This is a genomic window from Thermus sp. LT1-2-5, from assembly GCF_040363165.1.
Lineage (GTDB): Bacteria > Deinococcota > Deinococci > Deinococcales > Thermaceae > Thermus.
The window spans coordinates 1-53461 of the sequence record NZ_BSRG01000008.1; the positions used below are offsets into that span (position 1 = coordinate 1).

54 protein-coding genes and 4 tRNA genes (1 of these 58 cut by a window edge) are annotated in these 53461 nt (G+C 67.5%); 19 read left to right on the forward strand and 39 right to left on the reverse strand.

Translation table 11 applies throughout. From position 1 onward, the window contains the following. Nucleotides 1-85 precede the first annotated feature (85 nt). Genes ABXG85_RS08420 through ABXG85_RS08450 form a run of 7 tightly spaced genes read right to left on the reverse strand, consistent with a single transcriptional unit; the run spans nucleotide 86 to nucleotide 7467 of the window. Nucleotides 86-1327: an ABC transporter permease gene (locus ABXG85_RS08420; RefSeq protein ID WP_353513276.1), complete on the reverse strand. Its 1242-nt coding sequence runs from the start codon at nucleotides 1325-1327 to the stop codon at nucleotides 86-88. Further along, nucleotides 1324-2007, reverse strand: a complete 684-nt coding sequence (locus ABXG85_RS08425) for an ABC transporter ATP-binding protein (RefSeq protein WP_353513277.1) — start codon at nucleotides 2005-2007, stop codon at nucleotides 1324-1326. Before ABXG85_RS08425 ends, ABXG85_RS08420 begins: the two co-directional genes overlap by 4 nt. A 2-nt stretch (nucleotides 2008-2009) precedes the next feature. Further along, entirely contained in the window at nucleotides 2010-3302 is a 1293-nt protein-coding gene (locus ABXG85_RS08430) for an efflux RND transporter periplasmic adaptor subunit (protein ID WP_353513278.1), read from the reverse strand. Further along, nucleotides 3299-4333 carry a TolC family protein gene (locus ABXG85_RS08435; RefSeq protein ID WP_353513279.1) on the reverse strand — a complete coding sequence of 345 codons (1035 nt, stop codon included), beginning with the start codon at nucleotides 4331-4333 and terminating at the stop codon, nucleotides 3299-3301. The genes ABXG85_RS08430 and ABXG85_RS08435 overlap by 4 nt, the downstream gene beginning before the upstream one ends. Then, nucleotides 4330-5592 carry a TolC family protein gene (locus ABXG85_RS08440; protein WP_353513280.1) on the reverse strand — a complete coding sequence of 421 codons (1263 nt, stop codon included), beginning with the start codon at nucleotides 5590-5592 and terminating at the stop codon, nucleotides 4330-4332. Before ABXG85_RS08440 ends, ABXG85_RS08435 begins: the two co-directional genes overlap by 4 nt. 23 nt (nucleotides 5593-5615) lie before the next feature. Next, nucleotides 5616-6818: a sensor histidine kinase gene (locus ABXG85_RS08445; RefSeq protein ID WP_353513281.1), complete on the reverse strand. Its 1203-nt coding sequence runs from the start codon at nucleotides 6816-6818 to the stop codon at nucleotides 5616-5618. After that, nucleotides 6808-7467, reverse strand: a complete 660-nt coding sequence (locus ABXG85_RS08450; protein WP_353513282.1) for a response regulator transcription factor — start codon at nucleotides 7465-7467, stop codon at nucleotides 6808-6810. Before ABXG85_RS08450 ends, ABXG85_RS08445 begins: the two co-directional genes overlap by 11 nt. Before the next feature lie 83 nt (nucleotides 7468-7550). Here ABXG85_RS08450 and ABXG85_RS08455 point away from each other — a divergent pair, with 83 nt between their 5' ends. The 3 genes from ABXG85_RS08455 to ABXG85_RS08465 are packed head-to-tail and all read left to right on the forward strand — an operon-like array spanning nucleotide 7551 to nucleotide 9448. Next, nucleotides 7551-8306 carry an FAD:protein FMN transferase gene (locus ABXG85_RS08455; RefSeq protein ID WP_353513283.1) on the forward strand — a complete coding sequence of 252 codons (756 nt, stop codon included), beginning with the start codon at nucleotides 7551-7553 and terminating at the stop codon, nucleotides 8304-8306. A gap of 10 nt (nucleotides 8307-8316) precedes the next feature. Next, entirely contained in the window at nucleotides 8317-8856 is a 540-nt protein-coding gene (locus tag ABXG85_RS08460; protein WP_353513284.1) for a DUF2271 domain-containing protein, read from the forward strand. After that, complete coding sequence (locus tag ABXG85_RS08465; RefSeq protein ID WP_353513285.1) at nucleotides 8834-9448, forward strand: PepSY-associated TM helix domain-containing protein; 615 nt, start codon at nucleotides 8834-8836, stop codon at nucleotides 9446-9448. The genes ABXG85_RS08460 and ABXG85_RS08465 overlap by 23 nt, the downstream gene beginning before the upstream one ends. Here the strand turns inward: ABXG85_RS08465 and ABXG85_RS08470 are convergent. Both ABXG85_RS08470 and hemQ read right to left on the reverse strand, forming a co-directional pair. Continuing rightward, nucleotides 9443-9928 (reverse strand): chlorite dismutase family protein, encoded by a 486-nt coding sequence (locus ABXG85_RS08470; RefSeq protein WP_353513286.1) that lies wholly within the window; start codon nucleotides 9926-9928, stop codon nucleotides 9443-9445. The genes ABXG85_RS08465 and ABXG85_RS08470 overlap by 6 nt on opposite strands. Beyond that, nucleotides 9929-10681 carry a hydrogen peroxide-dependent heme synthase gene (hemQ, locus tag ABXG85_RS08475; RefSeq protein ID WP_353513287.1) on the reverse strand — a complete coding sequence of 251 codons (753 nt, stop codon included), beginning with the start codon at nucleotides 10679-10681 and terminating at the stop codon, nucleotides 9929-9931. Between the two features lie 35 nt (nucleotides 10682-10716). Here hemQ and ABXG85_RS08480 point away from each other — a divergent pair, with 35 nt between their 5' ends. From ABXG85_RS08480 to ABXG85_RS08490, 3 genes are read left to right on the forward strand one after another with little or no spacing between them, the layout of a single operon-like run. After that, entirely contained in the window at nucleotides 10717-11772 is a 1056-nt protein-coding gene (locus tag ABXG85_RS08480; RefSeq protein WP_353513288.1) for a mechanosensitive ion channel family protein, read from the forward strand. Nucleotides 11773-11782: 10 nt separating this feature from the next. Continuing rightward, nucleotides 11783-14035, forward strand: a complete 2253-nt coding sequence (locus ABXG85_RS08485; protein WP_353513289.1) for a hypothetical protein — start codon at nucleotides 11783-11785, stop codon at nucleotides 14033-14035. A gap of 21 nt (nucleotides 14036-14056) precedes the next feature. Then, a complete protein-coding gene (locus ABXG85_RS08490; protein ID WP_353513290.1) occupies nucleotides 14057-16237 on the forward strand; it encodes a RelA/SpoT family protein in 2181 nt (726 codons plus the stop codon). On the opposite strand, the gene ABXG85_RS08495 is transcribed toward ABXG85_RS08490, so the two are convergent. Together ABXG85_RS08495 and ABXG85_RS08500 are read right to left on the reverse strand one after the other, a co-directional pair. Next, nucleotides 16234-16614: a secondary thiamine-phosphate synthase enzyme YjbQ gene (locus tag ABXG85_RS08495; protein WP_353513291.1), complete on the reverse strand. Its 381-nt coding sequence runs from the start codon at nucleotides 16612-16614 to the stop codon at nucleotides 16234-16236. The genes ABXG85_RS08490 and ABXG85_RS08495 overlap by 4 nt on opposite strands. 13 nt (nucleotides 16615-16627) lie before the next feature. Continuing rightward, nucleotides 16628-17419 (reverse strand): class I SAM-dependent methyltransferase, encoded by a 792-nt coding sequence (locus tag ABXG85_RS08500; protein ID WP_353513292.1) that lies wholly within the window; start codon nucleotides 17417-17419, stop codon nucleotides 16628-16630. A 34-nt stretch (nucleotides 17420-17453) separates the two neighbouring features. Here ABXG85_RS08500 and ABXG85_RS08505 point away from each other — a divergent pair, with 34 nt between their 5' ends. Genes ABXG85_RS08505 through ABXG85_RS08515 form a run of 3 tightly spaced genes read left to right on the forward strand, consistent with a single transcriptional unit; the run spans nucleotide 17454 to nucleotide 19858 of the window. After that, entirely contained in the window at nucleotides 17454-18500 is a 1047-nt protein-coding gene (locus ABXG85_RS08505) for a glucose-1-phosphate thymidylyltransferase (protein ID WP_353513293.1), read from the forward strand. Next, entirely contained in the window at nucleotides 18501-19385 is an 885-nt protein-coding gene (locus ABXG85_RS08510; protein ID WP_353513294.1) for a biotin--[acetyl-CoA-carboxylase] ligase, read from the forward strand. A gap of 47 nt (nucleotides 19386-19432) precedes the next feature. Beyond that, complete coding sequence (locus ABXG85_RS08515) at nucleotides 19433-19858, forward strand: DUF2203 domain-containing protein (RefSeq protein ID WP_353513295.1); 426 nt, start codon at nucleotides 19433-19435, stop codon at nucleotides 19856-19858. On the opposite strand, the gene ABXG85_RS08520 is transcribed toward ABXG85_RS08515, so the two are convergent. After that, complete coding sequence (locus ABXG85_RS08520; RefSeq protein ID WP_353513296.1) at nucleotides 19806-20201, reverse strand: metallopeptidase family protein; 396 nt, start codon at nucleotides 20199-20201, stop codon at nucleotides 19806-19808. The genes ABXG85_RS08515 and ABXG85_RS08520 overlap by 53 nt on opposite strands. After that, nucleotides 20198-20608, reverse strand: coding sequence for a 23S rRNA (pseudouridine(1915)-N(3))-methyltransferase RlmH (locus tag ABXG85_RS08525; protein WP_353513297.1), 411 nt, complete (start codon nucleotides 20606-20608; stop codon nucleotides 20198-20200). The genes ABXG85_RS08520 and ABXG85_RS08525 overlap by 4 nt, the downstream gene beginning before the upstream one ends. A 130-nt stretch (nucleotides 20609-20738) precedes the next feature. Between ABXG85_RS08525 and ABXG85_RS08530 the strand changes: the two genes are divergently transcribed. The 4 genes from ABXG85_RS08530 to lpdA are packed head-to-tail and all read left to right on the forward strand — an operon-like array spanning nucleotide 20739 to nucleotide 25566. Beyond that, entirely contained in the window at nucleotides 20739-21842 is a 1104-nt protein-coding gene (locus ABXG85_RS08530) for a thiamine pyrophosphate-dependent dehydrogenase E1 component subunit alpha (protein ID WP_353513298.1), read from the forward strand. 10 nt (nucleotides 21843-21852) lie between these two features. Beyond that, complete coding sequence (locus ABXG85_RS08535) at nucleotides 21853-22827, forward strand: alpha-ketoacid dehydrogenase subunit beta (RefSeq protein ID WP_353513299.1); 975 nt, start codon at nucleotides 21853-21855, stop codon at nucleotides 22825-22827. A 9-nt stretch (nucleotides 22828-22836) separates the two neighbouring features. Continuing rightward, a complete protein-coding gene (locus ABXG85_RS08540) occupies nucleotides 22837-24171 on the forward strand; it encodes a dihydrolipoamide acetyltransferase family protein (protein ID WP_353513300.1) in 1335 nt (444 codons plus the stop codon). A gap of 9 nt (nucleotides 24172-24180) precedes the next feature. Next, on the forward strand, nucleotides 24181-25566 hold the full coding sequence (gene lpdA / locus ABXG85_RS08545; RefSeq protein WP_353513301.1) for a dihydrolipoyl dehydrogenase: 1386 nt from the start codon (nucleotides 24181-24183) through the stop codon (nucleotides 25564-25566). Between the two features lie 2 nt (nucleotides 25567-25568). On the opposite strand, the gene ABXG85_RS08550 is transcribed toward lpdA, so the two are convergent. From ABXG85_RS08550 to ABXG85_RS08570, 5 genes are read right to left on the reverse strand one after another with little or no spacing between them, the layout of a single operon-like run. Next, nucleotides 25569-26438 (reverse strand): NAD(P)-dependent oxidoreductase, encoded by an 870-nt coding sequence (locus ABXG85_RS08550; protein WP_353513302.1) that lies wholly within the window; start codon nucleotides 26436-26438, stop codon nucleotides 25569-25571. Between the two features lie 9 nt (nucleotides 26439-26447). Next, nucleotides 26448-26810, reverse strand: coding sequence for a DUF3054 domain-containing protein (locus ABXG85_RS08555; protein ID WP_353513303.1), 363 nt, complete (start codon nucleotides 26808-26810; stop codon nucleotides 26448-26450). Between the two features lie 9 nt (nucleotides 26811-26819). Next, nucleotides 26820-27791, reverse strand: a complete 972-nt coding sequence (lipA, locus tag ABXG85_RS08560; protein ID WP_353513304.1) for a lipoyl synthase — start codon at nucleotides 27789-27791, stop codon at nucleotides 26820-26822. Next, nucleotides 27775-28440 (reverse strand): lipoyl(octanoyl) transferase LipB, encoded by a 666-nt coding sequence (gene lipB / locus ABXG85_RS08565; protein WP_353513305.1) that lies wholly within the window; start codon nucleotides 28438-28440, stop codon nucleotides 27775-27777. The genes lipA and lipB overlap by 17 nt, the downstream gene beginning before the upstream one ends. A 50-nt stretch (nucleotides 28441-28490) precedes the next feature. Next, entirely contained in the window at nucleotides 28491-29312 is an 822-nt protein-coding gene (locus tag ABXG85_RS08570; protein ID WP_353513306.1) for an SDR family oxidoreductase, read from the reverse strand. Between the two features lie 28 nt (nucleotides 29313-29340). Here ABXG85_RS08570 and ABXG85_RS08575 point away from each other — a divergent pair, with 28 nt between their 5' ends. Next, entirely contained in the window at nucleotides 29341-30597 is a 1257-nt protein-coding gene (locus ABXG85_RS08575; protein ID WP_353513307.1) for an alpha-hydroxy-acid oxidizing protein, read from the forward strand. Between the two features lie 44 nt (nucleotides 30598-30641). On the opposite strand, the gene rplI is transcribed toward ABXG85_RS08575, so the two are convergent. The 7 genes from rplI to ABXG85_RS08610 all read right to left on the reverse strand — a co-directional run bounded on the left by rplI (nucleotide 30642) and on the right by ABXG85_RS08610 (nucleotide 37621). Further along, nucleotides 30642-31085, reverse strand: a complete 444-nt coding sequence (rplI, locus tag ABXG85_RS08580; RefSeq protein WP_353513308.1) for a 50S ribosomal protein L9 — start codon at nucleotides 31083-31085, stop codon at nucleotides 30642-30644. A 9-nt stretch (nucleotides 31086-31094) separates the two neighbouring features. Next, on the reverse strand, nucleotides 31095-31364 hold the full coding sequence (gene rpsR, locus ABXG85_RS08585; RefSeq protein ID WP_039459511.1) for a 30S ribosomal protein S18: 270 nt from the start codon (nucleotides 31362-31364) through the stop codon (nucleotides 31095-31097). After that, a complete protein-coding gene (locus ABXG85_RS08590; protein ID WP_353513309.1) occupies nucleotides 31361-32170 on the reverse strand; it encodes a single-stranded DNA-binding protein in 810 nt (269 codons plus the stop codon). The genes rpsR and ABXG85_RS08590 overlap by 4 nt, the downstream gene beginning before the upstream one ends. A 9-nt stretch (nucleotides 32171-32179) precedes the next feature. Beyond that, nucleotides 32180-32485, reverse strand: a complete 306-nt coding sequence (gene rpsF, locus ABXG85_RS08595; RefSeq protein WP_353513310.1) for a 30S ribosomal protein S6 — start codon at nucleotides 32483-32485, stop codon at nucleotides 32180-32182. Between the two features lie 97 nt (nucleotides 32486-32582). Continuing rightward, nucleotides 32583-32658 (reverse strand) — tRNA-Asn (locus ABXG85_RS08600). A gap of 49 nt (nucleotides 32659-32707) precedes the next feature. Beyond that, nucleotides 32708-34702 carry an excinuclease ABC subunit UvrB gene (gene uvrB, locus ABXG85_RS08605; protein ID WP_353513311.1) on the reverse strand — a complete coding sequence of 665 codons (1995 nt, stop codon included), beginning with the start codon at nucleotides 34700-34702 and terminating at the stop codon, nucleotides 32708-32710. Between the two features lie 63 nt (nucleotides 34703-34765). Next, on the reverse strand, nucleotides 34766-37621 hold the full coding sequence (locus ABXG85_RS08610; protein WP_353513312.1) for an S-layer homology domain-containing protein: 2856 nt from the start codon (nucleotides 37619-37621) through the stop codon (nucleotides 34766-34768). Between the two features lie 489 nt (nucleotides 37622-38110). Between ABXG85_RS08610 and glmS the strand changes: the two genes are divergently transcribed. Next, nucleotides 38111-39925 carry a glutamine--fructose-6-phosphate transaminase (isomerizing) gene (glmS, locus tag ABXG85_RS08615; RefSeq protein WP_353513313.1) on the forward strand — a complete coding sequence of 605 codons (1815 nt, stop codon included), beginning with the start codon at nucleotides 38111-38113 and terminating at the stop codon, nucleotides 39923-39925. 1 nt (nucleotide 39926) lies between these two features. Here glmS and ABXG85_RS08620 read toward each other — a convergent pair whose 3' ends face one another. From ABXG85_RS08620 to ABXG85_RS08645, 6 genes are all read right to left on the reverse strand, one after another. Next, complete coding sequence (locus ABXG85_RS08620) at nucleotides 39927-41495, reverse strand: HD domain-containing phosphohydrolase (protein WP_353513314.1); 1569 nt, start codon at nucleotides 41493-41495, stop codon at nucleotides 39927-39929. An 8-nt stretch (nucleotides 41496-41503) separates the two neighbouring features. Continuing rightward, a complete protein-coding gene (locus tag ABXG85_RS08625) occupies nucleotides 41504-42718 on the reverse strand; it encodes a DUF4127 family protein (protein ID WP_353513315.1) in 1215 nt (404 codons plus the stop codon). Between the two features lie 6 nt (nucleotides 42719-42724). Beyond that, nucleotides 42725-43717 carry a thioredoxin-disulfide reductase gene (gene trxB / locus ABXG85_RS08630; RefSeq protein ID WP_353513316.1) on the reverse strand — a complete coding sequence of 331 codons (993 nt, stop codon included), beginning with the start codon at nucleotides 43715-43717 and terminating at the stop codon, nucleotides 42725-42727. A 118-nt stretch (nucleotides 43718-43835) separates the two neighbouring features. Then, nucleotides 43836-43911, reverse strand: a tRNA-Glu gene (locus ABXG85_RS08635). Between the two features lie 21 nt (nucleotides 43912-43932). Next, a tRNA-Glu gene (locus ABXG85_RS08640) sits at nucleotides 43933-44007 on the reverse strand. A gap of 7 nt (nucleotides 44008-44014) precedes the next feature. After that, nucleotides 44015-44088 (reverse strand) — tRNA-Gln (locus ABXG85_RS08645). Between the two features lie 74 nt (nucleotides 44089-44162). Between ABXG85_RS08645 and ABXG85_RS08650 the strand changes: the two genes are divergently transcribed. Together ABXG85_RS08650 and ABXG85_RS08655 are read left to right on the forward strand one after the other, a co-directional pair. Next, nucleotides 44163-44765 (forward strand): hypothetical protein, encoded by a 603-nt coding sequence (locus tag ABXG85_RS08650; RefSeq protein ID WP_353513317.1) that lies wholly within the window; start codon nucleotides 44163-44165, stop codon nucleotides 44763-44765. After that, complete coding sequence (locus ABXG85_RS08655; protein ID WP_353513318.1) at nucleotides 44762-46459, forward strand: hypothetical protein; 1698 nt, start codon at nucleotides 44762-44764, stop codon at nucleotides 46457-46459. Before ABXG85_RS08650 ends, ABXG85_RS08655 begins: the two co-directional genes overlap by 4 nt. On the opposite strand, the gene fmt is transcribed toward ABXG85_RS08655, so the two are convergent. Genes fmt through zapE form a run of 7 tightly spaced genes read right to left on the reverse strand, consistent with a single transcriptional unit; the run spans nucleotide 46456 to nucleotide 51846 of the window. Further along, nucleotides 46456-47367 carry a methionyl-tRNA formyltransferase gene (gene fmt, locus ABXG85_RS08660; protein ID WP_353513319.1) on the reverse strand — a complete coding sequence of 304 codons (912 nt, stop codon included), beginning with the start codon at nucleotides 47365-47367 and terminating at the stop codon, nucleotides 46456-46458. The two genes, ABXG85_RS08655 and fmt, sit on opposite strands and share 4 nt — an antisense overlap. After that, a complete protein-coding gene (gene def, locus ABXG85_RS08665) occupies nucleotides 47364-47939 on the reverse strand; it encodes a peptide deformylase (protein WP_353513320.1) in 576 nt (191 codons plus the stop codon). Before def ends, fmt begins: the two co-directional genes overlap by 4 nt. Nucleotides 47940-47944: 5 nt before the next feature. Then, nucleotides 47945-48760, reverse strand: coding sequence for a CdaR family protein (locus tag ABXG85_RS08670; RefSeq protein ID WP_353513321.1), 816 nt, complete (start codon nucleotides 48758-48760; stop codon nucleotides 47945-47947). Then, complete coding sequence (gene cdaA / locus ABXG85_RS08675; RefSeq protein ID WP_353513322.1) at nucleotides 48753-49466, reverse strand: diadenylate cyclase CdaA; 714 nt, start codon at nucleotides 49464-49466, stop codon at nucleotides 48753-48755. The genes ABXG85_RS08670 and cdaA overlap by 8 nt, the downstream gene beginning before the upstream one ends. Before the next feature lie 2 nt (nucleotides 49467-49468). Continuing rightward, nucleotides 49469-50614, reverse strand: a complete 1146-nt coding sequence (locus tag ABXG85_RS08680) for a phosphopentomutase (protein ID WP_353513323.1) — start codon at nucleotides 50612-50614, stop codon at nucleotides 49469-49471. Then, nucleotides 50614-50865, reverse strand: coding sequence for a hypothetical protein (locus tag ABXG85_RS08685; protein WP_353513324.1), 252 nt, complete (start codon nucleotides 50863-50865; stop codon nucleotides 50614-50616). The genes ABXG85_RS08680 and ABXG85_RS08685 overlap by 1 nt, the downstream gene beginning before the upstream one ends. A gap of 9 nt (nucleotides 50866-50874) precedes the next feature. After that, entirely contained in the window at nucleotides 50875-51846 is a 972-nt protein-coding gene (gene zapE / locus ABXG85_RS08690) for a cell division protein ZapE (RefSeq protein ID WP_353513325.1), read from the reverse strand. A gap of 57 nt (nucleotides 51847-51903) precedes the next feature. Between zapE and ABXG85_RS08695 the strand changes: the two genes are divergently transcribed. Continuing rightward, nucleotides 51904-52161 (forward strand): glutaredoxin family protein, encoded by a 258-nt coding sequence (locus tag ABXG85_RS08695; protein ID WP_353513326.1) that lies wholly within the window; start codon nucleotides 51904-51906, stop codon nucleotides 52159-52161. Here the strand turns inward: ABXG85_RS08695 and ABXG85_RS08700 are convergent. Beyond that, a complete protein-coding gene (locus ABXG85_RS08700; protein WP_353513327.1) occupies nucleotides 52137-52646 on the reverse strand; it encodes a DinB family protein in 510 nt (169 codons plus the stop codon). The two genes, ABXG85_RS08695 and ABXG85_RS08700, sit on opposite strands and share 25 nt — an antisense overlap. Before the next feature lie 172 nt (nucleotides 52647-52818). Here ABXG85_RS08700 and ABXG85_RS08705 point away from each other — a divergent pair, with 172 nt between their 5' ends. After that, a protein-coding gene (locus ABXG85_RS08705) for an enoyl-ACP reductase FabI (RefSeq protein WP_353513328.1) crosses the window boundary here: on the forward strand, nucleotides 52819-53461 show its 5' portion. It continues 140 nt past the right edge of the window; the window shows 643 of its 783 coding nt (coding positions 1-643); its start codon is at nucleotides 52819-52821; its stop codon lies beyond the right edge, outside the window.

Genomic DNA, 53461 nt, shown 5'->3' on the forward strand with positions numbered 1-53461 from the left:
TGGTGGAGCTGGGGGGCAGGTGGTTCGTCCTCAACCTGGCTCCCCATCACGAGACCGCGGCGCGCCTCCTGGGGGCCGGGCGATATTACCTGCTGGAGTGAAGGGGGTGCGGAATGTGGGCTACCGCCACGGCGAAGACAAAGGCAAGGCCCACGCTCCAGGGGGCGAACACCGGGCTCACCCCGATGGCTTGCCCCACGAAGCGGGCCATGAGAAGGCCTAACGCCACGCCCAAAACCCCCCCGCCCACGCTGAGGACCACGGACTCGGCGAGGAATTGGGCCAGGATGTCCTGGGGCCGCGCTCCCAAGGCCTTGCGCACCCCGATCTCCCGGGTGCGCTCCGTGACGGAAACGAGCATGATGTTCATGATGCCGATCCCCCCCACCAGGAGGCTGATCCCCGCCACACCTCCCAAGAAGAGGGTCATGGCCAAGGTGGTCTGGTTCACGCTCTCCAGGGCGTCCTGCTGGTTGGTCACGGAGAAATCGTAGCTCTCCGGATCCCAAAGCCCATGGCGCTCCGCCAGGAACTGGGTGAGGCGGGTTTGGAGGTCCCTCAGGCGGTCGCGCTCGGCCCCCTGAAGGTAGATGGCGTTCACCTTGGGGCCTCCCGCCTCCGGGCGGGCAAGGCGTTGCAAATAGGTGGAAAGGGGCACATACACCTGGTAGTTGGTGCTCACGAACCCCTGATCCCCCTTGTCCGGCAACACCCCCACCACGGTGAAGGGTATGCCCTGGATGCGCAGGCGCTGGCCTAAGGGGTCTTCTCCCCCAAATAGGTCCTGGGCGATGCCGTAGCCGATCACCGCCACCCGGCGCCGCGCCTCCACGTCCTCCCAGGTGAAGAAGCTTCCCCGCTCGGGAGAAGCGTTCCGCACCTGGGCGAAATCCGGCCAGGTGCCCACCACCGTAGCCCTGAGGTTATTGGCCCCGAACTTGAGCTGGAAGTTGGCCTGGGCCACGGGGGCCACCCCTACCACCTCCCCGGCAAAAGCCTCCTGTATGGCGTAAGCGTCGGAAAGAGGCAAGGTGGCGGGGCCCCCAAAGCGCACCAACCCCCCGCCCGGCCCCCGCCCCCCTTGGGCGGGGCCCACGGTGAGGAGATTGGTGCCGAGGCCCTCCAATAGGGTGGAGATGCGCCGGGTGGTACCCTGGCCCACCATGGTGAGGGCCACCACCGCCGCCACGCCGATGACCACCCCGAGGGCGGTGAGGGCGGAGCGCAAGGGATTGGCGGCCATGGCCCTGAAGGCCACGCGGGCCACCTCCCAGGGGGAAAGCCCCACCCAGCCCCGAAGCGCCTTGCGGGACTGTGTCTCGCTCATCCTGCCCTCCTTTCGTCGGCCACAATCTCCCCATCCCGCACCCGGACAACCCTTTGGGTCTTCTCCGCCACCGTGGGCTCGTGGGTGACCAGGATGACCGTGGTGCCTTCCCGGTTGAGCTCCTGGAAAAGGGCGAGGATCTCCTCCCCCGTCTTGGTGTCCAAAGCCCCCGTGGGCTCGTCGGCAAGAAGAAGGGGTGGCCTCAAGGCCAAGGCCCGGGCGATGGCCACCCGCTGCCTTTGGCCCCCGGAAAGCTGGTTGGGGAGGCTATGGGCCTTGTCCAAGAGGCCCACCCGCTCCAAGAGCTCTAGAGCCCTGCGCCGCCTTTCCCTCGGGGGGATGCCGGCGTAGGCCATGGGCACCTCCACGTTTTCCAAGGCGGTGAGGCGGGGCAGGAGGAAGAAAGCCTGGAAGACAAAGCCGACAAAGCGGTTCCTCAGGTAAGCCCGCTCGGTTTCCGAGAGGTCTTGGGTGGGCCTCCCCAAAAGGCGGTACTCCCCCTCCGTGGGCCGGTCCAGAAGGCCCAGGATGTGGAGAAGGGTGCTCTTGCCGCTGCCTGAAGGCCCCATGATGGCGAGCATCTCTCCCTCCCCCACCCCTAGGTCCACCCCCTTAAGGGCGGGGAAGGCCACCTCCCCCATGCGGTAGACCTTCTTCACCCCCTTGAGCTCTAGGAGCATCCTCACCTCCCGGGGCCCATCAGGGGCAGTGGGCCTGAGGGACCCCCTTGCCGCTGCGTACCAGAGCTACCTGGGCCTCTCCTAGGTAAAACCACCTGGTCGCCCTCCTTCAAGCCCTCCAGGACCGCCACCCGGGTGCTGTCCTCCAGGCCCAAGGTGACGTTTACCCTTTCCGTGGAGCCATCCTCCCGAAGGAGGGTGACGTAGGCCCGGCCCCTCACCCGCTCCACCGCCCGCTTGGGAATTACAAGCGCATCCTTGAGCTCCTGCACCAGGATCTCCCCATCGGCGCTCATCCCGGGGCGAAGGCGGGGGTCAAAGGGAAGGCTCACGGTGACCTTGAACACGGGAATGTTGTTCACCACCTCCCCTTGGGGGCTGACGGCCTCCACCCGGCCCCGGAAGGTTTCCCCGGGGAGCCCCTCGAGGCTCACCTCCACGGGAAGGCCTACCTTCACCTGGGCGATCTCCGTCTCGTCCACCTCCAGGACAAGGCGGTAGCGGGAAAGGTCCCCTAGGGTGAGGAGGGTGGCGGTGGGCCCCACCTGGGCCCCGGGACTTGCCGCCACGGAAAGGACCACCCCGCTAAAGGGGGCCCGCACCCGGGTCCTTTCCAGGTTAGCCTCGGCTTCCGCCAGGGCGAGGCGGGCCTGGGCCAAGGCGGCCTCCTGGGAGCGGAGGTCGGCCCGTAGCTGGGCCTCCCGCAGGGCCAAGGCTTCCCGCTGCGCCTTCAGGCTCGCCTCGGCGTTTTCCAGGGAGCGCTTGGCGTTTTCATAGGCGGTTTCCGCCTCCAAGAGGGCTTGGCGGCTCGCACCCCCCGCCTGGTAGAGGAGGCGGGTGGCCTCGAGGTTCCGCTGGGCGGTGGCCAGGCTGGCTTGGGCGTTGGCGTAGGCTACCTCCGCGCCCTTCAGGGAAGCCCGGAGGGAGGCGAGGGCGCTTTCCCCTTGGGCCTTGGCGTTGGCCAAAGCCGCCTCGGCCTTGGCCAGATCGGACCGCGCACTCTCCAAGGTCTGTTGGAAGGGGGTAGGGTCTAGCTCGGCCACAACCTGGCCCTTTTCCACCCGGGTGCCCTCCTCCACCACGGAGCGGAGCAGGCCTTGCACCTCGGGGCGGACCTCGAGGCTCTGCCAAGGGGCCAGGCTTCCCGAGCCGGAGACCGTCACCCGGATCTCTCCCCGGGCCACGGTGTAAACCTCAGGGGCCTCCACCGTCGGAACCGCCTTTTTGGGGCGGAGGAGGAAGTACCCCAAAACCCCCAAAACCACCGCCACCAAAAGGAAGAGCCAGCGCCTCATCGCCCCACCTCCTCCCCAAAGCCCACCAGGTCCCTACCCGCCGCCACGCTCAAGGCAGCCAAGGACCGCCAGTAGGCGTTCTGGGCCACCAAAAGGTCATGGCGGGCCTGGGCCAAGTTGGCCTCCTCCTGCTCCAGCTCCAACCGGCTTATGGTCCCCGCCTGGAAGGCGCGGCGGGCCACCTCAAAGGTCCGCTCTTGGTTGGCGAGGGCTTCCCGGGCAGTGAGAACCTGACTCCAAGCGGCCTGGGTCTGGGCATAGGCCGACTCCAGAGCGGAGAGAGCCTGCGCCCGGGCGTTATCCAAGGCTTTCTGAGCGTTGTCCCGGCTAGCCTTGGCCTTCTCCAGGGTGAGGCGAGGGGTGTAGTCGTTGTCGGCGAGGCGCACCTGGAGCTCGGCGAGCTCCAGGGCCTGCCGGGCCTGAACCAGGCTCACCAGCCGGGCCTCGAGCCCCTCCCGCAAGGCGCCCAGGTCCACCTCCAGGATCTTAGGCTCGGGCAAGGAGGTAAGCCTCGGCTCCCCCGGCAAGGAAGCTCCTAAGGCCGCCTCCAGGGCCTTGAGGAGGGCGGGCCGCTGGGCCTTGGCGTTTTGGAGGGCGATCTCCGCGCTCCTTAGGGCCGCCTCCGCCTTGGCCACGTCCAGGTCCGTGGCGTTGCCCGTTTGGCGCCGGGCCTGGGCCACCTGGAGGTTCCGCTCAGCCAAAACCCGGTTGACCTTTAGAACCTCGTCGTTGGACTGGGCCTCCAGGAGGGCAGTATAGGCGGAAAGAAGGGTCTGAAGGAGGCTAAGGCGGCTTGCCGCCACCTGGACCTCCGCCAAGGCCAAGGCTTGCCTGGCCTGGGTGAGGGGGAGGATGAGCGTGCTGGGATCGGCCTCCAGGGCCCTTAGCTCCACCTGAGCGCTTTCCCAGGCCAAAAGGGCGTTCTGGTAGGTAGGGTTTTGCCCCAGGGCCCGTTGCCAGGCCTCTTGAAAGCTTAGGCTCTGGGCCAAGGCTAAACTTCCCAGGAAAAATCCCGCCAGGATCCGCTTCATTCCGCACCTCCCACAAGGCTTTCTCCCATGGCGTCCAACAGAGCGTAATAGGCCTGGAGGAAGGCCGCCTTAGCCCCCTCGAGGGTGCGGCGGGCTTGAAGGAGGCCCACCTCCGCCTGCATAACCTCCAGAATGGTTCCCGTGCCCGCTTGCAGGCGCCCTTTGGCCACTTCCCAGGAGTTCTCCGCAGCCCTTAGGGCCTTGCTCGCCACCTCCACCTGAGCCTGGGCCTGCTGAAGGGCCTGGTGCTTGGCGCGAAGGTCCAGCTCCGCGGCCCGCTCGGCGCTCTTTAGGGCAAGCTGAGCCTGGGCCAAGGCCTTCTCCTTGAGGGAAAGCTGGGCGTCCTGTCCCGGGCTAAGGAGGGGTAGACTCGCCTGAACCTGGAAGGACACTCCTCCTGCTCCTTGGCCCAGGAAGGCGTACTGACCCCCGTAGCTGAGGGTCCCCGCCTTCAGGTTGAGCCCCAGGGTAAAGGCAGCGGCCCCCTCCTGGGCGGTGAGGCCTAAGGTCACCTCGGGGAAGAACCGGTCCCGCCGGGCCTGCGCCAAGGCCTCCTCCGCCTCCGCCACCGCAAGCCGCGCCTTAAGCACATCCGGCCGCCGATCTCTCCGGGCCAAAGCCGCCTCGAGGGCGGGCACCTCCGTGGGCAAGGGGAGCGGGACCAGCTCCACCTCCTGGCCCAAGGTGCCCCTTAGCCGAGCCTGGGCCAGGCTGAAGGCAAGCTCCGCCCTCAGGGCCTCCGCCTGGGCTTCCGCCAGGTTTCCCTCCGCCTCCAAGAGGTCCTGAAAAGTGGCCTGGCCCTTCTCCCGCTGGTCCCGCACCGCTTGAAGCTGGGCCTCCCGCCACGCCAGGCGCTTTTGCGCTAGCTCCCGGTCAAGGGCCGCCAGGTAGGCGTCCAGGTACTGGGTTAGGGCGGTCTGGAAAAGGGCGTTTTCCTGGGAAAGGAGGTCCGCAAGCGCCTGCCTATAAGCGATTTCCGCATTCCTGAGCGCCTCCTGACCCTGCCCCCAAGGCAGCGCTAGACTCCCCCCCAGACCCAGGGCCAGGCTCTCCTGCCCCAAGGGGCTTCGGCTATAGCTCCCCTGGGGAAAGAGGGTGGGGGCAAGCCCCTTCTGCGCGGCCTCCCAGCTGGCCTCGGCCTGAGCCCTTTGCAGGAGAAGGGCCTGGTAACCCGGGCTTTCCCGCACCCGAGCCCTCAGGTCCACCCCTTGGGCTAGGGCAGACAGGAGGATAAACACCATCCATACCCTGGGCTTCATGGCCTAAAGCTAGCCCCTTCCGGTTAGCCTTGGGTTAGGGGGAGGGCCAAGCGGGCCACGAGGCCAGAGGGGACGTTGGGCAGGAGCTCCAGCCTCCCCCCGTGGGCCTCCGCCACCTTCTTGGCCACGGATAGGCCAAGGCCTTCCCCGGGGGCCCTCGAGGCCCTAAAGAAGGGGCGGCCCGCCTCCCGCAGGGCCTCCTCCGGCATCCCCGGGCCCTGGTCCACGACGGACAAGAGGGCCTCCTGGCCCGCCACGGCCAAGGCCAGGCGCACCCCCTTCCCCTCCCCGTGCAGGAAGGCGTTTTGCAGGAGGTTCCTCAGGGCCTGGGCCAGGAGGAGGGCATCGCCCCGGAAGGGAAGGCTTTCCGGACCTTGGTAGGGCACGCCGAAGGCCTCCGCCTCCCTTCGGGCCAGCTCGGCCAGGTCCAGGTCCGCCCGCTCCACCCGCCCCTCCCGGGCCAGGAGCAAAAGGGCCTCCACCAGGCGCTTCATGCGGAGAAGCTCCTCCTTGGCGGCAGAAAGGGCCTCTTCCCGGGAAAGATACCCCTTCTCCGCCGCCTCCACCTGGGCCAAGGCCGCCGCCACCGGGGTCCTCAGCTCGTGGGCGGCGTCGCGGGTGAAGCGCCGCTCCCTCTCCCAAAAGGCCTCGAGGCGCTCCAGCATGTGGTTGAAAGCCTCGGCCAAAGCCCTAAGCTCCCCCCCACCCTCCGGGGGCACGCGCAGGGAGAGGTCCGTGGAGTCCGCCACCCTTCGCGCCACCTCCGTGAGGCGGGAAAGGGGCCTAAGGGCGGCTCCCGCCAGGCGCCCAGCGAGGAGGGCGAAGAGGAGGGTAAGCAGGCCCCCCACCCCAAACAGGGCCAGGCGGAAGCGGCTTAGGGCGAAGGCGGCCCCGGGGTCGTACCGGGCCACGCTTAAGGTGCCCCCCGGCACCTCCAGGACCAAGACCCGCCACCCCTCCCGCCAGTAGGCCCCCGGGGGAAGGTCGGCCAGCTCTGGGAAGTTGGCGCTTTGTTGCCTCACCTCCCCCTGCACCAAGCGGAAGGCGAACTCGCCCCTGGGGGGCCTTCGGCCCTCGGCCAGGGCCTCCACGTAAAAGAGGAGGGAGCGGTCCAGGTCCCCCTCTACCAGGCGCCGAAAGGCCACGTAGCTCAAGGCCCCCTGGAAGAGGAGGGCAAGCCCGATGGCCAGGGCGAGGAAAAGGGCCAGCCGGGTCCTAAGGCTCATCCCCAAGCCGATACCCCCCGGGCACGGTGCGCACCACCTGGGGATAGAGCTTCTGCTGCAGGTAGTGCACGTACACCTTCACCGCCCCCACCTTCTCCCCGTCCCCGAAGACCTTCTCCGCCACCTCCTCCGGGGCGAAGACCCGCTCCGGGTGGAGGAGGAAAAGCTCCAAGAGGGCAAACTCCTTGAGGGAGAGGTCCACCCGCCTGCCCCCCACGTAGACCGCCCGCGCCGCCAGGTCCACCTCTAAAGCCCCCAGGCGCACCCGGCTTTCCTTCACCTCCGAGGCCCGGCGCAGGAGGGCCCGCACCCGGGCCAAAAGCTCCTCCAGGTGAAAGGGCTTCACCAGGTAGTCGTCCCCGCCCAGGTCCAGGCCCAAGACGCGGTCTTCCAGGGCGTCCCGGGCCGTGAGGAAGAGGATGGGCCCCTTGTAACCCGCCTCCCGCGCCTCCTGGGCGAAGCGGAAGCCCCCGTCGGGGTCCTCGGGGAGGCGGACGTCCAGGACCAGGAGGTCGGGCTCCAGCTCCAAGAAGGCCTCCCGGGCCGCCTCGAGGCCCTCCACCCAGCGCACCCCGTACCCCTGGGCGGCCAAGGCCCCCGCCACCGCCCGGCCCAGGCGGGGCTCGTCCTCCAAGAGGAGCACCTGCACGCCCTCAGTATGCGCCAGGCGGGTTAGCCGGGGGTTATGGCCCCTTAACGCCCGCCTAACCGCCCTCCCCTACCCTTTGGGGCGTGGGCCGGCACGGGGCCAGATGGGAAGGCGTTCTGGAAAGCTTCCTGGAGGTAGAGGTGGAAGCCCCCTGGGGCCGGGGGCCAAAGGCCCTCAGGGCCGCCCTCGAGGAGGTGCGCCGCCTGGAAGGCGTGTTCAGCCGCCACCGGGAAAGCGAGCTCACCCGCCTGGTGCGCCAAGGCGGGGGAAGGCCGGGCCCGGAGCTTAAGGAGATGCTCCGCTTGGCCCTATCCCTCCAAGAGGCCACGGGCGGAGCCTTCCACCCCGCCCCCCGCCACGGGGGCGAGGCCCTCCGCTTCCTGGGGGAGGAGGTGGAGGTCCTCGCCCCCCTGGACCTGGACGGCCTGGCCAAGGGCTACATCGCCGACAAGGCGGTGGAGGCCGCCCTAAGGGCGGGGGCCCGCGCCGCCTTGGTGAACCTGGGCGGGGACCTGGCCCGGCAAGGTCCGGGGGAGGCGGAGGTCCTGGTGGAAGACCCCTTGGGCCCCGATAACGCCCCCCCCGCCTTCCGCCTCCTCCTGGCCCAAGGCGGGGTGGCCACCAGCGGCGTGCGCCACAAGGGCGCCCACCTCCTGGACCCGAGAACCCTCACGCCCGCTTCCGGGCTCCAGGCCACGGTCCTGGCCCCTTCCGCCTGCCTGGCGGACGGCCTCGCCAAGGCCCTTTTCGTCCTGGGACACGAGGCCTTTCCGGTCCTCGCCCGCTTTCGGGCCCAGGGGGTGCTCTTCACCCCGGAAGGCCCCGTGCCCGGCCCATAGGGAGGAAAGGATGCTCAAGCGCTATTACAGCCGGAGGAGCTTTTTCAGGCGGGTTTTAGGCGGGGTTTTGGCCCTGGGCCTGGTCCGGGCCCAGGGCAAGCCCTGGCCCGAGGGGATGGAGCTTCGCGTGAGCTTCGCCTACGAGGGGGGCGGCTTCCGCTACCGCGCCCCCTACGTGGCGGTGTACGTGGAGGACGAGCGGGGCAACCTGGTGCGCACCCTGGGCCTCTTCCTCATGCCGGGGAAGGGGGAGCGGTGGTGGAACGAGCTCAGGCGCTACTTCGCCCTGGGGGACCTGGCCCGCATGCGGGCCCTTTCCGGCCCCACCCGGCCCCCGGGCCGCTACACCCTAGCCTGGGACGGCAAGGACGAAGGAGGCCGCCCTGTGGCCCAGGGAAGCTACCACGTCTGCGTGGAGTACGCTCGGGAACATGGGCCCTACGAGCTTTTCCGCCAGAAGGTGGAACTCGGCGAGAAGCCCTTCCAAAAGACCTACACCCTGAAGGGGGAGCTACAGGAGGTGCGCCTTGACTACGGTCGGAAGGCCTAGGAGCGGGACGAGCTCCTGGCGGGCCAAGCTTTACGCCTGGGCCCGGACCCTGCACCTTTACCTTTCCCTCTTGGCCTTCCTCTCCATTCTCTTTTTCGCCGCTACCGGCCTCACCCTGAACCACCCCGAGTGGTTCGGGGAAGGAAGGGTGCGGAAGCTTTCCGGCACCCTCCCCCACGCCCCTTACCTGGAGGGGGAAAGCGTGGACTGGCTCGCCCTGGCGGAGGACCTGAGGGCCTTGGGCCTCAGGGGGCGGGTGGCGGACCGGGGGCAAAGCGGCAGCCAAGCCTGGCTTTCCTTCCGCGCCCCCGGCTACGGGGCCGACGCCCAGGTGGACCTCACGACGGGAGCCTACACCCTAAGCCTCACGGAAGCGGGCCTGGTGGCGGCCCTGAACGACCTGCACAAGGGCCGGGACACCCCTTCGGGGTGGCGGTGGGTCCTGGACCTCTCCGCCCTCTTCCTGGCGGCGGTGAGCCTCACGGGGCTTCTCCTGAGCCTCCTTTTCCGCAAAACGCGCAAGGCGGCCCTCTTCACCCTCCTTTTGGGCCTCCTCCTCTTTGGGGGCCTGGCCCTTTGGGCCGCTTTATAGCTCGTCCAGGGCCTCCCTGGGCGCGCGCCGGGCGCCCAGGTAGCCCCCTTCCTTCAGGATGAGGGGGAAGAGGGCCTCCAGGGGACCCTCCAGGGCCAGGAGGTTCTCCCCGCGGAAGGCCTTGAGCCCCTCGGGGACGGGGCCCTCGAGGCCATAGGGGAAAAGGGCCAAGGCCCCTTCCCCCGGAGCCCCCTCCCCTTGGTCCAGGTAGAGGGCCACGGGCTCCAAAAAGCCGAGAAGGCGGGTGCGGTTGGCCTCGCGCCGGAAGGCCTGGAGGGCCTTGGGGCTTTCCGCCCCCTGCCAGAGGAGGAGGTCCGCCTCCGCGGCCAACCCCACCAGGCTGTACACGGCCAAAAACCCCTCCCGCCCCTGCCAGCGGGCGAGGAGGTGGGCGAAGTCCTCCTTCAGGTGCTCCTGCTGCTCCGCCTCCAGGCGGCGGAACTCGGGGAGGAGACGGAAGAGGGCGAAGCTGTGGACCATCTAGCCCACCCCCAAGAAGCGGGCCAGGTCCTCCTCGGAAAGGTACTTCCCCACGTAGAAGGGCCCAAACTCGCCGTAGCGGGCGGACACCTCGTCAAAGCGCATCTCGTAGACGATCTTCTTGAACTGGATGGGGTCCTCGCTGAAGAGGTCCACGCCCCACTCCCAGTCGTCCAGGCCCTGGGCCCCGCTGATGACCTGCATCACCTTCCCCTGGTACTTCCTTCCCGTTTCCCCGTGGGCCTTCATGAGAAGGGCCCTTTCCTGGGCGGGGAGCAGGTACCAGTTGTCCTGCCCCTGGCGGCGCTTGTTCATGGGGTAGAAGCAGACGTAGCCCCCCTTGGGCACCCGGGGGGTGAGGCGGGGCTTGACGTAAGGGGCCTCGGGGTCCAGGGGACCGGTCTGGCTTCCGAGCTCCACCACGGAGTAAAATCCGTAGGCGGGGCGAAGGAAGCGGGCGAAGCGGCTTTTGTTGAGGCGCGCCTCCACGGCCAAAAGGGCGTCCAGGCTTTCCCGCAGGTGCAGGAAGAGGAGGTCCGCCTTCTGGGTCACCACCTGGTAAACGCCGAAGGAGCCCTCCCCCCTGGCCTCCGCCTCCCGCCATTCGGCCAGGATGACCCGTAGCTCCTCCCAGGCGGCGCGCCGCTCCTCCTCAGGCGCGCCCAGCCAGGCCCCATAGTCCAGGTGGCGGAAATCGTGGAGGACGTGCCAGCCCTCGAGGGTAAAGGTGGGCTCGGGTACGTGCCTTTCCATGCTTCTCACTATACCCTTGGGGTATAGTCCCTTACATGGGTTTGGTGCAGATCGCCCTGGTCCTTTTGGTGATAGGCGTCCTGGGCCGCTTGGGAGGACGGCTTTTCGCCGCCTTAGCCCAGGCGGTGCCCGGAAGCCGGGACGACGCCTTTTTCCGCCTCTTGGGCTTCCTCTGGTGGGGGTTCTTGACCCTAGCGGGGGCTTCCTACCTGGTCCACACCCTGGGCCTTCCCCACGAGCCCTTCCGCACCTGGGGAGAAGGCTTGGTGCGTTGGGCTGGAGCCCAGGGGATAGCGGCCCTGGGCGCCTTAGCCCTCACCTACCTGGGCTACCGCCTCACCCCCCTCCTCCTGGGCCGACTCCCCGTGCCGGAAACGGGGGAGCTCACCCGGGAGGCGGTGCGGCGCAAGACCCTCCGGGCCGTGGCGGAATCCGCCCTGAGGGTGGTGATCCTGGTCGTTGGCGGGCTCCTCTTCCTCTCCAACTTGGGCCTTAACGTGACGGCCCTCCTGGCGGGGGCCGGGGTGGCGGGGCTCGCCGTGAGCTTCGCGGCGCAAAACCTCATTCGCGACTTCATCAACGGCTTTTTCATCCTCCTGGAGGACCAGTACGGGGTGGGGGATATCGTCCAGATCGGGAACGTGGGGGGGCAGGTGGAGCGCTTCACCCTGAGGGTCACGGTGCTAAGGGACCTCGAGGGCCGGGTCCACTTCTTCCCCAACTCCGAGGTGCGCCAGGTCACCGTCCTCACCCAGGAGTGGAGCCGGGCGGTGGTGGACGTGGGCGTGGCCTACAAGGAGGACATCGACCGGGTCCTGGAGGTCTTCCGGGATGAGGTGGAGCGCTTCCACCAAGACCTCGAGTGGCGGGACCGCTTTACCGAGCCCCCCGAGGTCTTAGGGGTGCAGGCCCTGGGGGACTCCTCCGTGGTGATCCGGGTCCTCTTCAACACCAAACCCGCCCAGCAGTGGGCGGTGGCCCGGGAGTTCCGCCGCCGGATCAAAAAGCGTCTGGACCAGGAGGGCATAGAGATCCCCTTCCCCCACCAAAAGCTTTACTTCGGAGAGCCCTTGCGGCTGGAAAGGGTGTAGGCTAAAGAGGATGCCGGGAGTGTACCAGGAGATCCTAAAGGCGCTCCAACCCCACTTGGGCCCTAGGGCCGAGGTGGTGCTGGACGAAGGCCTTAAGCGCCTGGGCAAGCGCCCGAACGAGCTCACCCCCAAGGATGGGGAGTTCCTCCTCAAAGGCTTGGTCTTCCGCGAGCTTCAGGCCCGGCTGCCTGCGGAACAAGCCCGGCGGGTGGTGGAGGAAACTTTAGAAAATATACAGGAAGCTCCCTTGGCCCTAGAGGACTTGGAGCGGGGCCTCAAGCGCTTCGGCCTTTACGTGGACTGGCCGGAGGTGGCCCGGCTCCGGGCGCTGATGAGCCGCCTCCGCCAAAACCCCGACCCCACCCTCCTCGCCGAGGCCAAGGCCCTTCTGGAGGCCCTAGAGGAGAAGCGGGAGGAGGCGCTTTTGCGCCAGGCCAAGGACCTAGCCCACCTGGAGGAAAGCCTAGAACGGGTGCGCCACCTGGGCGGTCCCAAGGTACGCCGTTTGGAAAGCCTCCTGGATACTATCCGTCAGGCTCACGGAGAAGGGCTTTTAGCCCAAGCGGAGGTGGAACGAGCGAGGGCGCTGGCCCTGGAGCTCCGCAAGTTCCTAGAGTCCAGCGCCGTGCGCGCCCCCACCTTGCCCGAGATGGTGTTCGAAACCCAAGAAGCCCCGCCCGAAGCTCCCAAGCACCCCACGGACGTCTTTCTCACCGTGGAGGAGGCGAGCGAGCTGGAAGGGGAACTGGTGATCGACCTGGGCCCCTTGTCCGAGGAGGCAAGCCAGCGCATCCAAGCCTTGGAGGTGGAAGAAGAGCGGCGCAGGCTGGAAAACCTCCTCGCCCGCCACGCCCACCTCCTGGAAAGGACCACGGTGAGCCCTCTCTTGGCCGAGGTCCAGGCCCTCTTGGAAGCGGGAACACCCGCTGGGGAAAGGCTGAAGGCCCTTGAAGAGGCCTTGGCCGAGGCGGAGAAAAACCTCAAGGCGGAAAAGCGGGCCCGCCTTATCCAGCTGGAGGAGGCCCTCCGGACCCTTCCCCTCCCCGAGGCGGCCAAGGCGCCTTTGGAAAACGCCTTGCGCTTGGCGGAGGAAACCCTCGAGGAGGGGGGCTATCCAGACCTCTCCCCCCTGGAAGAGGGCCTAAGACGCCTAGAGGAAGAGGCCAAGCGAAGAAAGGAGGAGGAGGCCCGCCTAGAAGAGGAACGGAAAGCCCTTCTGGCAGAGCTTTCCACCAAAGGGGAGGCCTTCACCCCCTTGGCCGAAGCGCTTAAAGCGCTCCCTAAGGAGCGCTTAGCGGAGGCCCTCCCCGAGCTCCGAGCCCGTTACGCCGAGCTCCTTAAGGCCAAGGGGGAAGAGGAAGCTCTCAAGGCCAAGCTGGAGGAGACCAAACAGGCCCTCCTCACCCTCAAGCCGGAGGCGGAGGCCCTGGGTCTTGCGGAGGAGGCGCAAAGGGCAGAAGAGGCGCTAGCCCGGGGAGAGCTTCCCGACCTCGAGGCCCTCCGCCAAAAGATGGCCCAGGCCAAGGCGGAAGCCCGGGAAAGGGCCTTGGCGGAGCTTTCCCGGCTCCAGGTGCTGGCGGAACGCTTCGTGGGCTTCGGCGGCGAGGCGGTTCTAAAGGCCATAGAGGAGGAAAAGCGCAAACCCTTCCCCGACCCCACCCCCACCGCCCGGGCCCTGCAGGCCCTGAAGCGCAAGCTGGAGGCCAAGCGGGAAGAGCTCACCACCCGCCTCACCGCCTTCTTCCAAACGGAGGCGCGCCTTAGCGGCTTGGAAAGCGAAACCCGGCGCCGCCTAAAACCCCTCCTCGCCTTCTTGCAAAGCGCCAGGGAAAGGCTTCCCCTCCTGGGCCCCAAGGGGCTTTTACAGGTGGAAAGGACCCTGAGCGAAGCGGAGGGCCTCCTAAGGGAGCTGGAGCGGGAGAAGGAGGCGGCCCAGGCGGTGCTCAAGGAGATCGGGCGGGAGGACCTCGAGGCCCTCCTCGGGGCCTTGGCCCCCGGGGAAGACCCCTTGGCCCGGCTCCGCCTGCCCGGGGTGGAGGCCTTGGGCTTCCTGGAAGACCCCCTGCCCCTCCCCAAGGAAGCCCTTTTAGCCCTAAAGGAGGCCCTGGACCGCTTGGACCAAAGCCTGGGGCAAAAGCGGGGGCCCGCAGCCGTGCTCTTCGGGGAAAAGGCCCTGGTGTTGGCCCCCAAGGAAGGGCGAAGCCTGGTGGCCCTCCTGGAACGGCCAAGCCTTTCCGCCTTCCTCCTGGAGCTTTCCGCCTAAGGGGGTGCTAGACTAAAAATAGTGGTCCGCGCGCCCGCCCTTTGGGAAAAGCTGGAGCCTCACCTAGAATACCTCCCCCCGGAGGACCGGGAGAAGGTGAAGGAGGCTTACCTCTTCGCCGAGGAAGCCCACCGGGGGCAGGTGCGCAAAAGCGGGGAGCCCTACATCACCCACCCGGTGGCGGTGGCGGAGATCCTCGCTTCCTTGCGCATGGACGCCGACACCGTGGCGGCGGGGCTCCTGCACGACACCCTGGAGGACTGCGGCGTGGCCCCCGAGGAGCTGGAAAGGCGCTTCGGCCCGGCGGTGCGCCGCATCGTGGAGGGGGAGACCAAGGTCAGCAAGCTCTACAAGCTGGCCAACCTCGAGGGGGAGGAGAAGCGGGCCGAGGACCTCCGCCAAATGTTCATCGCCATGGCGGAGGACGTGCGCATCATCATCGTGAAGCTGGCGGACCGCCTGCACAACCTGCGCACCCTGGAGTTCATGCCCCCCGAGAAGCAGAAGCGCATCGCGCAGGAAACCCTGGAGATCTACGCCCCCCTGGCCCACCGCCTGGGGATAGGGCAGCTGAAGTGGGAGCTGGAGGACCTCTCCTTCCGCTACCTTCACCCCGAGGCCTACCAGGCCCTCCTCTCCCGCATCCAGGAAACCCAGGAGGCCCGGGAGCGCCTGGTGAAAAAAGCCATGGCTGCCCTCGAGGAGGCCCTAAGGCGGGATGAGCTCCTCCAGGCCCAGCTCCAGGGCTTCGAGGTCACGGGCCGGCCCAAGCACCTCTACTCCATCTGGAAGAAGATGGAGCGGGAGAAAAAGGCCCTGGAGCAGATCTACGACCTCCTGGCGGTGCGGGTCATCCTGGACCCCAAGCCAAGCCCCACCGAGGAGGGCCGGGCCCTGCGGGAAAAGCAAGTCTGCTACCACGTCCTGGGCCTGGTCCACGCCCTTTGGCAGCCCATTCCCGGCCGGGTCAAGGACTACATCGCCGTGCCCAAGCCAAACGGCTACCAAAGCCTCCACACCACGGTCATCGCCCTGGAAGGCCTCCCCTTGGAGGTGCAGATCCGCACCCGGGAGATGCACCGCATCGCCGAGTACGGCATCGCCGCCCACTGGCTTTACAAGGAGGGCCTCACCGACCCCGAGGAGATCAAGCGCCGGATTTCCTGGCTCAAGAGCATACAGGAGTGGCAGCAGGAGTTTTCCAGCTCCCGGGAGTTCGTGGAGGCGGTGACCCGGGACCTTTTGGGAGGGCGGGTCTTCGTCTTCACCCCCAAGGGGCGGATCATCAACCTGCCCAAGGGGGCCACCCCCGTGGACTTCGCCTACCACATCCACACGGAGGTGGGGCACCACATGGTGGGGGCCAAGGTGAACGGGCGCATCGTCCCCCTCTCCTACGAGCTGCAAAACGGGGAGATCGTGGAGATCCTCACCGCCAAAAACGCCCACCCCTCCAAGGGCTGGCTGGAGTTCGCCAAGACCCGGAGCGCCAAGAGCAAGATCCGGCAGTACTTCCGCGCCCAGGAACGCCAGGAAACCCTGGAAAGGGGCCAAGGCCTCCTGGAGCGCTACCTGAAGCGCAAAGGGCTCCCCAAGCCCACGGACAGCCAGCTTGAGGAGGTGGCCAAGCACCTGGGCCTCCCCCCTTCCCCCGAGGAGCTCTACCTGGCCCTGGCCTTAAACCGCCTCACCCCCAAGCAGGTGGCGGAAAAGCTCTACCCAAAGGCCCTCCTCAAGCCGGAAAAGCCTAAGCCCGCCCCCAAGAACGAGTGGGGCATCCGCCTGGAGCAAGACCTCCAGGCCCCCATCCGCCTCGCCTCCTGCTGCGAGCCTATGAAGGGGGACGCCATCCTGGGCTTTGTCACCCGGGGCCGAGGGGTCACGGTCCATCGGGCGGACTGCCCCAACCTGCGGCGCATCCTCCAGGGGCCGGAGGCGGACCGGGTGATCGGGGCCTACTGGGAAGGCGTGGGGGGGAAGGTGGCCACCCTCGAGGTCCTGGCCCAGGACCGGACCGGCCTCCTGAGGGACGTGATGCAGGTGGTGGCGGAGGCGGGAAAAAGCGCCCTGGGCTCGGAAACCCGCATCCTGGGCCCCATGGCCCGCATACGGCTTCGCCTCACCGTGCAGGACGGGGAAAGGGAGGCTCTCCTGGAAGCTCTCCGGGGGGTGAAGAGCGTGCAGGAGGTGCGCTGGGTCTAAAGGGGCCGCACCCACACCTCCCGGGTCCGCGGCCCGTCAAACTCCGCCAGGAAGACCTGTTGCCAGCGGCCCAGCTTCAGCCTGCCCCCCTCGGCGAAGAGGAGGAGGTGGACCCCGGTGAGGAGGGTTTTCAGGTGGGCGTGGGTGTTGCCCTCGGCATGGCGGTCCTTGGGGTGGAAGCGGGGGGCGAGCTCCTCCAGGCGGGCCAGGAGATCGCGGGCCACGTCGGGGTCCGCCCCTTCCTGCACCAAAAGGCCGCAGGTGGTGTGGGGCACGAAGAGGTATACGAGGCCCGTATGCCCTTCCAGGGCCGCCTCCACCATCCGGGTAATGTTCACCAGGCCCTCTTCCGGCGTGCGCACGGTAAGCCTTCGCATACGGCCAGGATACCTAGCCCAGGCGCGTGACCCGCAGGACAAAGCCCTTTTGTAGGGTGAAGGTGCGGTCCAACCCGCCGAACTCCGCCTCGGCCCAAGCCCTAAGCCTCGGCATCACCTTGGCGTGCACCGCCTCGGGCACGGCCTGGGTGAAGGAATAGAGGCGCTCCTCCAGGGCCTCCAAGGCCTCCCGCACCGTGCGCTCCTCCCGCCACGCCACCACTGGGCGGGCTTTGGGCCTAAGGCCAAGCCGCTTTAGGGCCTCCTCCACCTGGGCGAGGCGCCTTTGGTGCAGGCCCCTTTCCACCCGCACGCCTTCTTCCGCCACCAAGGCCCGCCAACGCTCCTGCAGGGCGCACTCCTCCGCCGCATCCACCTGGTCCCACCCCTCCAGGAGCGCCCCTCCGGGCTTGAGCACCCTTAGGGCCTCGGCCAAGGCCTTAGGCCAGTCGGGAAGGAGGTGCCAAAGGTGAACCACAATGACCCCGTGGACGCTCTCCTCGGGCAGGGGGATGGCCCGGGCGTCCGCCTGCAAAAGCCGCACCTTGCGCATGACCCCCGCCGCCTTCTGGCGGAAGACCTCCAGCATGGCGGGGTTCACGTCCAAGGCGATGTAGGGAAAGCCCCGGGCGATGAGGGGCAGGGCGATGCGCCCCGTGCCCACCCCGAGCTCCAGCAAAATAGGCTCCTCCCCCCGGCCAGAAACCGCATTGGCGATGGCGGTGGCGATGCGGCCCGCCACCTCGGGCGGGTAAGCCCGGAGGCGGTCATAGGCGTAGGCCACCCGGGTGAGGGCGCTGGACATGTCCTCCTACATTGTACGGGGTATACTTCGGCCCATGAAAGGGCTCATCCTAGCCGCCGGGCGGGGCACGCGGCTCCGCCCCCTTACCCACACCCGTCCCAAGCCGGTGATCCGGGTGGCGGGCCGGCCCATCATCCACTACGCCGTGGAAAACTTACGGGAAGCGGGCGTGGAGGAGATTGGGGTGGTGGTCTCCCCGGAAACGGAGAAGGACATCCGCGAGGCCCTCTCGGGATACCCCGTGCGCTACGTCCTCCAAGAAGAGCCCCAGGGCTTGGCCCATGCCGTGGCGGTAGCCCGGGACTTCTTGGGGGATAGCCCCTTCGTCCTCTACCTGGGGGACAACCTCTTCCAAAAGGGAATCGGACGCTTCCTGGAAGCTTTCCGCGATGGGGCGAGCGCGGTCCTCGCCCTGGTGCGGGTGGAAGATCCCAGGCAGTTCGGGGTGGCCGTGCTCGAGGGCGACCGGGTGGTGCGCCTTTTGGAAAAGCCCCAGGACCCCCCCTCGGACCTGGCGGTGGCCGGGGTATACGTCTTCACCCCCGAGGTCTTGGAGGTCATCCAGGACCTCAAGCCCTCAGCCCGGGGGGAGTACGAGATCACCGACGCCATCCAGGGCCTCATCGACCGGGGCCGCCGGGTGGTGGGGGTGGAGGTCACGGGCTGGTGGAAGGACACGGGCCGCCCCAAGGACCTCCTGGACGCCAACCGCCTCCTTTTGGAGGAGCTTTCCCCCAGGGTGGAAGGCGAGGTGGAAGGAAGCGAGCTCACGGGCCGGGTGGTGGTGGAAAAGGGGGCCAAGGTGGTGGGAAGCACCATTATCGGCCCCGCCTTCATCGGGGAAGGGGCCCTGGTGGAGGGAGCCTACGTGGGGCCCTTCACCTCCTTGGGGCCAGGGGCAAAGGTGGTGCGCTCGGAGGTGGAGTATTCCATCCTCGAGGACCACGCCGTCTTGGAAGACGTGGCCCTGCGCCTCCAGGAGAGCATCCTGGGGGTGGGGGCCAAGGTGCAGAGCCGCAACGGGCTTCCCCGGGCCCACCGCCTCATCCTCGGGGACCTCTCCCAGGTGGAACTGGCCTAGATGGCGGGGCTCCTCTCCCTCCTCACGGAGGCGTACCAAAGCGGCGAGGCCCTGGCCCAGCGCCTCGGGGTGAGCCGGGCCGCCATCTCCAAGGAGGCGCATCGGCTTTGGGCGGAGGGCTTTCCCGTGGAGGTAAGCCGGCAGGGCTACCGCATTCTCCCCGGCACCCCCCTGCCCCACCTCTTCCGTCCCCCGGGGCGGCTGGGAAGGCCCTACCGCTACCTGGGCCGGGTGGGGAGCACCCAGGACGTGCTCCGGGCCTGGGCCGAGGCCGGGGCCCCCGAGGGGGCCCTGGTCCTGGCGGAGGTCCAGGAAAGGGGGCGGGGCAGGCGGGGGCGGGCCTGGGAAAGCCGCCCCGGGGTGAGCCTCACCTTTTCCCTCCTCCTGAGGCCCCGCCTCCCCCTCCCCGCCCTAGGGCTTCTGCCCCTTATGGCCGGCCTCGCCCTCTTCGAGGCGGTGGGGGTGGGGGGGCTCAAGTGGCCCAACGACCTCCTAAGCCCCGACGGCCGCAAGCTGGCCGGGGTGCTCCTGGAGGCCAAGGCGGAAGGGGAGGAGGTGGCCCACGCCCTTTTGGGCGTGGGGGTGAACGTGGCCTGGGCCCCGGAGGGGGCAGCCTTCCTCCAGGAGTTCACCCCCCTTTCCCGCCGGGAGGTCCTGGAAAGGTTCCTGGCCCGCCTCGAGGCCCTCCTGCCCCTCCTGGAAGACCCACAGGCCTTCCTCCCTCGCTACGCCCAAGCCTCCTATACCCTGGGGCGCCGGGTGCGGGTGGAAACCGCCAAGGGCCCCGTGGAAGGCGTGGCGGAGGCGGTCCTCCCCGACGGGAGCCTCCGGGTGGGGGGGGTGCGGGTGGGGGCAGGGGAGGTGGCCCTCCTAGGCCTTGAGTAAGCCGCGCTTAGATTTTCCTCATGCCTTGTGCTAGGATGAGGGCAGGTATGTTCGCCCGCATCTTCACCAAGGAAGAGGCGGATGCCCTCCTGCCCGAGATCCAGCGGGTCCTGGCCCAGATGCGCAAGGCCCGGGCCGAGCTCCAAGAGGTGCAACGCCAACTCCCCGAGGCCCGGGGGCTAAAGCGGCGGGCCCTGGAGGAGGAAGCTCGCTTCCTCATGGGCTCCCTGGAGGCAGACGCCCGCTACCTGGCCTCCTTGGGCGTCCTCCTCAAGGACCTGGAGCGGGGCCTGGTGGACTTCCCCGCCCGGGTAAAGGGAGAGGTGGTCTTCCTCTGCTGGCAGGAAGGGGAGCCGGAGGTGGCCCACTACCACCCCCTCTCCGGGGGCTTTGCGGAGCGGAGGCCCCTGGGGGAGGCCCCTAGCCTCCTTCCCCAGGCGGCGCGCCCCGGCGAAAGGCGTCCAGGCGCCTGAGGTCTTCCCGCACCAGGTCCTCCCGCCCCGCCAAGGACTCCAGGTGGTGGCGGAGCTCGTGGAGGAGGGTTTCCCACACCTCCCCTTCCCAGTCAAACCCCGGCCCGGCCACCGCTTGGAAGGAGCCGTAATACAGGGCGATGTGCCGCCCCAGGCCCTCAAAGCCCCCCAGGGCGCTGGGAGGGCCGGGGTCCAGGTACTCCCCAAGCCGCCACACCCCTGGAAGCCCGGGTTCGGGCTTGGCCCCGGGCAGGACGTGCACCCCCTGAAGCCCCCGCTTGAAGGCCTCCGGGATCTCCTCCCAAAGCCGCTCCACCAAGCGCACGAAGGCTTCGTAGGTCATGGCCGATGGTAGGGGTGGCCCGCCCTTAGGGTGAGGACCCGGTAGAGCTGCTCCATCAGGACCAAAAGGGCGAGCTCGTGCTGCAGGGTGAGGGGGGAAAGGGAAAGGAGGAAGTCCGCCGCCTTCCGCACCGCCTCGCTATGCCCCTCAGACCCGCCCACCAAGAAGGCCACCTTCTCCCCTTCCCACCCCTGGAGGAGCCTAAGGAAGCCCTCGGTGGAAAGGAGCTTCCCCCGCTCGTCCAAGACCACCTTGCGGTAACCTTCCGCCTTGGCAAGGAGGTCCTCCTCCTTGGCGAAGAGGACCTCGAGGGGAGCGTACCGCCCGATCCTTCTGGCGTACTCCTCCACCCCAAGCCGGGCGTAGGCCAGCCTGGGCTTTCCCACCGCCACCACCCGCAGGCGCACACCCCCATCCTAACGGGGTATACTCGGGGCGAAGGGAAAGTGGGGCCAAGCCCACCCCCGAAAAGGAGGCCCAAGGCCCTTACCCAGGGCAGGCTTCCCGGCGCCACAAGCGCCACGCAAGGAGGGTGTTATGGTAAAGGAAACCCGCAGGTTCCAGCCCTTCACCCCCGAGCCCATAAGGCTCCTAGGGGAGAAGGGGGAGTGGCTGGGGGAGTTTCCCCTAGACTTGGGAGAGGAAAAGCTCCGCCGCCTCTACCGGGACATGCTGGCGGCCCGGATGCTGGACGAGCGCTACACCATCCTCATCCGCACCGGCAAGACCAGCTTCATTGCCCCCGCCGCTGGCCACGAGGCGGCCCAGGTGGCCATCGCCCACGCCATCCGCCCCGGCTTTGACTGGGTCTTCCCCTACTACCGGGACCACGGCCTGGCCCTGGCCCTGGGCATTCCCCTAAGGGAGCTCTTCGGCCAGATGTTGGCCACCCAGGCCGACCCCAATAAGGGCCGCCAGATGCCCGAGCACCCGGGCTCCAAGGCCCTCAACTACTTCACCGTGGCGAGCCCCATCGCCTCCCACGTGCCCCCCGCCACTGGGGCCGCCCTCAGCATGAAGCTCTTGGGCACGGGGCAGGTGGCGGTGTGCACCTTCGGCGACGGGGCCACCAGCGAGGGGGACTGGTACGCCGGCATCAACTTCGCCGCCACACAAGGGGCGCCCGCCGTCTTCATCGCCGAGAACAACTTCTACGCCATCAGCGTGGACTATTCCCGCCAGACCCATAGCCCCACCCTAGCGGAGAAGGCCCACGCCTTTGGCATCCCAGGCTACCTGGTGGACGGGATGGACGTCCTGGCCAGCTACTACGTGGTGAAGGAGGCGGTGGAACGGGCCCGCCTGGGGGGAGGCCCAAGCCTCATAGAGCTTCGGGTTTACCGCTACGGCCCCCACTCCTCCGCCGACGACGATAGCCGCTACCGCCCCAAGGAGGAGGTGGAGGCCTGGCGGAAGCGGGACCCCATCCTTCGGTTCCAGCGCTTCCTCGAGGCCCAGGGCCTCTGGAGCCCGGAATGGGAGGAGGCCCTGAGGGAGGAGATCCGGGCCGAACTGGAACGGGGGCTCAAGGAGGCGGAAGAAGCGGGCCCCGTGCCCCCGGGGTGGATGCTCGAGGACGTCTTCGCGGAAAAGCCCTGGCACCTAAAGCGCCAGGAGGCCCTTCTCCAGGAGGAGCTCTAAGGAGGTGGCCATGGCCCTCATGACCATGGTGCAGGCCCTCAACCGGGCCCTGGACGAGGAGATGGCCCAGGACCCCCGGGTGGTGGTCCTGGGGGAGGATGTGGGCAAGCGGGGTGGGGTCTTCTTGGTGACGGAGGGGCTTTTGCAGAAGTACGGCCCCGACCGGGTCATGGACACCCCCCTCTCCGAGGCGGCCATCGTGGGGGCGGCCTTGGGCATGGCCGCCCACGGCCTTAGGCCCGTGGCGGAGATCCAGTTCGCCGATTACATCTTCCCCGGGTTTGACCAGCTGGTAAGCCAAGTGGCCAAGCTCCGTTACCGCTCCGGGGGGCAGTTCACCGCCCCCCTGGTCATCCGCATGCCCTCGGGGGGCGGGGTGAAGGGGGGGCACCACCACTCGCAAAGCCCCGAGGCCCACTTTGTCCACACCGCTGGGCTCAAGGTGGTGGCGGTGTCCACCCCTTACGACGCCAAGGGCCTCCTGAAGGCGGCCATCCGCGACGAGGACCCCGTGGTCTTCCTGGAGCCTAAGCGCCTCTACCGCTCGGTGAAGGAGGAGGTGCCGGAGGAGGAGTACCTCCTGCCCTTGGGCAAAGCCGCCCTGCGGCGGGAGGGGAAGGACCTCACCTTAATCGGCTACGGCACGGTGATGCCCGAGGTGCTCCAGGCCGCCGAGGAGCTTTCCAAGGCCGGGGTTTCCGCCGAGGTGCTGGACCTAAGAAGCCTCATGCCCTGGGACTACGAGGCGGTGATGAACTCTGTGGCCAAGACGGGACGGGTGGTCCTGGTTTCCGACGCCCCCAGGCACGCCAGCTTCGTGAGCGAGGTGGCCGCCACCATCGCCGAGGACATCCTGGACCTGCTCCTCGCTCCCCCCATCCGGGTCACGGGGTTTGACACCCCCTACCCCTACGCCCAGGACAAGCTTTACCTGCCCACCGTCACCCGCATCCTCAACGCCGCCAAGCGGGCGCTAGACTACTGAAGGAGACCTATGCCCAAAGAGATCCTCATGCCCGAGCTCGCCGAAAGCGTGGTGGAAGGCGAGATCCTCAAGTGGTTGGTAGAAGAAGGGGACTACCTCAAGAAGGACCAGCCCTTCGTGGAGGTGATGACGGACAAGGTCACGGTAGAGCTCCCTTCCCCTTACGAGGGCGTCCTCCTGAAGAAGCTGGCCAAGGAGGGGGAGGTGGTGAAGGTCCACGCCCCCATCGCCCTCATCGCCGAACCCCACGAGGCGGCGGCCCCGGTGCAGGCGGTGGAGGAGCGCTCCATCGTGGAGCCGGGCCTTCCAACCAAAGAGGAGAAGGAAGACCTCTCCCTCTTCAAGCCCGACCCCACGCAGGTGGCGGTGAAAAACCCCTTCCTGAACCAGACCCAGCCCCAGGAGGAGACCAGGCCCCAAGGCCGGGTCCTGGCGGTGCCCGCCGCCCGCAAGCTGGCCCGGGAACTGGGCATCCCCCTCGAGGAGGTGCCCGGCTCGGGACCCTTAGGCCGGGTACGGGTGGAAGACGTGCGGGCCTATGCGGCCAAGCGGGCGGCTCCCCCCGCACCTCCCCAGGAAGCCCCCTCCCCCACCCCCTTCCCCCCACCCCCCCGCTACACCCCCCCCAAGGGCTACGAGCCCCTGGAGGAGCGCGTGCCCCTCAGGGGCGTGCGCCGGGCCATCGCCCAGGGGCTTTGGCAAAGCCATCTCTATACCGTGCGCACCCTCAACGTGGACGAGGCGGATCTCACGGAGCTGGTGGCCTTAAGGGAGCGCCTTAAACCCCAGGCGGAGGCCCAAGGGGTCAAGCTCACCTACCTGCCCTTCATCGTCAAGGCAGCGGTAAGGGCCCTAAAAAAGTACCCCATGCTCAACGCCAGCCTGGACGAGGAAAGGCAGGAAATCGTCTACAAGCGGTACTACCACATCGGCCTGGCGGTGGCCACGGAGCGGGGCCTGGTGGTGCCCGTGGTGCGGGACGCCGACCGCAAGAGCGTCCTGGAGCTGGCCCAAATCATCGCCGAGCTTTCCGCCAAGGCCCGGGAAGGGCGCCTCAGCCCCGAGGAGGTTTCGGGCTCCACCTTCACCATCACCAACATCGGCTCCGTGGGGGCCACCTTGAGCTTCCCCATCATCAACCTGCCGGACGCCGCCATCCTGGGGGTCCACTCCATCCGCAAGCGGCCTTGGGTTATGCCGGATGGCTCTATCCAGGCGCGGGACATCATGTTCCTCTCCCTCTCCTTCGATCACCGCCTGGTGGACGGGGCCGAGGCGGCCCTCTTTACCCGGGAAGTGATCCGGCTTTTGGAGAACCCCGACCTTTTGCTTCTGGAAATGTAGGATAGCGCCATGGACGCTTACGACCTCATCGTCATCGGCACCGGCCCCGGCGGCTACCACGCCGCCATACGGGGAGCGCAGCTCGGCCTGAAGGTCCTGGCGGTGGAGGCCGCCGAGGTGGGAGGGGTGTGCCTCAACGTGGGCTGCATCCCCACCAAGGCCCTCCTGCACGCCGCCGAAACCCTGCACCACCTAAAGGTGGGGGAGGGCTTCGGCCTAAAGGCGACCCCGGAGCTGGACCTGGGAAAGCTCGGGTCCTGGCGGGAGAGCGTGGTGAAGAAGCTCACCGGGGGGGTGGCCGCCCTCCTCAAGGGGAACAAGGTGGAGCTGGTGCGCGGCTTCGCCCGCTTCGCCGGGCCCAAGGAAATAGAGGTGAACGGAAGGCGCTATGGCGCCAAAAGCCTCATCCTGGCCACGGGGAGCGAGCCCGCAAGCCTCCCTGGCTTCCCCTTTGGGGAGGACGTCTGGGACTCCACCCGGGCCCTGCGGGTGGAGGAGGGGATCCCTGGGCGCCTCCTCGTGATCGGGGGCGGGGCGGTGGGGCTGGAGTTGGGCCAGATCTACCACCGTTTAGGGGCCCAGGTGACCCTCATCGAGTACATGCCGGAGATCCTCCCCGCGGGCGACCCGGAAACCGCCGCCCTCCTCCGCCGGGCCCTGGAGAAGGAGGGCCTGCAGGTGCGCACGGGCACCAAGGCCGTGGGGTATGAAAAGAAGAAGGACGGCCTCCACGTGCGCCTCGAGGCCGCCCAAGGGGGCGGGGGGGAAGAGATCGTGGTGGATAAGATCCTGGTGGCCGTGGGCCGCAAGCCCCGCACCGAGGGCCTAAACCTGGAAAAGGCAGGGGTGGCGCTAGACGCCAAGGGCTTCGTCAAGGTGAACGCCCGGATGGAAACCACCGCTCCCGGGGTCTACGCCATCGGGGACGTGGCCCGGCCCCCCCTCCTCGCCCACAAGGCCATGAAGGAGGGGCTGGTGGCCGCAGAGAACGCCGCCGGCAAGGACGCCGCTTTCGATTATCAAATCCCCAGCGTGGTCTACACCTCCCCCGAGTGGGCGGGGGTGGGCCTCACGGAGGAGGAGGCCAGGCGGGCGGGCTACCGGGTGAGGGTGGGGAAGTTCCCCTTTGCCGCCAGCGGCCGGGCCCTCACCCTGGGGGCCACGGAGGGGCTCATCAAGGTGGTGGGGGACGAGGAAACGGACCTCCTCCTGGGCGTCTTCATCGTGGGCCCCCAAGCGGGGGAGCTCATCGCCGAGGCCACCTTGGCCCTGGAGATGGCGGCCACGGTGTCCGACCTGGCCCTCACCGTCCACGCCCACCCCACGCTTTCCGAAGGGCTCATGGAGGCGGCGGAGGCCTTCCACAAACAGGCCATCCACATCCTGAACCGCTAGCCTTAGCGGATCTCCACCCCGGCCCAGCGCTCCAGGAGCTTTAGGGCCTCCACGTGGTCCGCTTCGGGGGAGAGCTCCCGCTGGGCCATCTCGTAGACCTCCCGGGTGAGGCGGAGGAGGGGGCTTGGGTCCTTGGCCCCCTCCAGCACCCCCATGGCGATGCCCAGGTCCTTCACCAAAAGCCCTAGGGCGAAGGTCTTGGGGAAGGCCCGGGTGAGGACCCTCTGTGGGATGAGGTTTTCCGTGGCGTTGGAGCGGCCGCTGGAAGCGTTGATCACCTCCAGGGCCTTTTCCGCAGAAACCCCCTGCCGCACCAAGGCCACAAGCCCCTCCCCCGCCGCCCAGAGGTTCACCGCCAAAAGGGCGTTGTTGATGGCCTTCACCGCATGTCCTGCCCCCACGGGCCCCACGTGGACCACCTTTCCGGCGTAGGCCAAGAAGGGCCTCACCTGCTCCACCGCCTCCTTTGGACCCCCCATCATCACCGTGAGGGTGCCCCGCTCCGCCCCCACCGTGCCCCCAGAGACGGGGGCGTCCAGGTAGGTGACCCCCTTTTCCTCTAGCCGCTCCGCCAGGCGCCGGCTCCCCTCGGGCTCGCCGCTGGTGGCGTCCACCCAGTAGGTGCCGGGCCTGAGGTGGGGCAAGAGGGCCTCCGCCACCTCCGCCACCTCCTTGGTGGTGGGCAGGCAGGTGAAGATCACCCGCGCCTCCGCCACCCGTTCCAGGGGCACGGCCTCCGAGCCGAACTCCTCCTGGTGCCTCGAGGCCTTGGCGAAGGTTCGGTTCCAGACCAAGGTGGGAAAGCGCTTGGCCAGATGCCCCGCCATGGGATACCCCATGGCCCCAAGCCCGAGGAAGGCCACCTTCTCCATGCCCCTTTTTTACCAGAGCTTGAGGAGCTTGGCGAGGCCCCGGAGAAAAAGGAGGAAAAGCAGGCTAAAGACCATGGCCACGCCCAGGAAGACGAAAAACCCCACGCCAAAACTCCCCCCAAGGACCATCTGCCGCAGCCATAGCCCGCTGGGGAAGGCGAGGAGCCAGGTGAGGAGGAGGTTCCGCCAACTGGGCCTCCGGTAGGTGCCGAGGAAGGGGGAAAGGAGAAGCCAGACGAAAAGCACCGGGAGGACGTTGCGGGCAAGGCCCCCTAGGGTCACCGCCTGGCCGTGGGAAAGAAGCCCCAAGGCGGCGAAGAGGAGGAGGGCCAAGAGATCCAGGAGGAAGAGGTAGGGGGAAGGCCTTCCCATGGCGGGATTTTATCGGGAGGTGGCCTCCAAAAACACCCGGTCCGCCCGGTAGGAGCTCCGCACCAAGGGCCCGGAGAAGACCTCCTTAAAGCCGAGCTCGTACCCCCAGGCCTCGTACTTCTTGAAGTCCTCCGGGGGCACGTAGCGCTCCACGGGCAGGTGGGCCGGGGTGGGCCGCAGGTACTGGCCCAGGGTGAGGATATCCACCCCCGCCGCCCGGAGGTCCCGCATGGCCTGAAGGAGCTCCTCTTCCGTTTCCCCAAGGCCCAGCATGAGGCTGGACTTGGTGAGGACCTGGGACCTGTACCGCTTGGCGTGGGCCAGCACCTTCAGGGTCTGTTCGTACCCCGCCCGGGGGTCCCGCACCTTGGGGGTGAGGCGGCGCACCGTTTCCAGGTTCTGGGCGTAGACCTCGGGCCCCGCATCCAAGACCGCCTCCACCGCCTTAAGATCCCCTTGGAAATCGGGGGTGAGGGCCTCCACCAAGACCCCGGGGGCCATCTCCTTGATGGCCCGGATGGTGGCGGCGAAGTGGGAAGCCCCGCCGTCGGGCAGGTCGTCCCGGTCCACGCTGGTGAGGACCACGTAGCGGATGCCAAGCCGGGCGATGGCCTCCGCCACCCGCCGGGGCTCCTCCAGGTCCACCAACCCCTTGGGGTTTCCCGTGTGGACAGCGCAGAACTTGCAAGCCCGTGTGCAGATATCCCCCAGGATCATTACCGTGAGGGTGCCGTGGGTCCAACACTCCCCCACGTTGGGACACAGGGCCTCCTGGCAGACGGTGTGGAGGCGGAGCTCTTCCACCGTGCGCTTTAACGCCTGGTACTTGGCCCCCGTGGGCAAGGTGGCCCTGAGCCAAGCGGGCTTGTTCCGGTCCACGGGCTCGGGACGGGCTTGGGCCAGGCCCCGCTTCACCACCTTGAGCTCCACCACCTCCCCCGAGGGGGCCAAAAGTTCCACCACCTCAAACTTGGGCTTCATGGCTCGCTTTCCTCTCCCACCTGGGCACCAGGCCGAACACCTCGGCGAAAGCCTCCACCACCTTGGCCTTGGCCTCCTCCATGGGCACCTTCCGCCGCAAAAGCCGTTCCAAGGAGGTGACCCCCTTCCCCTTGAGGCCGCAGGGGACGATAACGCTAAAGTCGTTGAGGTCGGTGGAGACGTTCAAGGCGAAGCCGTGGAAGCTCACCCCCTCCTTCACCGCCACCCCGATGGCGCAAAGCTTGTCCTCCCCCACCCAGACCCCGGCGTACCCGGGGGTGGGGTAGGCGGCGATGCCGTAGGCCGCCGCCACCTTGACGATGGCCTCCTCTATCTGCCGCAGGAAGCGGCGCACCTCCCGCCCCACGGGGAAGATGGGGTAGCCCACCAGCTGCCCCGGGCCGTGGTAGGTCACGTCCCCGCCCCGCTCCACCCAGTAGAGGGCGAAGCCGTTTTCCCGGTACCAGCTCTCGGGGAAGAGGAGGTTCTCCCCCGTGGCCTTGCGGCCTAAGGTGATGACCCGGGGATGCTCCAGAAGGAGGAGGGTGGGGGGGCGCTTGCCCTCCACCACCTCCCGGTGCACGGCCTTCTGGTACGCCCAGGCCTCCTCGTACGGCACCAGGCCGAGGTCTTCCACCCGGAACTCCACGTCCCTAAGGATACGCCCTAAGCCCCCAAAGGCCCAAGCCCCAGGGCACACTAGAGGAAACGAGCGATGAGGCGGTCCCGCCAGGGGGTGGGAAGGAACCGCAAAAGAAGGGTCTCCCGGATGCGGGCCGGGTGGGCCACCAGGTAGCGGGCCTTGGGGTTCGGGCTTTCCAGGGCCCTTAGCACCACCTCCGCCACCTTCTCAGGGGGAAGGCCCCTTTGGGCGTTCCGTTCCGCCAGGCGCCGGGCCACCTGCACGTAGCGGCCGTACACGCCCTCCGTGCCGGGAGGAGGGGGTTCCAGATACGCCTCGGCCCGCCTTAGGGAGCGCTCCCAGATGGGGGTGGCCACGGAGCCCGGTTCCACGAGGGAAACCCGGACGCCGAAGGGAAGGAGCTCCACCCGGAGGGCGTCCGCCAGGGCCTCGAGGGCAAACTTGCTGGCGGCGTAAGGCCCCATGAGGGGCAGGGCCACCAGGCCCGAAACCGAGCCCATGAGGACCAGGCGGCCCCGGCTTCGGCGGAGGAGGGGCAAAAAGGCCTTCACCGTGGCGAAGGTCCCGAGGACGTTTACCTCCAGGGCCTCGCGGAAGGCGGTCACCGGTACGAGTTCCAAGGGCCCGGCCACCGCCAGGCCGGCGTTGGCCACCAGGCCATAAAGCCCCTCCTCCTCCAAGGCTTCCCGGGCCCTCGCCAGGTCCTCCTCCCGGGTCACGTCCAGGAGGAGGGGGGTGATCCCCTCCGCCCTTAAGGCCTCGGCCTCCTCCTCCCGCCGCACCCCGCCATAGACGCGGAAGCCCCTTTGGCCTAGAAGCCGCGCCGTGGCCCGGCCGATGCCGCTTCCCGCCCCGGTAACGAGCACTTGCCTTTCCATTTGGACGGAGTATAATCCGGGCAAACCCATGTGGGGAAGAAGGGTGCAACAGGCCATCTACCTGCGGGGCTTCCTGGGGGAACGGCCGCCTTTGCCCCTGCACCCCGAGGCCCTAGAGGAGGCAGCCCAAAGGCGCATGTCCCCCGAGGCCTTCGCCTACGTGGCGGGCGGGGCGGGGATAGAGGCCACCATGGCGCAAAACCGCAAGGCCTTTGCCCAGGTAACCCTCTGGCCCAGGATGCTCCGGGGGGCCCCGCCCCCGGACCTCAAAACCACCCTTTGGCACAAGACCTGGGCCGCCCCCCTCTTTCTCGCCCCCATTGGCGTTTTGGAGCTCGCCCACCCCCAGGCGGAGCTGGCGGCGGTGCGGGCGGCGGCCCAAAGGGGCATCCCCTTCATGGTCTCCAACCAAGCCTCCCACCCCCTGGAGGCCGTGGTGGAGGCGGCCAAGGCGGTGAACCCCGAGGCTTCCGTCTTCTTCCAGCTTTACCACTCCAGCGACGCCCGGGTGGTGGAGAGCTTCCTCCGGCGGGCGGAAAGGGCGGGGTGCGCCGGGGTGGTCCTCACCGTGGACACGGTGCAGCTGGGCTGGCGCCCCCGGGATCTGGCCCTCGGCCACCTTCCCTTCCTCAAGGGGCAGGGCCTGGCCATCTACCTCACCGACCCCGCCTTCCTGGAAGCCTTGCAGGAGCCGTTGGAGGGGCCTTCCCTGCGCCCTAGGCCTACCCTGGCCCTCCTCCGGAACCTCCTCGCCCTCAGGCGGGCGGGGAAGCGCTTCGGCCTAAGCCTGGCCCAGATGCAAAAGGCGGTGCGCCGCTTCGTGGCCACCTACTCCTTTCCCGAGCTCTCCTGGGAGGAGGTGCGGCGGGTGCGGGAAGCCACCCCCCTTCCCCTCCTCCTCAAGGGCCTCCTCCACCCCGAGGACGTGGCCAAGGCGGTGGCCCTAGGGGTGGACGGGATCTACGTTTCCAACCACGGGGGACGGCAGGTGGACGGGAGCCTGGCGGCCCTAAAGGCCCTTCCCCTGGCGGTGGAAGCGGCGGAGGGCAAGGTCCCCGTCCTGATGGACAGCGGCGTCCGCACCGGGGCGGACGCGGTCAAGGCCCTGGCCCTGGGGGCCAAGGCGGTGGGGCTAGGGCGGCCCTACGTCTACGCCCTGGCCCTAAGGGGGGAGGAAGGGGTGGGCGCCCTCTTGGACCACTTCCTGGCGGAGATGGAGCTCACCCTGGCCCTCATGGGGGTAGCCCGCTTGGAGGAGCTCGGCCCCCCCTGGCTTCAAGGCTAAAAGGCGGGGCTTCACCCCGCCTTTCGGCCTGCCGGGCTTCGCCCCTACTGGGCCACCACGCTCACCTTGAGCTGGATGGGCACCTCGGGGTGGGGCTTGTAGGTGAGGACGTACTCCCCGAGTTCCTTGATGGGCCGCTCCAGGGCGAGGCGCTTGGGGTCAATGGTGATGCCGTGCTGGCGGGCCAAGGCCTCGGCCACGTCCTTGGCGGTCACGGAGCCGTAGATCTTGTTCTCCCCCGCCCGCACCGGGATGGTGAGGGTGAGGCTCTCCAGGATCTCCTTAAGCCGCTCCGCCTCCGCCTTGCGCTCCGCCAGGCGCTTAGCCTGGGCGCGGATCTTGGCCTCGAGGGCCTTCAGGTTGCTCTCCGTGGCCAAGACCGCCAAGCCCCGGGGCAGGAGGTAGTTCTTAGCGTAGCCGGGCTTGACGTTCACCACCTGGCCCACATCGCCCAGGTTCTCCAGGGGTTCTAGCAGGATGACCTTCATGTCCACCCCCTACTTGCGCACCAGCTTCTCGGTGAAGGGCAGAAGCCCCAGGATCCTGGCCCGCTTGATGGTCTTGGCCAGGATCCTTTGCTCCTTGGCGGAAAGCCCCGTGCGGCGGCGGGGAAGGATCTTCCCCGTCTCCGACAGGAACCGCTTCAGCACCTCCACGTTCCGGTAGTCCTTCAGGTCAAACTCTCCCAGGGTGGCCTTTACCTTGGCCTTCCGGGAGGGGCGCCGCTGCGCCTCCTTCTTGGTGGGTTTAGCGTTCTTCGTGCTCAAAACGGCAGATCCTCCTCCGGCGGGAAGTCCTCGAGTCCCTCGTCAATGTCCACCCCACCCGTCTGGACCGGTTGGGGCCTGCTTCCGCCGGTCTGGGCAGGCCCACGGGTGGGTCGCTCCAGGCGGAGGGCTTCCACGCGGGTCTGGAAGCGCCTTTCCCCGCTGGAGCTGGTCCAGGAGTCGTTCACCAGTCGGCCGATGACCAAAAGCCCATCGCCCTTCCGGAGCTCCCCGGCCCACTCGGCTAGGTCGCGCCAGGCCTGAACCTCCACAAAGTGGGTCCGCTCCTCCCGGTCTGCCTCTCCCCCTTGCCCCCGGCGGCGCTCGTTCACCGCCAGGCCCAGCCGGGCCACCGCCGTCCCCTGGGGGGTGTAGCGGAGCTCGGCGTCGCGGGTGAGGTTGCCCATGAGCACCACCTGGTTCAGGGCGTGGCGGAGGCGGGGCTGGCTCTTGGCGTCCTCCAGGGTTTCCCGCCCACGGGCGTCTAAGGGGTCAATGAAGTCGGCCCGCACCTGGAGTTCGCTCCGCTTCTCCCCGTCCCGCTCCCACTGGCGGTACTCCAGCCGCCCCTCCACGAAGAGGAGCTGGCCCTTTTCCAAGACATCCCCCCACATCTCCGCCTGGCGGCCGAAAAGGCGCACCCGGTGGTACCAGGGCACCTCCCGCTCCTGGCCGCTTTCATCCCAAAGGGTATCCTGCCCGGCCAGGTGGAGCTCTAAAATGGCGAGCCCCCCCGGGGTGTAGCGCATGTCGGGCCGGGAGATGAGGGAGCCGATAAGGAATACGCGGTTCAGGCCTCTTGCCATGTCAAAAGTCTACGCCTTGGTCAGGAGGGGCTCCTGGGCCTTGACCACCATGACCCGACGCACGTTGTCGCGGATCCGGAGTTCCCGGGCCAGGTCGTTCACCCGGTCCTCGGGCATCTCCACCTGGTAGAAGAGGAAGTAGCCCTGGGGGTCCTTGGCAATGGGGTAGGCCAGGCGGCGCACCCCCCACTCCTCCACCTTCACCACCTGCGCCCCAAAGGCCTCGAGGGCCTTCCCGATGATCTCCTTCTCCAGGGCGAGCTGGCTTTGCTCCAGGCTGGGGTTAAGGATGATGTTTACCTCGTACCTGCGCATCTTCACCTCCTCTCCGGGCCCGGCAGGCCGCACGAAGGAAGATTATACCCCCTCCTTTCCCCAAATAAAAGACCCAGGGGGCCCGAAGGCCCCCACCTGGCTCCGCGGGCAGGATTCGAACCTGCGACCAACCGGTTAACAGCCGGCCGCTCTACCAGCTGAGCTACCGCGGACCGACCGCATGGAGCACTATACCAGGGCCACAGGCGAGCGTCAAGATGGCTAGCGGCGCCTACGCCGCATTTTCCCCGGCACCGACTCGGTGACCTTGAGCCCCTGGAGGCGGGCCTCGAGGGCGCGCAACTCGTCCCGGAGCCTGGCCGCCCGCTCAAAGTCTAAAGCCTCCGCCGCCTGCCACATGGCGAGCTCCAGCTCGGCGATGCGCTCCTTGAGGTCCTCCGCCGGAAGCCCCTCCTCCAAGGCCTCCTCGTACCCCTCGGGGCGGATCACCGCCCGTACCTCCTTCTTGACCGTTTGGGGCACAATGCCGTGCTCCCGGTTATAGGCCTCCTGGATGGCCCTTCGCCGGTTGGTCTCGGCGATGGCTTTGGCCATGGCCTCGGAAACCTGGTCGGCGTAAAGCCAAACCTCCCCCTTGGCGTTCCGCGCCGCCCGGCCGATGGTCTGGATGAGGCTGCGTTCGCTCCGTAGGAAACCCGTCTTGTCGGCATCCAGGATGGCCACCAAGGAAACCTCGGGGATGTCTAGCCCCTCTCTCAGGAGGTTGATCCCCACCAGGCAGTCGTAGTGGCCCAGCCTGAGGTCGCGGATCAAGGCCTGGCGCTCAAAGGCGTCCAGCTCGTGGTGGAGGTAACGGGCGCGGATACCGTGCTCCACCAGAAAACTCGTGAGCTCCTCCGCCATGCGCACGGTGAGCACCGTGACCAGGGTGCGCTCGCCCCTTTGCGCCCGCTCCCGGATGCCCTCCATGAGGTCCAGGATCTGGTTCTCCGTGGGCTTCACCACCACCAAGGGGTCCAGGAGCCCCGTGGGGCGGATGATCTGCTCCACCACGCGGCCCGAGTGGGCGAGCTCAAAGGGCCCCGGGGTGGCGGAGACGAAGACCACCTGGGTGACCCGCTCCAAGAACTCCTCGAAGCGCAAGGGGCGGTTGTCCAGGGCGCTGGGCAGGCGGAAGCCGTAGTCCACCAGGGTCTTCTTCCGCACGTAATCCCCCCGGTACATGCCCTGGAGCTGGGGCACGGTCACGTGGGACTCGTCCAGGAAGACCAAGAAATCCTCGGGGAAGTAGTCCAAAAGGGTGTAGGGGGGCTCCCCCGGGGCCTTGCCGGTGAAGTAGCGGGCGTAGTTTTCCACCCCGGGACAGGTGCCCATGACCCGGAGCATCTCCAGGTCGTAAAGGGTGCGCTCCTTGAGGCGCTGAGCATAGAGGACCTCCCCCCGCTCCTCGAAGTAGCGGACCCTTTCCCAAAGCTCCTTTTCTATTTCCTTCAGGATCTCCTCGAGGCCCTCTGGGGAAAGGTAGTGGGTGGCGGGAAAAAGCACGAAGCCGGGAAGCTCCCGAAGCCTTTCCCCGGTGATGGGGTGGACCTGGCTGATGCGCTCCACCTCGTCGCCCCATAGCTCCACCCGGATGGGCTCGGTGTCATAGGCGGGGAAAATCTCCAAGACCTCCCCCTTGGCCCGGAAGCGCCCGGGGGCGAGGTCTATGTCGTTCCGCTCGTAGCCCAGCTCCAAAAGGCGCTCCAAGAGCGCCTCCCGCGGGTAGACCGCCCCCCGCTCCACCACCAGGTTCCGTGCCCGATACTCCCTGGGGTCGCCTAAGCCGTAGATGGCGGAAACCGAGGCCACCACGATCACATCCCGCCGGGTGAGGAGGCTCCGGGTGGTGGAGTGCCTTAGGCGCTCGATTTCCGGGTTGATGCTGGCGTCTTTTTCGATGTAAAGGTCCTTGCCCGGCACATAGGCCTCGGGCTGGTAGTAATCGTAGTAGCTGATGAAGTACTCCACGGCGTTTTCCGGGAAGAGCTCCCGGAACTCCGCGGCAAGCTGCGCCGCCAGGATCTTGTTGGGGGCTAAGACCAAGGCGGGCCGGCCCAGGGCCTCTATGACCTTGGCCATGGTCACCGTCTTCCCCGTGCCCGTGGCCCCGAGGAGGGTCACGTAGCGCTCCCCGTCCCTTAGCGCCGCCACCAGCTCCCCGATGGCCTTGGGCTGGTCCCCCTTGGGCGCTGGGCCTCGGTAGCGGAAGGTCATCCCCTTAGTTTAGCCCAAAGGAAAACCCCCCGCCCCTTGGGCGGGGGGAAGCGCCTTTCGGCCTTAGAACTTCACGGTGTAGCTCACGCGGAAGGCCTTGGCCACGGTGTCCACCGTGCCCCCGAAGGGGGAGTTGGGCTGGCCCCCGCGGAGGCGGAAGTACCCGCCCGCCATGGAGAGGTCGTAGTACTTGAGCTCCCCGTAGAGCCCCTCAATGGAGCCCGAGTTGCTGCCAAAGGAGGCCGTGGGGGCACCCGGGCCACCCGGGTTGGCGAAGAGGCGGTCCCGGTCGTAGGAGAAGGCGTTCTCGCCAGCGCCCACGGTGATAAGACTCCCTGCACCCTGGGCCACGTTCCAGGCTCCGTAGATGGCCCCCGCCACGGTAAAGCTCAGGCCAGGAGCGAAGAGCTCGTTGAGCGTGAGCCCGGCCCGGCCGTAGACCTCGCCCGCCCGAGCACCGCCGCCGAAGCGGGTGGAGCGGTAAGCGGCGTCGGCGCTCAAGCTCGGCTTGAAGGGCAGGGCCAAGGGATCGGTGCTGAGCCGCACACCTGCCTTGAGGGCGTTGTAGTCCAGGTTGCCGCCTCCGGTGCCGTCGTCAAAGTAGTGGAAGCGGACCCCAGGCTGGGCCTTGATGGGGCCCAGGGCCAGGGGCTGGGCGAAGAAGGCCGCCACCTGGATATCGTTGTGGCTGCTCGCGGTGAAGCGGGTGTACTGGGCCACCACGGAAAGCCCCTTGACCAGAGCGTCCTCGGCGTCGGCCTGGTGCTCCAAGCGGACACCGAAGCTGGAGGAGTAGCGCTGGGTGGGGTTGTTGAGGAAGTAATTAGACCCAGGGTTCAAGAAATTGGTTGCCGTGCAAGAGAAGGCCGTGGGGCTGGTGGCGTTATCGCAAGCCCGGTTGAAGTAGCCCGTGAGGCTGAAGCCGCGGAAGAGGGAGGCCTTGGCGGCCACGCCGAAGGCAATGTCGTTGTTGGGGGAGCTAGCGGCGTCGTTGTAGCCGCGGGCGCTGTCCAGGTAAGCCTCCACCCCCACGGGGCCCAAGGTACCCTTGGCTTCCACACCGAAGCCCCGGGTGTTATATCCGTAGGGAGCCGTGGCGATCAGCTCACCGTAGTAGTTGCTGTCCTCGTTCTCGGACATGCTGGCCTGGCCGTCAGCGTACTCGGTGTCCACAGCCCGGTAGTTGGCGGAGAGGCTCACGGGACCCAGGTTCACCTCAGCTTTGCCGTAGTAGGCCCAGCTGGAACGGTTGCTGTCAAAGTAGGCGGTGAAGGGCTCGCCGAGGCCCAACGTTTTGGAGCTCACCCACAGCCCGGAGAGCTTGGCCGGGCCAAGCTCCAAGCTCGCATCGGCCCCGATGGCGGAGCGAATGCCCACGTTCAGGGCGTAGTTCAGACCTAGGCTAGCGCCCTGGAGGGGCTTGAGCACCGTGCGGATACCGAAGTAGTTGCCGTTGATGGCCGGGGCCACATCCGCCGGGCTGCTACCCGGCCCCGCCACCCCGCCCACCAGGGTAACCTCCGGGCTAAAGGGCAGGTTGGTGCCCGAGAAGGTGGCCACCACGCCCTGCCGGTAGTGGGCCACGCCGCCTTCGGCGTCATTGGCGAAGAGGTAGTCGTTGAACTTGAACTTGCTGGCCACCCGGCTATAGGCCACGCTGAAGGACTGGCCGTCCACCTGGCCTTTAACCGTAACCCCATCTAGGCGCACGGCAGGCGTAGAAACAAGGCTCGTGTCGTACACCCGAACCCCAAAGGTGGCGGTAGCCTCGCTCACCGCCACGCCGTTAGGGGCAGGGGCGTTGTTCTTCACCCCCAAGGTCAGCGTGGCGTCTCCGCGGAAGAGGTTACCAGCCCCTTCCCCCAGAGCAACCCTGCTAGAAGCGTAAGAGGCAGCACCGAACTGCCCTGTGGAGAACACGTTCCCCGGGAAGAGCCGGTCCCAGTCAAAAGTCGTGCTGCCCTGGGTAAGGTAACGGAGGCCCGCCGTGGCGGTGAGGCTGCCGGAGATGGAGTACTGCACCCGGGAGAGCTCCTTAAGCTGCCCCTCGAGGCCGGACACCCTTTCGGTCAAGGCCCCAACCTTCTCGGAAAGCCCCACCAGGTCGGAGCGGAGAGCGGCAGCGAACTCCTGGACGGCGGCCACATCCTCCTTGGAAGCGAACTGCTCCAGGTCAGGAAGCTCTTGGCCTCCGGAAACCAACTTCTCCAGGTTGGTCACCCGGTCCTGGAGGGCCAGCACGTCCTGGTTGAGGAGGACGGCAAGCTCGTTCAGGGCCTGGATGGCCTGGGCGTTGGCCTCCAACTGGGTTTGGAGAGCGGCCACGTCGCCCTTCACGCCCTCCACGTCCTGGGCCAGGGCCTCCAGTTGCTCGGCCAGCTGCTGGGCCTGGGCCAAAGCGGTATCAGCGGCGATGGAGGCGGCCTCCACCCGGTCGGCGAGGTCCTGGAGGGCAGCCTGATCCATGCCGGGCTCGGGGGCCGGCTGGGCCTTGAGCTCCTCGATCAGGGCCTCGAGGCGGGCGATGTCCTCCTTGGTAGCGGCGCTGTCCTCCAGAGCGGAAACCCGCACGCCCAGGGCAGCGAGCTCAGCGGCAAGCTCCTGCACGGCGTTCTTCAGGGCTTCCAGGTCCTCAGGGGACATGGCCTCCATGGTGGGGGACTCGCCCTTGGCCTTCAGCTCCTCCTCGATCTGCTGCAGGAGGCGGTAGATGAGGAGAGCGGCCTGGTAGCGGGTAAGGGTCTCGTTCCCCCGGTAGGTGCCGTCGGGGAAGCCCGTAATGATGCCCTTGGCCGCCAGGCTCTCCACGGCCTCCTTGGCCCAGTGCCCAGCGGGCACGTCGGAAAACTGGGCCAGACCGAAGCCCATGGAGAGCACGGTCAAGAGCCCTGCCAGAAGTACCACTAGCCTTTTCTTCATATTCCCGTACACCCCCTTCAGGGATTTCGGGAAAGACAGGTACGGGCGAGTTTCCGCGTTTCCTCTCCGAACCGCCTTTCCCCTAGATGCAGGGTTTAACCACACACAAGGCCTGCTTTTCCCCTGCATCCGCAGGTATCATAAAAGGCTCACACAAGCCCTGTCAAGCCCTGGCCCCTTTAGGTTTGCTATACTCCCGCGAGGGGAGGTGGGAGCCTGGCGTGAAATGGGTTTTGGGATGGCGGGAAGCGCAGGGGGTTCGGAAGAACCTCACGAGGTGGCGGACCCCGCAAGGGGATTACCGGCGAGGGCCGGGAAAGATCGAGAAATCCGCGGATGCCGCCCGGGGTGTGCCCGCCCCGCCCGCCTGAGCAAAGCCTTCCGGGAAAGCCACCTTCGCGAGGAGGGGACAACCGGGGGGCAGGGCGTGAGGGAATAGCCTAGGGGCTAAACTAGTCCTTTTTTTGTTAGCTTTTCAAAAGGAGCGCCATGTGCGGCATTGTCGGCTACGTGGGTTTTAGAAACGCCACGGACATCCTGCTGGACGGCTTGAAGCGCCTGGAGTACCGGGGGTACGACTCCGCTGGGGTGGCGGTGAAGACGGGAGAGGGGTTCAAGGTGGCCAAGCGCTCGGGGAAGCTTTCCGCCCTGGAGGCCCTCCTGAAGGAGGCCCACCTGGAAGGCCCCTTGGGCATCGGCCACACCCGCTGGGCCACCCACGGGGCCCCCACCGACCCCAACGCCCATCCCCACACCACGGAGGACGGCAGGATCGCCGTGATCCATAACGGCATCATCGAGAACTACCTGGAGCTCAAGGGGGCCCTCCTTGCCCGAGGGCACCGCTTTGCCTCAGAGACGGATAGTGAGGTCCTGGCCCACCTCATCGAGGAGAAGTACCAAGGCGACCTCTTCCAGGCCCTGCGGGAGGCCCTAAAGGAGGTGCGGGGGGCCTACGCCGTGGTGGTGGCCCACGCGGACCACGAGGAGATCGTGGCCGCCCGCACGGTGAGCCCCCTGGTGGTGGGCCTGGGGGAAGGGGAGAACTTCCTGGCCTCGGACGTCCCCGCCCTCCTCCCCTACACGCGCCGGGTGATCTTCCTCCACGACGGCGACCTGGTGCGCCTAAGCCGGGAAGGCGTGGAAATTACGGACCTCTTTGGCAACCCCGTGGCGCGGGAGGTGGTGGAGATCGACTGGACCCTCGAGGCGGCGGAGAAGGGCGGCTTTCCCCACTACATGCTCAAGGAGATCTACGAGCAGCCCTGGGTCCTGGAGAACACCCTGGGGGGGCGCCTAAGGGAAGAGGAAGGGGATGTGGAGCTCGGCCTCGCCCTGGACCCCAAGGAGGTGGAAAGGGTCCACTTCCTCGCCTGCGGCACCGCGGCCTACGCCGGCTGGTACGGCAAGTACCTCATGGAGATCCTGGCTCGCCTTCCCTCCGAATGGGAGGTGGCCAGCGAGTACCGCTATCGCGACCCCGTGGTGAACGGGAAAACCCTGGCCATCGCCATCAGCCAGTCTGGGGAAACCATCGACACCCTCGAGGGCGTCCGCGAGGCCAAGGCCAAGGGGGCCCGCACCCTGGGGGTCATCAACGCCAAGGGTTCCAGCATCACCCGGGAGGTGGAGGAGGTGCTTTACATCCACGCCGGGCCCGAGATCGGCGTGGCCTCCACCAAGGCCTACACCGCCATGCTGGCGGCCATGGCCCTGTTGGCGGTGCGCTTTGGCCGGGGGCGGGGCACCCTCTCCCCGGAAGCGGCCCAGGCCCTCATCCGGGAGATGCGCAAGCTTCCCCGCCTGGTGGAGGAGGCCCTGGAAAAGCGGCCCATCGTGGCCCACATCGCCGAGAAGTACCACCAGGCCCAGGACTTCCTCTTCCTGGGCCGCCACGTGCAAGCCCCCACCGCCTACGAGGGGGCCTTGAAGCTCAAGGAAATCAGCTACATCCACGCCGAGGCCTACCCCGCTGGGGAGATGAAGCACGGCCCCATTGCCCTCATCGACGAGCACCTCCCCGTGGTGGTCCTGGCCACCCAAGGGCCCCTTTACGAGAAGACCCTCTCCAATATCCAAGAGGTGCGGGCCCGGGGGGGCAAGATCATCGCCGTGGCCACGGAGGGGGACGAGGGGATCCGGAAGCTCGCCCAAGATGTGATCTACGTGCCCGAGACCCACCCCCTCCTGGCCCCCATCGTGAGCGTGGTGCCCTTGCAGCTCCTTGCCTACGAGGTGGCGGTGCTCCTGGGCCGGGACGTGGACCAGCCCAGGAACCTGGCCAAGAGCGTGACCGTGGAGTAGACTAGATAATTTCCAAAAATTTTGCCACCACCTCCGGGTCCAGGCTCCTCCCCGCCTGGGCCCGGAGGTCCTCCAAAGCCTCCTCCTTGCTCCAAGCCCGCTTGTAGGGGCGTTCAGAGATGAGGGCGTCGTAAACATCCACCACGGCGAAGATGCGGGCCTCGAGGGGAATGGCCTCCCCCTTGAGGCCGAAGGGGTAGCCGGAGCCATCCCAGCGCTCGTGATGGTAGAGAACCACGTTCAAAGCAGTCTGGGGCAAAAAGGAGAGGTTCCGCAAAATCTCCAAGCCCACCTCGGGGTGGGTTTTCACCACCTTCCACTCTGCCGTGGAAAGAGCGGTGGGCTTGCGCAGGATCTCGTCGGGCAAGGCCAACTTGCCCAGGTCGTGGAAGTAGGCCCCCAGGCGGAGGCCCTCGAGGTCGGAAAACCCCAAGGCTTGACCCAAGCGAAAGGAGAGCTCCGCCACCCGCTCCGTGTGCCCCTGGGTTTCCAGGTCCCGGTACTCCAATACCCGGGAAAGGGCCCTCAGCGCCGCCTCGCGGGTGCTTTTGAGAACCCGCAGGTGAAAGAGCCGCTCTAAAGCCTCCTCCAACCGCTTGGCCACCACCTGCAAAACCGCCTCGTCCTCCGAGCGGTAGGGCACCTTTTCTCCAAAAGAGCCCAAGGCCAACACCCCGTACCGCCGCCCTTCGGGTTTTAAGGGAACCAAGAGGGCCGAACGCAACCCTGCTTCCACGTAGGGCCTTAGGGCCCCGGGAAAATGGGCGTAGTCCTCCACGTAAATGGGGCTTTCCCAAAGCCGAGGGTGGCCCAAAAGCCCCTCGCCAAAGCGGATGGGGTGCTCCACGTAAAGCCGGGGAAAGCCGGGGGGGTAGCGGCCCGCCCTCACCGCCGGCCGCACCCGCCCCCCCTGGAACAGGTAAAGGGCTCCGCCATGATAGGGGGTTAGTTTGAGCAGGGTTTCCAAGGCCTCCTGGGCCATCGCTAAGGGATCACGGGCGCTTTCTAAAGCAAGGGAAAGCTCCAAAAGGGCCCGGTTGCGCTCCGCTTCTTCCTGCGCCCGCTCCAAGGCCTCAATCCGGCCCAGGACCATTCCCGCCGCTTCCGCCAGGGCCTGCAGCCAGAAGCGCTCCTCGGGGAGGATTTCCCCCACGCCCCCGGCAGTGTCCATGGAGAGCACGCCTAACACCCTTCCCCGCGGATCCCGAAGGGGAACACCCAGGTAAACCCCGGGCTGCGGCTGGCCCGTTAGGAAGACCACCCGGGGATCCTGGGAAACATCGGGTACGAAAAGGGGCTCCCCGCTTTCTAACACCACCCAAGAAACCCCTTTACCCCGGGGCAAGCGGAAGCCCACCCGCTGCCGGGAAAGCCCCTCCGCCGCCACCAGCTCCAAGGCGTCTTCCTCCGGACGATAGAGAAAAAGGAGAACCGAGACCGCCCGGGTTTGGGCTTTGGCCGCCTGCACCACCTGGCAAAAGACCTCTTCCCGCCGTTCCAAAGGTGCAAGGAGACGCCACGCCCGGACCAGGGCCTCCAGGCGCTTAAGCTCCAGCGTCCCTGAAGCCATGACGCCCTTCACTCTACCAGGTGAACCGAGGAAGGCAGGGGGATAAGCTTTAACCAAGCCTCGGCCTCAAAGGAGCGGCGCCAGGGAAAGGCGAGGGCCTCGAGGTCTACCCGGTACCCTTCCCACGCCACGTAGGGCCAAAGGGAAGCCACCCCCAGCGCCTCCTCCCCCAAGGGCTCGGGAAAATGGCCCCGCACCCAAGGCCTCCCCACCTCTCCCCACCAGTAGGCGAAGTAGGCCTCAGCCAGGCGCCGAAGGCGCTCTTCCCGGTCCCTTAGAAAAAGCCCCCCTTGGGCCAGGGCGCTCCCCAGGTTGTTGGCGGGGGTGCCCCAGGCGGCGTAGGCGGCAAGCCGACCGTAAAGCCCTAGGGCCTGGAGGTACCCCATGAGCCCCGCATCCCCCCGGTTCACCCGGCTGAGGTCGGCCAAGGCCACGGGGTGGCGGGCCATGAGGGCCATGAGCTTTAGGAGGACCTTCCTTGGCTCCCCACCCCCGTAGGCGAAGAGGACGAGGTCAGGGGCGGCGGTAAGGGGCACCGCCTCCGCCTGGGCGCTTCGCAACAGCCCCGCCACCGTTTCCCCCAAGGGTATGCCCTCGTAGGGGGTGGCCCGCTCCGGGGAAACCCCCTCGTAGACCACCGCCACCCTAAGCCCCGGGCGCACGGCCCGGAGGAGAAGGACCTGCCCCGCCTCGTCCGCCCCCGGACGGCTGGGATAGGGCAGGGCCTGGGCCTCCTTGGGGGCGGGTGAGCCCCGCACGGCGTCGTCCCACACCGCTTCCAGGTAAAGCCCCTTCAAAGCGGCCCACGGGGCGAGGGCGTGGAGGACTTTTAGGTTTCGCTCCCTCTGGGTGGCGTCCCAACGGGGCACCACGCCGAAGAGGAAGACCTCCCCGCCATACCGCACCCTCCAGGCCAAAAGGAACCCCAGCCGGGCCAGGGCGTCCTCAGGGGGAAGGTCCAGGTGGCGGCTTTGCAGAAGCCCACCATACGCTAGGGCGTCCAGGCTGGCGACCAAGCGCTCTCCCGGGGTGGAAAGGAGCCAGGCCCTAAGGAGGGGAAGGTCCGCCCCCTCGAGGCCCCGGTACACCTCCCGCGGAGGGCAACGCACCCCCTCCCAGCCACAAGGGGCCCAGTTGGGCGGGCGGTCGTCCAAGGGAAGGTACACAACCCCCGCCCCCAGGGCGAACCCCCACAAAAGGGCGAAGAAGGCGAGCCTGGCCACGCCTTCTTAGGGTTTGGCGGCTTCCCCTTGGGCCTTGGCCTCGTGTTCCGCCAGGTACTTCTCCGCGGTCATGGCCGCCCGGGTGCCCGCCCCCACGCTGGTGGTGAGCTGGCGGTAGATGGGGTCGGCCACATCCCCGGCGGCGAAGATGCCCGGCACCGAGGTGTACACCTCGTCCCGCACCGCCACGTAGCCATCGGGCCTGAGCTCCACCACCCCCTTGAGGAAGCCCGTGTTGGGCTCGTGGCCGATGAAGACGAAGACCCCGTCCGTGGGGTAGACGTATTCCTCCCCCGTCTTCAGGTTCTTTAGCCGCACCCCCGTCACCTGGTCCTCGCCCAGGATCTCCGTGACCACGTGGGAGAAGAGGAAGTGCATCTTGGGGTTCTGGAAAGCCCGGGCCTGGGCTAGCTTGTTGGCCCTAAGCTCATCCCGGCGGTGGACCAGGGTCACCTTGCGAGCGAACTTGGTGAGGAAAAGCCCCTCCTCCACGGCGGCGTCCCCCCCGCCCACCACCACCACCTCCTTGTCCCGGTAAAAGAAGCCGTCGCAGGTGGCGCAGGTGGACACCCCACGGCCGTAGAACTTGTCCTCGCCGGGAACGCCAAGCCGCCTGGGGTTGGCCCCGGTGGCCACGATGACCACCCGGGCGGGGTAGCTCCGCTCAAACCCCCGGACCAAGAAGCCCTCCTCCAGGGGCTCTATCCCCAGGACCTCGTCCATGACGATCCTGGCCCCGAACTTCTCCGCCTGTTGCACCATGCGGCTAGCCAACTCGGGCCCGGAGATGCCCTCGGGAAAGCCGGGGTAGTTTTCCACCTCCTCCGTCTGGGCAATCTGCCCCCCCGGGAGGCCTTTTTCCACGATGACCGTCTTGAGGCCTGCCCGGCCCGTATAAATACCTGCGGTGAGGCCCGCCGGCCCCCCGCCCAGGATGACCACGTCGTAGCGCTCCTCCGCCGCCCCGCTCGCTGAGAGTCCTGCCAAGGAAAACTCCATCTCTCCCCTCCTTCGCTTCCAGGCTACACCCCCAAATACCCTTGGGGGGTATATACCAAACCCAGTCTGGCGAAAGGACTTCCCCCTGTCAAGGGAAAAAGGCAATCCGAGCCGCTTCTGGTGACCCCAGGGGGATTCGAACCCCCGTCTCGGCCTTGAGAGGGCCGTGTCCTAGGCCTCTAGACGATGGGGCCATGCGCGGCTCGGACTGCTTCTGGTGACCCCAGGGGGATTCGAACCCCCGCCGCCGCCTTGAAAGGGCGGTGACCTAACCACTAGTCGATGGGGCCAAACATTTGGCTGGGGTGCGTGGACTCGAACCACGACCGGCGGATCCAGAGTCCGCTGTCCTGCCGTTAGACGACACCCCAGCGGCGGGCGCCCGATCCCTCGGGCAGACGATATGGTACACTCTAAAGGGCGGATTGGCAAGCCCCTGATGCCTATGGAGGAAAGCCTTTTACAAATCCTTAGCCGTTATATCTCGCCCATGGCCGCGGAAAACCTTCTGCGCCGGGCCCTAGGCCCAAGGCTGCCCGCCACCCCAGGGGAGTGGGCGCGGTTCATTGAGGCAAGCCTTTGGCCCGAGCTTGGCCGCCTCCTTCCCTTTCGCGAAATGCCTCCTGAGCTGAGGGCTTTGGTGCGGGAATTGAAGCAGCTTTCCCTCCAGGAGGCGGAAGGGGAAAGCGAGGAGGCGGAGGAGGAAGAAGCCCTTCTGGAGGAGGCGGTGGACCTCGAGGACCCCGCGGCCCGGGAACACTTGGCGAGGCGGCTGGCCCGCCTCGAGGGGGTTTTGGGGGTGGTGGTGGCCGGTAGGAGCGGGAAGGAGGAGCGTTTCGCCGGAGAACCCATCCCGCTAGAGCTCGTCCACCGCCTGCTGGCCCGCCAAGGATACGGGGTTTTCTACGCCCTCCTCCAGGAAAACGTGGTGGCCCTAAAACCCCTAGGCGTTGGGTACGTGGGCCTTCTGGCCCGCAAGGAAACCAACATCGGCCGCTTGCTCCACGCCCTGAGGCGGCTTGTACCCATCACGGAGGTTAGCGGATGAGAGGATGGCTTCCCCTGGTTCTGGCCCTTGTCCTATCGGCCCTTGCCGCACCCTTGCCCCAGGCGTATGACCGCCTGGAGGAAGCCCTGGCCCAGGTGGGCCTCGCCAACCCCACCCAGGCCCTGGCGGCCTTGGACCGGGCGCAAAGCGTGTTGCGCCAGGAGGCGGAAGGCCTTCCCCCCGTGATCCGGGACGCCGTCTTGAACAACCTCGAGGGCCTGCGGCAGGCGGTGGTGCAAAAAAGCCGGGCAGACCTAGAAGCCCGGCTTCTCCTCGTTCGCCATCTCTTGGGCAAGGCGCTTTACGATGGGTTCTTCCAGGCGAGCCCCTCGGAAAAGCCCGCCTACCTCAGCCGCCTGGCCCGGGCCACGGGCCTGCCCCCGTCGTTAACCCAGGAGGTCCAGGGCCTAGGAGCAGAGGAGGCCAGGCGCCGCCTGGAAGCCCACTTCCTCCAGGCCATGAGCCAGGACCTGGGCCGGGCCTTGGATGCGGCCTCGAGGCCCGAGGCCTACCTGGCCTTGGCCCGGGCCTACGCCCGCTTTTTGGTGGTCCAGGATAGCCCGCAAAGCACCCTTAAGGCCCAGGACTTCATCCAGGCCCTGGCCAAGGTTTCCTCCGGGGAGGGCTTCCGCCCCGAGGTAAAGGGGCTTTTGGACCGGGTGGCTGCCTGGCGCCAGGCCCTCCTGGCCCCCGCCCCCAAAGCCCAGGCCAGCCCCACCCCTGCCCCGGCCCCCACCACACCCCCCGCCGCCCCTGCACCTTCCCCCACATCTACCGCACTCCCCAGCCCCTCCCAATCCTCCGCAATCCCTCCCGCAGACACAGCTCAGGCCAGCCCTCCTTCAGTGGAAACCTTCTACACCCCGCCTTGGATGGACCGAGCTACTGCGGAGGCGGTGCGCCGTCAAGCCTACACTTTGGGCTATAACTACAACTTTGAGCTGCTGGAAGCCCTAAACCAAACCCAAGCGGAAGTGGGCCTGGCCATTGCGACCTTAGGGCGGGGAAACCTAGCACAGGGGAGATACCACCTGGACCGGGCGTTGTGGCAGTTCCGCGCCAACCTCGAACCAGTTTTTGCCGTCATTGATCCCACCCTTACGGACCAGATTTCCCGCACCCTTGTGCACCTCTCAGGGGCCACGGGCATCCGAACCTTAGATGCCTTGGTGGTATATGAGGCCCTGGAAGAGCTCAAGCAGGCGTTTGGCCAAGGACCTAGCGAAAACCCTTGGCTCTTCTTGAAGCTTCTACTGGCCCAAACAGCGGGTGTCCCCCGGGCAGTCTTCTTCCTCTTGGCCGCTGCCTTGAGTCTTTTTCCCCTTTACCTCATCCGCCTTACCTTCGGCGGGCGGAACGTGTATTGGAACCTCTTGGGCCTCGCCTTCCTTTTCCTCTTTTTGCCCATTCTGGCCGAAGGGCTTTCCTACTTTGGCTCGGTCATGGCCGACTACGGCAACCTGCCCTTCTTAGGTTTTCTTTCCAACCTTTCTATCGGCCAGGGCCTTATCCCCTACCTTGCGTGGGGACTTACCGTGTTCTTGGTGGTAGCGCTGGCCGGGGCGGGGCTGAGGGGCATCGCCGCCCAGTTCGGCCTCCTGAAGGAGCGGGGGGAGGAGGTGGCCGCCACCGCCGAGCGCCCCGCCTCCACCTTGACCAGCGAAACCATCGTGGAGTGGGACGAGGAGTTTTAGCCGAGCCGGGTGCCGGGGACGACCCCGTACCCCCGGGCCCAATCGGCAGCGGGCATGGGGCGCTTGCCCTCGGGCTGGACTTGGAGAAGGCGGATAAGCCCCTCCCCGGTGCCCACCAAGACCCCTTCCCGGTCCACCGCCTGGACCACCCCGGACTCCCCCTCCCCGGGTTCGGGCCGCATGGCCAGGACCTTGACCCGCTTGCCCCGGTGGAAGAAGTAGGTTCCCGGCCAGGGCTGCACCCCCCGGTGGCGGTTGTAGATGGCCTGGGCGCTTTCCTCAAAGCGGATCCGCCCCTCCTCCTTGGTGAGGAGGGGGGCGTAGGAGGGCTCTCCCTCCTGGGGCATAGGGGTGAGGCGGGGAAGGTCTTGGAGCACCTCTAGGAGGAGCTCTATGCCCTTATCCCGAAGGCGCTTGGCCAGGGCCTCGGCATCCTCCTCGGGAGCGATTTCCGTGCGCCAAAGGGCGTAAAGGGGTCCGGTGTCTACCCCCTCCTCCGTCCTCATGATGGCCACCCCGGTTTCCTTCTCCCCCCGGATGAGGGCCCAGGGCACGGGGGCGGGCCCCCGGTACTTGGGAAGGAGGGAGGGGTGGAGGTTGAGGAAGCCGTAGGGGGGCACCTCGAGGACCTCCTTGGGCAGGATCTTGCCGTACGCGGCGGTGACCGCCACCTCAGGGGCCGCCTTCCGGAAGGCCTCGAGAAACTCCGGGTCCCTGAGCCGCTTTGGCTTCAAAAGGGGAAGCCCGTGGGCCAAGGCGTACTGGGCCACGGGGCTCGGGGCAGGCTTCAGGCCCCGCCCCTTGGGCTTGTCCGGCTGGGTCACCACCAAGACCACCTGGTGGTGGCGGTTTAGGGCGTCCAGCACGGGCACCGCCCACTCGGGGGTGCCGAAAAAGGCCACCCTCATCGCCCGGAAAGCTCCTTGAGGAGCGCCCTGGCCTCCTTTTGCATGCGGGCCAGCTCCGCCCGGTTCGCCTCCAAGAAGGCCTCCCGCTTAGGCTTAGGCAGGCGCTCAAAGAAGAGGACGCCGTCCAGGTGATCCATCTCGTGTTGGAAGACCCGGGCCATGTACCCCTCCAGCTCCAGGGTGCGGGGGGTGCCCTCCTCGTCCTGGTAGGCCACGCGGATGCGCTCCGCCCGGGGAACCTCCTCGGAGTACAGGCCGGGAAGGGAAAGGCAGCCTTCCGTGCCCTCCACCTCCCCCTCCCGGTAGAGGAGGACGGGGTTGGCCACCACATAGACCCGGCGCACCAGGTCGCGAAGCGGCCGCTCTTCCTCCTCGGGCTCGTCGGCGTACTCCACGGCCACGAAAAGGCGCTCAGAAAGCCCTATCTGCGGGGCAGCGAGGCCCACCCCCCTGGCGTCAAACATGGTTTCCAGCATGTCCTCGGCCAGCCTTTTCACCCGGGAAAAATCCCGCACGGGCTGGGCCCGCTTGCGCAAGACCGGGTCGCCGTAGAGGCGGATAGGGTAGATCATCCTAGCTATTGTAGCGCAACCCGTACCCTTCCCAAAACCTGGCCCACCGCCTGGACCCCAGGGGGAAGGTCGAGGAGCAGGGGGCCTTCCACCATCCCGGGGCGGAAGCCCCCTTGGGGCCTGGCCTCCACCTCCTTCAGGCCCTCCAGAGCCTCCCTGGGCCCCACCACCTGGACGGCCTTGGGGGCGTAGTCCTCCACCACCATCCCCGCTGGCGGGCGGAAGACCAGGGGCACTTCCTTGCGGAAAAGGGGGGCCTCCCGGGCCACAAGGCGCACCTTCTTGGGCGTGAGCTCCACCCCCGGCAAGGGACCTTCTAGACCGAAGGCGGTGAGGGTAGCCTCCTCGTTCCCCAGGTCCAGCCCCAAGGCCACCACCGCCTGCTCCACCTGGCTCCGCGGGCCCCTGGCCTCCACGAAGGCGGGATCGGTGGTCACCCAGGCACCCTGGGAAAGAACCTCCACGGGCAAGGTGCGGCTTAAGACCGCCTCCACCCGCCCTTCCACCCGGGCGGGCCGCACCTCCAGGACCTCCACCCCCTGGGGCACCGCCACCCGCACCTCCCGGGCGAAGGCCCCCTCCACCTCGGAGAGGTCCAGGTAAGCGGAGACGGGGGGCGTGCCCTCCACCAAGGGGGCCGGCCCCCGGAGGCGCAGGAGGACCTCCTTAGGGACACCCTCCGCCACCTTCTCCCCTTCCAGGCCCAAAACCCGCAAGGGCACGCTCACCGCCCGCTCCACCACCGGGGCCCTTTCCCTCAGGGAGTACCAGAGGGCTAGGGCCGCCAAAAGGGCCAGGAGGAAGCCGCCCCAGTCACGCACGGACCGCCTCCTTCAAGCGCTCCCGCAGGGCCTCGAGGGCCAACGGGGGGGATAGCCTTCCCCCCTCGGCCAGCCGGATGGCCCCCGTTTCCTCGCTCACCACCAGGACCAAGGCGTCGGAAACCTCGGAAAGCCCCAAAGCGGCCCGGTGCCGGGTGCCCAGGCCCAGCCGGGCCTCGGAAAGGGGGAAGATGCACCCTGCGGCGAAGACCCGGTCCCCCCGGAGGATGGCCCCCCCGTCGTGCAGGGGGGTGCCGGGGTAGAAGAGGGTTTCCAGAAGCCTGGCGGTAAGCCTCGCCTCCAGCACCTCCCCCGTGGCGGCGTACTCCCCCAAGGGGGTGCGCCGCTCTATGGCGATCAGGGCCCCGTAGCGCCGCTCGGAAAGGCGGGCAAGGCCTAGGAGGAGCTCCTCCAAGGCCAAGGAGGCGGCCCGGGGGCCCTGCGTCCGGCCTAGCCGCTCCAAAAGCCCCCTGAGCTCCGGCTGGAAGACCACGACGAGGGCGAAGGCCCCTAAGGTGGCGGCGTTGCCCAAAAGCCAGGACAAGGTGGAAAGCCCAAGGAGGCTAGCCAAGAACCAGACCAGGAGGTAGACCAAAACCCCCCGCACCAGATTTAGGGCCCGGGTGCCAGCGATGAGCCGCCAAAGGTAGTAAAAGAGCACAGCCACCAGGAGGATGTCCAAGAGGTCGCGCCAGGTGAAGGGCATGGCTAGCGGATGGGCGTCCCCGGGCCCTCCCAGGGAAGGCCAAAGAGCCTGGCCCAGGTGGCCCCGAGGTCGGCAAAGGTGTCCCGGGTGCCCAGGTCCCCCTCCACCCCCGGCCCCACCCAAAGAAGCATCCCATATTCCCGGGTGTGGTCGGTGCCGAAGAAGGTGGGGTCGTTTCCATGGTCGGAAACCAGGAAAAGGTGGTCCTCAGGGCCCAAGGCAGCGAGGAGCTGGGGAAGAAAGCGGTCCACCTGGACTAAGGCCTCGCCGTAGCCCAAGGGGTCACGGCGGTGGCCGTACTTGCTGTCAAAGTCCACTAGGTTGACCAAGAGGAGGCCAGAAAAGGGCTCCTGCATGAGGGCCAAGGTCTTTTTCAGGCCGTCGGTGTTGTCCTTGGTCTTCACCTCCCGGGTGAAGCCCCGGTGGGCGTAGATGTCGGGGATCTTCCCCACCCCCACCACCTCGAGGCCCCCCTCCTTCAGCACGTCCAGCACGTTCCTGGGCGGCTCCAGGGCGAAGTCCTTGCGGTGCTCCTCCAGGCGGTAAAAGTTCCCCGGGCTTCCGGCGAAGGGCCGGGCGATGACCCGGGCCACCTGGTACTCGCCCACAAGCATCTCCCGGGCCACCTGGCAAAAGCGGTAGAGCTCCTCCAGGGGCACCACCTCCACGTGGGCCGCCACCTGGAAGACGGAGTCCGCCGAGGTGTAGACGATGGGGTAGCCCGTCTTGAGGTGGGCCTCGCCGTAGTGGCGGATGGCCTCGGTGCCGGAGTAGGGCCGGTTCAACAGCCAGCCCCGAACCCCAATCCGCTCGGCCCAGGCGCGCAGGAGCTCCTCGGGAAAGCCCTCGGGAAAGGTGCGGAAAGGCCTTTCCAGGTAGACGCCCACGAACTCCCAGTGCCCCGTGGTGGTGTCCTTGCCCGGGTTCACCTCCCGCATACGGCCAAACCCCCCCTGGGGGGAGGAAGGCCGCTCCAAGGTATGCACCCCCGGCACAAGGCCCAAGCCCAAGGCGGCGAAGTGGGGAAGGGCGATCCCCGCCTTCAACACCGTGTGGTCCAGGGTGTCCGCCCCCTCGTCCCCGAAGCTGGGGGCATCGGGGAGGTAGCCGAGCCCCACGGAGTCCAGGACAATGGCCGTGACCTTCATCAGGAACGAAGCCCCTCTTCGTCCTCCTCCTCCGCCAAGGCCATGAGCTCCTCCGGGGTCATCTCGGAAAGGGCCCGCACCGCCTGGAACTCCTCCAATAGACCCCGGATCTCCTCCATGGCCTCCTCCAGGGAGAGCTCCCCGTCCTTGTACTCGTCCACCACCTCTTCGATGGCCTCGAGGATCCCCACCGCCGCGCTCGCCTGGGAAAGGGCCTGGGCCATCTCGGAAAGCCTTTCCGCTAGGTCCATGCCCCCATGCTACCCCAAAAGCTCGGCGAGCCGCGAGAGGGCCCGGCCGTACTTCTTGGCGAAGGGCCCGTGGCGGTAGCTTTCCGGGAAGACCTCCTTAAGGGGTACCCCGGAAACGCGCAGGGCCAGGCCCAGGTTGTAGAGCTGGTCCACGAAGTGCACGAAGCGCAGGGCGTCGTTCTGGTCGGGTATGGGGGCGAGGCCCTGAAGGTAGACCGCCTCCAAACCCTCAAAGAGGTAGCGGTAGCGGATGGGGTGCAGGGCGCGGAGGTGGGCGAGGAGCCCGGGGAAGGGGTCCAGGCTTTTGGGCCTGGGGTCTTCCCGGTAAAGGGCCAAAAGGGCTGCATCGCCCAAGGGCTCGGGGAGGCGCTCGGGGTCGCGGTGGCGAAAGTCCTCCCCCTCTATGCGCTCCACGGCGAAGCGCTTGGCCAGGCTTTGGATCTGGTGCTTGAACTGCTCGGCGTTGAAGCGGCCCTCCCCTAAGGCCCCCGGGGGGGTGTTGGAGGTGGTGGCCACCCTCAAGCCCTGGTCCATGGTGAGGGCCAGGAAGTGGGTGGCCATCTGGGCGTTCCCCGGGTCGTCCAGCTCAAACTCGTCCAGGAAAAGGTAGCGAAGTTCGGCGAACCGCCTCGCCCCTTCCCTAAGCCCCATGAGGCCCAGGGTGTAGGTGAGCTCCTCAAAGGTGAGGAAGGCCTTGGGCGGGGGGGCCTCCAGGTAGGCCGCCACCAGGAGGTGGGTCTTCCCCACCCCAAACCCCCCGTCCAGGTAGATCCCCTGGGGCCCCGGCATCCGGGGCCGGAACAGGCCCTTGGGCCGGTCATGCACCCATCTTCGCAGCCTTTCCTTGGCCAAGGCCTGGGAAGGATAGCGGGGGTCGGGCCGGTAGGCGGCAAAGGTGGCCTTCCGGAAGCGGGGCGGGGGCACGAAGCTCGCCAAGAGCCTTTCCAGGTCCACCTCGGGATGGCGGTCCACCAGGCGCATATAGGGCATTCTACGGGGGGTGGTCCTGGGGCGTTCCCTCTGCTACCCTAGAGGGGTATGGTGCGGCTTTACGGCGTCCCGGGGTGCGGCCCCTGTGAAATCGTGAAGATGTTCCTGGCGCAAAAGGGCGTGCCCTTCAGCTTCGTCAACGCCCGCGAGGACCAGGAGGCGGCGAAAAAGGTGGCGGAGCTCGCCGGGAGCCCCACCGCCGGGGTGGTCCTGGAGTGGAACGGCAAGACCGAGGTCATCCGCGGAGTATCCCCCGCCGCCCTGAACGCCTGGTACGCCCGCTACCGGGAAGAAAAGGCCTCCTGAAGCGCTTTTAGGTGGTGGGCCTCGTGATAGGCGGCGGCCCGCACCCAGCCCAAGGCGGTGAGCTCCCCAAAGAAGGGGTGGGGGAAGGTGGCGGGGTGGTGGGGATTGGCCTTCCCGGCCTCCTCCAGGAGAAAGGCCCGGGCCCTTTCCAAAAGGGCAAGCACCTCTTCCTGGGAAAGCCCCCCTTGGGGCCTCACCCCCTCGGGGGCCTGGGGCTTGCCGTCCTTGTACTCCCCGGGCTTCACGGAAACGGGCGGGAGGACTTCCCCTGCCGCCACCCGCCGCAGCCGCCTTAGAACCCGGGCGGTGGACTCCTCCACCAAGGCGATGTGCTCCGCCACCATAAGGGGCGTCCAGGCCCCTTCCCGCAAGGGGCGGGCAAGCCAATCGGGCTCGGCCCCCTGCAAAAGGGCAAGGAGGGCTTTTCGGCTTTCCCCAAGGCGCGAAAGGGCCTCTTCCCAAGTGCCGTAGGCGTCCAGTTCCATACCTCAGGATACCAGGGCGCTCCTCCGCCTGGGGGCGGCCCCAGCTTGAAGACCTCCCCTTCCCTAGGCTCGAGGCGAACGTATGCCAGGCCCTTTGGGAGGAGCGGGAAAAGCGTGGGGTTCGTAGCCGCCCAAAAGGGTTTTCCTGCCCTGCGAGGGGTATAATCCCCCCATGCTCACCCTGGACCTGTCCGGCAAGAAGGCCCTGGTCATGGGGGTCACCAACCAGCGGAGCCTGGGCTTCGCCATCGCCGAAAAGCTAGCGCAAGCGGGAGCCGAGGTGGCCCTAAGCTACCAAGGGGAAAGGATCCGCCCCGAGGCGGAAAAGCTGGCCGAGGCCCTGGGGGGCGCCCTCCTCTTCCAGGCGGACGTGACCCAAGACGCCGAGCTGGACGCCCTTTTCGCCGGCCTGAAAGAGGCCTGGGGAAGCCTGGACTACCTGGTCCACGCCATCGCCTTCGCCCCCCGGGAAGCCATGGAGGGGAGGTACCTGGACACCCGGCGGCAGGACTGGCTTTTGGCCCTGGAGGTTTCCGCCTACTCCCTGGTGGCGGTGGCCCAGCGGGCCGAAGCCCTGCTCAACCCCGGGGGCAGCATCGTCACCCTCACCTACTACGCCAGCGAGAAGGTGGTGCCCAAGTACAACGTCATGGCCATCGCCAAGGCTGCCTTGGAGGCGAGCGTCCGCTACCTGGCCTATGAGCTCGGGCCCAAGGGGGTGCGGGTGAACGCCATCTCCGCTGGCCCCGTGCGCACCGTGGCCGCAAGGAGCATCCCCGGCTTCACCAAGATGTACGACCGGGTGGCCCAGACCG

Excerpts from the sequence above, each read along its gene's own strand:
- ABXG85_RS08420 (WP_353513276.1), bottom strand. The coding sequence starts at position 1,327 with ATGAGCGAGACACAGTCCCGCAAGGCGCTTCGGGGCTGGGTGGGGCTT.
- ABXG85_RS08425 (WP_353513277.1), bottom strand. The coding sequence starts at position 2,007 with ATGCTCCTAGAGCTCAAGGGGGTGAAGAAGGTCTACCGCATGGGGGAG.
- ABXG85_RS08430 (WP_353513278.1), bottom strand. The coding sequence starts at position 3,302 with ATGAGGCGCTGGCTCTTCCTTTTGGTGGCGGTGGTTTTGGGGGTTTTG.
- ABXG85_RS08435 (WP_353513279.1), bottom strand. The coding sequence starts at position 4,333 with ATGAAGCGGATCCTGGCGGGATTTTTCCTGGGAAGTTTAGCCTTGGCC.
- ABXG85_RS08440 (WP_353513280.1), bottom strand. The coding sequence starts at position 5,592 with ATGAAGCCCAGGGTATGGATGGTGTTTATCCTCCTGTCTGCCCTAGCC.
- ABXG85_RS08445 (WP_353513281.1), bottom strand. The coding sequence starts at position 6,818 with ATGAGCCTTAGGACCCGGCTGGCCCTTTTCCTCGCCCTGGCCATCGGG.
- ABXG85_RS08460 (WP_353513284.1), top strand. The coding sequence starts at position 8,317 with ATGCTCAAGCGCTATTACAGCCGGAGGAGCTTTTTCAGGCGGGTTTTA.
- ABXG85_RS08470 (WP_353513286.1), bottom strand. The coding sequence starts at position 9,928 with ATGGTCCACAGCTTCGCCCTCTTCCGTCTCCTCCCCGAGTTCCGCCGC.
- hemQ (WP_353513287.1), bottom strand. The coding sequence starts at position 10,681 with ATGGAAAGGCACGTACCCGAGCCCACCTTTACCCTCGAGGGCTGGCAC.
- ABXG85_RS08480 (WP_353513288.1), top strand. The coding sequence starts at position 10,717 with ATGGGTTTGGTGCAGATCGCCCTGGTCCTTTTGGTGATAGGCGTCCTG.
- ABXG85_RS08485 (WP_353513289.1), top strand. The coding sequence starts at position 11,783 with ATGCCGGGAGTGTACCAGGAGATCCTAAAGGCGCTCCAACCCCACTTG.
- ABXG85_RS08495 (WP_353513291.1), bottom strand. The coding sequence starts at position 16,614 with ATGCGAAGGCTTACCGTGCGCACGCCGGAAGAGGGCCTGGTGAACATT.
- ABXG85_RS08500 (WP_353513292.1), bottom strand. The coding sequence starts at position 17,419 with ATGTCCAGCGCCCTCACCCGGGTGGCCTACGCCTATGACCGCCTCCGG.
- ABXG85_RS08505 (WP_353513293.1), top strand. The coding sequence starts at position 17,454 with ATGAAAGGGCTCATCCTAGCCGCCGGGCGGGGCACGCGGCTCCGCCCC.
- ABXG85_RS08510 (WP_353513294.1), top strand. The coding sequence starts at position 18,501 with ATGGCGGGGCTCCTCTCCCTCCTCACGGAGGCGTACCAAAGCGGCGAG.
- ABXG85_RS08515 (WP_353513295.1), top strand. The coding sequence starts at position 19,433 with ATGTTCGCCCGCATCTTCACCAAGGAAGAGGCGGATGCCCTCCTGCCC.
- ABXG85_RS08520 (WP_353513296.1), bottom strand. The coding sequence starts at position 20,201 with ATGACCTACGAAGCCTTCGTGCGCTTGGTGGAGCGGCTTTGGGAGGAG.
- ABXG85_RS08530 (WP_353513298.1), top strand. The coding sequence starts at position 20,739 with ATGGTAAAGGAAACCCGCAGGTTCCAGCCCTTCACCCCCGAGCCCATA.
- ABXG85_RS08535 (WP_353513299.1), top strand. The coding sequence starts at position 21,853 with ATGGCCCTCATGACCATGGTGCAGGCCCTCAACCGGGCCCTGGACGAG.
- ABXG85_RS08540 (WP_353513300.1), top strand. The coding sequence starts at position 22,837 with ATGCCCAAAGAGATCCTCATGCCCGAGCTCGCCGAAAGCGTGGTGGAA.
- lpdA (WP_353513301.1), top strand. The coding sequence starts at position 24,181 with ATGGACGCTTACGACCTCATCGTCATCGGCACCGGCCCCGGCGGCTAC.
- ABXG85_RS08550 (WP_353513302.1), bottom strand. The coding sequence starts at position 26,438 with ATGGAGAAGGTGGCCTTCCTCGGGCTTGGGGCCATGGGGTATCCCATG.
- ABXG85_RS08555 (WP_353513303.1), bottom strand. The coding sequence starts at position 26,810 with ATGGGAAGGCCTTCCCCCTACCTCTTCCTCCTGGATCTCTTGGCCCTC.
- lipA (WP_353513304.1), bottom strand. The coding sequence starts at position 27,791 with ATGAAGCCCAAGTTTGAGGTGGTGGAACTTTTGGCCCCCTCGGGGGAG.
- ABXG85_RS08570 (WP_353513306.1), bottom strand. The coding sequence starts at position 29,312 with ATGGAAAGGCAAGTGCTCGTTACCGGGGCGGGAAGCGGCATCGGCCGG.
- ABXG85_RS08575 (WP_353513307.1), top strand. The coding sequence starts at position 29,341 with ATGTGGGGAAGAAGGGTGCAACAGGCCATCTACCTGCGGGGCTTCCTG.
- rplI (WP_353513308.1), bottom strand. The coding sequence starts at position 31,085 with ATGAAGGTCATCCTGCTAGAACCCCTGGAGAACCTGGGCGATGTGGGC.
- ABXG85_RS08590 (WP_353513309.1), bottom strand. The coding sequence starts at position 32,170 with ATGGCAAGAGGCCTGAACCGCGTATTCCTTATCGGCTCCCTCATCTCC.
- rpsF (WP_353513310.1), bottom strand. The coding sequence starts at position 32,485 with ATGCGCAGGTACGAGGTAAACATCATCCTTAACCCCAGCCTGGAGCAA.
- uvrB (WP_353513311.1), bottom strand. The coding sequence starts at position 34,702 with ATGACCTTCCGCTACCGAGGCCCAGCGCCCAAGGGGGACCAGCCCAAG.
- ABXG85_RS08610 (WP_353513312.1), bottom strand. The coding sequence starts at position 37,621 with ATGAAGAAAAGGCTAGTGGTACTTCTGGCAGGGCTCTTGACCGTGCTC.
- glmS (WP_353513313.1), top strand. The coding sequence starts at position 38,111 with ATGTGCGGCATTGTCGGCTACGTGGGTTTTAGAAACGCCACGGACATC.
- ABXG85_RS08620 (WP_353513314.1), bottom strand. The coding sequence starts at position 41,495 with ATGGCTTCAGGGACGCTGGAGCTTAAGCGCCTGGAGGCCCTGGTCCGG.
- trxB (WP_353513316.1), bottom strand. The coding sequence starts at position 43,717 with ATGGAGTTTTCCTTGGCAGGACTCTCAGCGAGCGGGGCGGCGGAGGAG.
- ABXG85_RS08650 (WP_353513317.1), top strand. The coding sequence starts at position 44,163 with ATGGAGGAAAGCCTTTTACAAATCCTTAGCCGTTATATCTCGCCCATG.
- ABXG85_RS08655 (WP_353513318.1), top strand. The coding sequence starts at position 44,762 with ATGAGAGGATGGCTTCCCCTGGTTCTGGCCCTTGTCCTATCGGCCCTT.
- fmt (WP_353513319.1), bottom strand. The coding sequence starts at position 47,367 with ATGAGGGTGGCCTTTTTCGGCACCCCCGAGTGGGCGGTGCCCGTGCTG.
- def (WP_353513320.1), bottom strand. The coding sequence starts at position 47,939 with ATGATCTACCCTATCCGCCTCTACGGCGACCCGGTCTTGCGCAAGCGG.
- cdaA (WP_353513322.1), bottom strand. The coding sequence starts at position 49,466 with ATGCCCTTCACCTGGCGCGACCTCTTGGACATCCTCCTGGTGGCTGTG.
- ABXG85_RS08680 (WP_353513323.1), bottom strand. The coding sequence starts at position 50,614 with ATGAAGGTCACGGCCATTGTCCTGGACTCCGTGGGGCTCGGCTACCTC.
- ABXG85_RS08685 (WP_353513324.1), bottom strand. The coding sequence starts at position 50,865 with ATGGACCTAGCGGAAAGGCTTTCCGAGATGGCCCAGGCCCTTTCCCAG.
- zapE (WP_353513325.1), bottom strand. The coding sequence starts at position 51,846 with ATGCGCCTGGTGGACCGCCATCCCGAGGTGGACCTGGAAAGGCTCTTG.
- ABXG85_RS08695 (WP_353513326.1), top strand. The coding sequence starts at position 51,904 with ATGGTGCGGCTTTACGGCGTCCCGGGGTGCGGCCCCTGTGAAATCGTG.
- ABXG85_RS08700 (WP_353513327.1), bottom strand. The coding sequence starts at position 52,646 with ATGGAACTGGACGCCTACGGCACTTGGGAAGAGGCCCTTTCGCGCCTT.